General features: G+C 67.3%; 58 protein-coding genes and 1 tRNA gene (2 of these 59 running past the window's edge). 25 read left to right on the forward strand and 34 right to left on the reverse strand.

Features of this window, described 5'->3' with window-relative positions:
* The 6 genes in view from G6N34_RS02645 to G6N34_RS02670 are tightly spaced (at most 8 nt apart) and all read right to left on the reverse strand, a layout consistent with a single transcriptional unit that may run on beyond the window.
* Window positions 1–780, reverse strand: partial view of an enoyl-CoA hydratase family protein gene (locus tag G6N34_RS02645; RefSeq protein WP_085155151.1) — the 5' portion only. It extends 9 nt beyond the left edge of the window; the window shows 780 of its 789 coding nt (coding positions 1–780); it begins with the start codon at window positions 778–780; the stop codon falls past the left edge of the window.
* Entirely contained in the window at window positions 780–1946 is a 1167-nt protein-coding gene (locus G6N34_RS02650) for an acyl-CoA dehydrogenase family protein (protein ID WP_085155149.1), read from the reverse strand. The genes G6N34_RS02645 and G6N34_RS02650 overlap by 1 nt, the downstream gene beginning before the upstream one ends.
* Window positions 1943–3898, reverse strand: coding sequence for an acetyl/propionyl/methylcrotonyl-CoA carboxylase subunit alpha (locus G6N34_RS02655; RefSeq protein WP_085155147.1), 1956 nt, complete (start codon window positions 3896–3898; stop codon window positions 1943–1945). Before G6N34_RS02655 ends, G6N34_RS02650 begins: the two co-directional genes overlap by 4 nt.
* An 8-nt stretch (window positions 3899–3906) precedes the next feature.
* The gene (locus tag G6N34_RS02660; protein ID WP_085155145.1) at window positions 3907–5502 is read right to left on the reverse strand and encodes an acyl-CoA carboxylase subunit beta; all 1596 of its coding nucleotides are present in this window, start codon (window positions 5500–5502) and stop codon (window positions 3907–3909) included.
* Complete coding sequence (locus tag G6N34_RS02665; RefSeq protein WP_085155143.1) at window positions 5499–6647, reverse strand: acyl-CoA dehydrogenase family protein; 1149 nt, start codon at window positions 6645–6647, stop codon at window positions 5499–5501. The genes G6N34_RS02660 and G6N34_RS02665 overlap by 4 nt, the downstream gene beginning before the upstream one ends.
* Entirely contained in the window at window positions 6644–8341 is a 1698-nt protein-coding gene (locus G6N34_RS02670; protein WP_085155141.1) for an acyclic terpene utilization AtuA family protein, read from the reverse strand. Before G6N34_RS02670 ends, G6N34_RS02665 begins: the two co-directional genes overlap by 4 nt.
* Window positions 8342–8870: 529 nt before the next feature.
* Here G6N34_RS02670 and rpmF point away from each other — a divergent pair.
* The 9 genes from rpmF (at window position 8871) to G6N34_RS02715 (ending at window position 17067) form a co-directional block, all read left to right on the forward strand.
* Window positions 8871–9044 (forward strand): 50S ribosomal protein L32, encoded by a 174-nt coding sequence (gene rpmF, locus G6N34_RS02675; protein WP_085155437.1) that lies wholly within the window; start codon window positions 8871–8873, stop codon window positions 9042–9044.
* A gap of 67 nt (window positions 9045–9111) precedes the next feature.
* Window positions 9112–9798, forward strand: a complete 687-nt coding sequence (locus tag G6N34_RS02680) for a response regulator transcription factor (RefSeq protein WP_085155435.1) — start codon at window positions 9112–9114, stop codon at window positions 9796–9798.
* Window positions 9799–9805: 7 nt separating this feature from the next.
* Window positions 9806–11326: a HAMP domain-containing sensor histidine kinase gene (locus G6N34_RS02685; protein WP_085155433.1), complete on the forward strand. Its 1521-nt coding sequence runs from the start codon at window positions 9806–9808 to the stop codon at window positions 11324–11326.
* A 57-nt stretch (window positions 11327–11383) separates the two neighbouring features.
* The gene (locus tag G6N34_RS02690; protein ID WP_085155139.1) at window positions 11384–12754 is read left to right on the forward strand and encodes a S1C family serine protease; all 1371 of its coding nucleotides are present in this window, start codon (window positions 11384–11386) and stop codon (window positions 12752–12754) included.
* A 71-nt stretch (window positions 12755–12825) separates the two neighbouring features.
* Window positions 12826–13320 (forward strand): MogA/MoaB family molybdenum cofactor biosynthesis protein, encoded by a 495-nt coding sequence (locus G6N34_RS02695; protein ID WP_109788639.1) that lies wholly within the window; start codon window positions 12826–12828, stop codon window positions 13318–13320.
* Between the two features lie 667 nt (window positions 13321–13987).
* The gene (locus G6N34_RS02700; RefSeq protein WP_085155134.1) at window positions 13988–14629 is read left to right on the forward strand and encodes a porin MspA; all 642 of its coding nucleotides are present in this window, start codon (window positions 13988–13990) and stop codon (window positions 14627–14629) included.
* A 201-nt stretch (window positions 14630–14830) separates the two neighbouring features.
* Entirely contained in the window at window positions 14831–15472 is a 642-nt protein-coding gene (locus G6N34_RS02705; protein WP_085155431.1) for a porin MspA, read from the forward strand.
* Window positions 15473–15685: 213 nt separating this feature from the next.
* Window positions 15686–16327: a porin MspA gene (locus tag G6N34_RS02710; RefSeq protein WP_085155132.1), complete on the forward strand. Its 642-nt coding sequence runs from the start codon at window positions 15686–15688 to the stop codon at window positions 16325–16327.
* A gap of 401 nt (window positions 16328–16728) precedes the next feature.
* Window positions 16729–17067, forward strand: a complete 339-nt coding sequence (locus G6N34_RS02715) for a hypothetical protein (RefSeq protein WP_163645299.1) — start codon at window positions 16729–16731, stop codon at window positions 17065–17067.
* A gap of 58 nt (window positions 17068–17125) precedes the next feature.
* On the opposite strand, the gene mscL is transcribed toward G6N34_RS02715, so the two are convergent.
* From mscL to G6N34_RS02730, 3 genes are all read right to left on the reverse strand, one after another.
* A complete protein-coding gene (mscL, locus tag G6N34_RS02720; RefSeq protein WP_085155128.1) occupies window positions 17126–17563 on the reverse strand; it encodes a large-conductance mechanosensitive channel protein MscL in 438 nt (145 codons plus the stop codon).
* Between the two features lie 80 nt (window positions 17564–17643).
* On the reverse strand, window positions 17644–18297 hold the full coding sequence (locus G6N34_RS02725) for an SAF domain-containing protein (protein ID WP_085155125.1): 654 nt from the start codon (window positions 18295–18297) through the stop codon (window positions 17644–17646).
* A 65-nt stretch (window positions 18298–18362) separates the two neighbouring features.
* On the reverse strand, window positions 18363–18671 hold the full coding sequence (locus G6N34_RS02730) for an FmdB family zinc ribbon protein (protein WP_085155122.1): 309 nt from the start codon (window positions 18669–18671) through the stop codon (window positions 18363–18365).
* A 66-nt stretch (window positions 18672–18737) separates the two neighbouring features.
* Between G6N34_RS02730 and G6N34_RS02735 the strand changes: the two genes are divergently transcribed.
* Complete coding sequence (locus G6N34_RS02735) at window positions 18738–19496, forward strand: HNH endonuclease family protein (protein ID WP_234813060.1); 759 nt, start codon at window positions 18738–18740, stop codon at window positions 19494–19496.
* A gap of 16 nt (window positions 19497–19512) precedes the next feature.
* Here the strand turns inward: G6N34_RS02735 and G6N34_RS02740 are convergent, their stop codons facing one another.
* Window positions 19513–20112, reverse strand: a complete 600-nt coding sequence (locus tag G6N34_RS02740) for a 5-formyltetrahydrofolate cyclo-ligase (protein ID WP_085155120.1) — start codon at window positions 20110–20112, stop codon at window positions 19513–19515.
* A 71-nt stretch (window positions 20113–20183) separates the two neighbouring features.
* On the opposite strand from G6N34_RS02740, the gene G6N34_RS02745 reads away from it, so the two are divergent.
* The 3 genes from G6N34_RS02745 to G6N34_RS02755 are packed head-to-tail and all read left to right on the forward strand — an operon-like array spanning window position 20184 to window position 23066.
* A complete protein-coding gene (locus G6N34_RS02745) occupies window positions 20184–21098 on the forward strand; it encodes a UTP--glucose-1-phosphate uridylyltransferase (RefSeq protein WP_085155427.1) in 915 nt (304 codons plus the stop codon).
* Window positions 21099–21148: 50 nt separating this feature from the next.
* A complete protein-coding gene (glp, locus tag G6N34_RS02750) occupies window positions 21149–22405 on the forward strand; it encodes a molybdotransferase-like divisome protein Glp (RefSeq protein WP_085155118.1) in 1257 nt (418 codons plus the stop codon).
* Between the two features lie 49 nt (window positions 22406–22454).
* Window positions 22455–23066: a GNAT family N-acetyltransferase gene (locus tag G6N34_RS02755; protein WP_085155425.1), complete on the forward strand. Its 612-nt coding sequence runs from the start codon at window positions 22455–22457 to the stop codon at window positions 23064–23066.
* Between the two features lie 46 nt (window positions 23067–23112).
* Here G6N34_RS02755 and G6N34_RS02760 read toward each other — a convergent pair whose 3' ends face one another.
* Window positions 23113–23973, reverse strand: coding sequence for a type IV toxin-antitoxin system AbiEi family antitoxin (locus G6N34_RS02760; protein WP_085155423.1), 861 nt, complete (start codon window positions 23971–23973; stop codon window positions 23113–23115).
* Between the two features lie 304 nt (window positions 23974–24277).
* Between G6N34_RS02760 and sepX the strand changes: the two genes are divergently transcribed.
* Window positions 24278–25420, forward strand: coding sequence for a divisome protein SepX/GlpR (gene sepX, locus G6N34_RS02765; RefSeq protein WP_163645301.1), 1143 nt, complete (start codon window positions 24278–24280; stop codon window positions 25418–25420).
* Between the two features lie 51 nt (window positions 25421–25471).
* Window positions 25472–25544: transfer RNA gene (locus G6N34_RS02770), tRNA-Ala, on the forward strand.
* A gap of 58 nt (window positions 25545–25602) precedes the next feature.
* Here G6N34_RS02770 and G6N34_RS02775 read toward each other — a convergent pair.
* The 12 genes from G6N34_RS02775 to G6N34_RS02830 form a co-directional block, all read right to left on the reverse strand.
* Window positions 25603–26376, reverse strand: coding sequence for a hypothetical protein (locus tag G6N34_RS02775; RefSeq protein WP_133057813.1), 774 nt, complete (start codon window positions 26374–26376; stop codon window positions 25603–25605).
* Between the two features lie 94 nt (window positions 26377–26470).
* Window positions 26471–26632, reverse strand: coding sequence for a hypothetical protein (locus tag G6N34_RS02780; protein WP_163645302.1), 162 nt, complete (start codon window positions 26630–26632; stop codon window positions 26471–26473).
* 300 nt (window positions 26633–26932) lie between these two features.
* Window positions 26933–27778: a TauD/TfdA dioxygenase family protein gene (locus tag G6N34_RS02785; protein WP_085155110.1), complete on the reverse strand. Its 846-nt coding sequence runs from the start codon at window positions 27776–27778 to the stop codon at window positions 26933–26935.
* 31 nt (window positions 27779–27809) lie between these two features.
* Window positions 27810–28145 (reverse strand): hypothetical protein, encoded by a 336-nt coding sequence (locus G6N34_RS02790; RefSeq protein ID WP_085155108.1) that lies wholly within the window; start codon window positions 28143–28145, stop codon window positions 27810–27812.
* A 2-nt stretch (window positions 28146–28147) separates the two neighbouring features.
* Window positions 28148–29413 carry an aromatic ring-hydroxylating oxygenase subunit alpha gene (locus G6N34_RS02795; protein WP_085155106.1) on the reverse strand — a complete coding sequence of 422 codons (1266 nt, stop codon included), beginning with the start codon at window positions 29411–29413 and terminating at the stop codon, window positions 28148–28150.
* A gap of 44 nt (window positions 29414–29457) precedes the next feature.
* Window positions 29458–30204, reverse strand: a complete 747-nt coding sequence (locus tag G6N34_RS02800) for an SDR family NAD(P)-dependent oxidoreductase (protein WP_264016556.1) — start codon at window positions 30202–30204, stop codon at window positions 29458–29460.
* A 16-nt stretch (window positions 30205–30220) separates the two neighbouring features.
* Window positions 30221–31282, reverse strand: a complete 1062-nt coding sequence (locus G6N34_RS02805; protein ID WP_085155104.1) for a ferredoxin--NADP reductase — start codon at window positions 31280–31282, stop codon at window positions 30221–30223.
* A 67-nt stretch (window positions 31283–31349) separates the two neighbouring features.
* Window positions 31350–31802, reverse strand: a complete 453-nt coding sequence (locus tag G6N34_RS02810) for a MarR family winged helix-turn-helix transcriptional regulator (protein ID WP_085155102.1) — start codon at window positions 31800–31802, stop codon at window positions 31350–31352.
* A 29-nt stretch (window positions 31803–31831) separates the two neighbouring features.
* Entirely contained in the window at window positions 31832–33097 is a 1266-nt protein-coding gene (locus G6N34_RS02815) for a metal-dependent hydrolase family protein (protein ID WP_085155100.1), read from the reverse strand.
* Complete coding sequence (locus G6N34_RS02820; protein ID WP_085155098.1) at window positions 33094–33423, reverse strand: hypothetical protein; 330 nt, start codon at window positions 33421–33423, stop codon at window positions 33094–33096. Before G6N34_RS02820 ends, G6N34_RS02815 begins: the two co-directional genes overlap by 4 nt.
* Before the next feature lie 4 nt (window positions 33424–33427).
* Window positions 33428–34693, reverse strand: a complete 1266-nt coding sequence (locus G6N34_RS02825) for an aromatic ring-hydroxylating oxygenase subunit alpha (RefSeq protein ID WP_085155096.1) — start codon at window positions 34691–34693, stop codon at window positions 33428–33430.
* Between the two features lie 113 nt (window positions 34694–34806).
* Window positions 34807–35379, reverse strand: a complete 573-nt coding sequence (locus G6N34_RS02830; protein WP_085155094.1) for a TetR/AcrR family transcriptional regulator — start codon at window positions 35377–35379, stop codon at window positions 34807–34809.
* Window positions 35380–35473: 94 nt separating this feature from the next.
* Here G6N34_RS02830 and G6N34_RS02835 point away from each other — a divergent pair, with 94 nt between their 5' ends.
* A complete protein-coding gene (locus G6N34_RS02835; protein ID WP_085155092.1) occupies window positions 35474–36490 on the forward strand; it encodes an acetyltransferase Pat in 1017 nt (338 codons plus the stop codon).
* A 1-nt stretch (window position 36491) separates the two neighbouring features.
* A complete protein-coding gene (locus tag G6N34_RS02840; RefSeq protein WP_085155090.1) occupies window positions 36492–37313 on the forward strand; it encodes a shikimate 5-dehydrogenase in 822 nt (273 codons plus the stop codon).
* A 9-nt stretch (window positions 37314–37322) separates the two neighbouring features.
* Here G6N34_RS02840 and lpqN read toward each other — a convergent pair whose 3' ends face one another.
* Window positions 37323–38045, reverse strand: a complete 723-nt coding sequence (gene lpqN, locus G6N34_RS02845; RefSeq protein ID WP_234813059.1) for an envelope biogenesis lipoprotein LpqN — start codon at window positions 38043–38045, stop codon at window positions 37323–37325.
* 146 nt (window positions 38046–38191) lie between these two features.
* Between lpqN and G6N34_RS02850 the strand changes: the two genes are divergently transcribed.
* Entirely contained in the window at window positions 38192–38671 is a 480-nt protein-coding gene (locus G6N34_RS02850; RefSeq protein WP_085155088.1) for a TspO/MBR family protein, read from the forward strand.
* A 51-nt stretch (window positions 38672–38722) separates the two neighbouring features.
* Here G6N34_RS02850 and G6N34_RS02855 read toward each other — a convergent pair whose 3' ends face one another.
* Window positions 38723–38992: a hypothetical protein gene (locus tag G6N34_RS02855; protein ID WP_085155086.1), complete on the reverse strand. Its 270-nt coding sequence runs from the start codon at window positions 38990–38992 to the stop codon at window positions 38723–38725.
* A 176-nt stretch (window positions 38993–39168) separates the two neighbouring features.
* Between G6N34_RS02855 and G6N34_RS02860 the strand changes: the two genes are divergently transcribed.
* On the forward strand, window positions 39169–39867 hold the full coding sequence (locus G6N34_RS02860; RefSeq protein WP_085155084.1) for a DUF5642 family protein: 699 nt from the start codon (window positions 39169–39171) through the stop codon (window positions 39865–39867).
* A gap of 21 nt (window positions 39868–39888) precedes the next feature.
* On the forward strand, window positions 39889–40548 hold the full coding sequence (locus G6N34_RS02865; protein WP_085155082.1) for a DUF5642 family protein: 660 nt from the start codon (window positions 39889–39891) through the stop codon (window positions 40546–40548).
* On the opposite strand, the gene G6N34_RS02870 is transcribed toward G6N34_RS02865, so the two are convergent.
* Together G6N34_RS02870 and soxR are read right to left on the reverse strand one after the other, a co-directional pair.
* Window positions 40545–41141, reverse strand: coding sequence for an alpha-ketoglutarate-dependent dioxygenase AlkB (locus G6N34_RS02870; protein ID WP_085155080.1), 597 nt, complete (start codon window positions 41139–41141; stop codon window positions 40545–40547). The genes G6N34_RS02865 and G6N34_RS02870 overlap by 4 nt on opposite strands.
* 30 nt (window positions 41142–41171) lie before the next feature.
* Window positions 41172–41603 carry a redox-sensitive transcriptional activator SoxR gene (gene soxR / locus G6N34_RS02875; RefSeq protein WP_085155078.1) on the reverse strand — a complete coding sequence of 144 codons (432 nt, stop codon included), beginning with the start codon at window positions 41601–41603 and terminating at the stop codon, window positions 41172–41174.
* Between the two features lie 56 nt (window positions 41604–41659).
* Here soxR and arcA point away from each other — a divergent pair, with 56 nt between their 5' ends.
* Window positions 41660–42859, forward strand: a complete 1200-nt coding sequence (arcA, locus tag G6N34_RS02880; protein ID WP_085155076.1) for an arginine deiminase — start codon at window positions 41660–41662, stop codon at window positions 42857–42859.
* A gap of 183 nt (window positions 42860–43042) precedes the next feature.
* Here the strand turns inward: arcA and G6N34_RS02885 are convergent, their stop codons facing one another.
* On the reverse strand, window positions 43043–43912 hold the full coding sequence (locus tag G6N34_RS02885; protein ID WP_085155074.1) for a type IV toxin-antitoxin system AbiEi family antitoxin: 870 nt from the start codon (window positions 43910–43912) through the stop codon (window positions 43043–43045).
* Between the two features lie 141 nt (window positions 43913–44053).
* Window positions 44054–45598 carry a dolichyl-phosphate-mannose--protein mannosyltransferase gene (locus G6N34_RS02890; RefSeq protein ID WP_085155072.1) on the reverse strand — a complete coding sequence of 515 codons (1545 nt, stop codon included), beginning with the start codon at window positions 45596–45598 and terminating at the stop codon, window positions 44054–44056.
* A 25-nt stretch (window positions 45599–45623) separates the two neighbouring features.
* Between G6N34_RS02890 and rsmI the strand changes: the two genes are divergently transcribed.
* Complete coding sequence (gene rsmI / locus G6N34_RS02895) at window positions 45624–46460, forward strand: 16S rRNA (cytidine(1402)-2'-O)-methyltransferase (protein WP_085155070.1); 837 nt, start codon at window positions 45624–45626, stop codon at window positions 46458–46460.
* Here the strand turns inward: rsmI and G6N34_RS02900 are convergent.
* The 5 genes from G6N34_RS02900 to metG all read right to left on the reverse strand — a co-directional run bounded on the left by G6N34_RS02900 (window position 46449) and on the right by metG (window position 52798).
* The gene (locus tag G6N34_RS02900; RefSeq protein ID WP_085155068.1) at window positions 46449–47675 is read right to left on the reverse strand and encodes an aminodeoxychorismate synthase component I; all 1227 of its coding nucleotides are present in this window, start codon (window positions 47673–47675) and stop codon (window positions 46449–46451) included. The two genes, rsmI and G6N34_RS02900, sit on opposite strands and share 12 nt — an antisense overlap.
* Window positions 47676–47700: 25 nt before the next feature.
* Complete coding sequence (locus tag G6N34_RS02905; RefSeq protein ID WP_085155066.1) at window positions 47701–48618, reverse strand: RNA polymerase sigma-70 factor; 918 nt, start codon at window positions 48616–48618, stop codon at window positions 47701–47703.
* Complete coding sequence (locus G6N34_RS02910) at window positions 48615–49793, reverse strand: NAD(P)/FAD-dependent oxidoreductase (RefSeq protein ID WP_085155065.1); 1179 nt, start codon at window positions 49791–49793, stop codon at window positions 48615–48617. The genes G6N34_RS02905 and G6N34_RS02910 overlap by 4 nt, the downstream gene beginning before the upstream one ends.
* Window positions 49794–49889: 96 nt before the next feature.
* Entirely contained in the window at window positions 49890–51245 is a 1356-nt protein-coding gene (gene gdhA / locus G6N34_RS02915; RefSeq protein WP_085155064.1) for an NADP-specific glutamate dehydrogenase, read from the reverse strand.
* Complete coding sequence (gene metG / locus G6N34_RS02920; RefSeq protein ID WP_085155063.1) at window positions 51245–52798, reverse strand: methionine--tRNA ligase; 1554 nt, start codon at window positions 52796–52798, stop codon at window positions 51245–51247. Before metG ends, gdhA begins: the two co-directional genes overlap by 1 nt.
* Before the next feature lie 27 nt (window positions 52799–52825).
* Here metG and G6N34_RS02925 point away from each other — a divergent pair, with 27 nt between their 5' ends.
* From G6N34_RS02925 to rsmA, 3 genes are all read left to right on the forward strand, one after another.
* Window positions 52826–53692, forward strand: coding sequence for a TatD family hydrolase (locus G6N34_RS02925; protein ID WP_085155062.1), 867 nt, complete (start codon window positions 52826–52828; stop codon window positions 53690–53692).
* 120 nt (window positions 53693–53812) lie between these two features.
* On the forward strand, window positions 53813–54940 hold the full coding sequence (locus G6N34_RS02930; RefSeq protein ID WP_085155060.1) for a resuscitation-promoting factor: 1128 nt from the start codon (window positions 53813–53815) through the stop codon (window positions 54938–54940).
* Window positions 54937–55735 carry the 5' portion of a 16S rRNA (adenine(1518)-N(6)/adenine(1519)-N(6))-dimethyltransferase RsmA gene (rsmA, locus tag G6N34_RS02935; protein WP_085155059.1) on the forward strand. It continues 77 nt past the right edge of the window, so only the first 799 of its 876 coding nucleotides appear in the window; its start codon is at window positions 54937–54939; the stop codon falls past the right edge of the window. The genes G6N34_RS02930 and rsmA overlap by 4 nt, the downstream gene beginning before the upstream one ends.

The raw sequence follows: 55735 nt of genomic DNA on the forward strand, positions 1-55735 counted from the left end.
GCCATCATTTGCCGATTCGGCCCATTTTGGTGGCCGCTTCTGCAAAAAAGCGAGCATTCCCTCGTGCGCCTCGTCGGAAACGAAGAGATTTGCGGAATCTTCGCTGAGACGTTGGGCGTCCCGGTCGAACCCCCGCAGAATTGACGCTGTGGTCAGGGATTTTGTTGCCGCGAGCCCTCGCGGAGAGCCCTTGCTGAGGGCGTCGACGATCGTCGCCAACTCGGCAACGACATCGGTCGCCGCCACGGTCACCAGCCCCATCTCATGAGCCTTCGCCGCGGTGAACGTCTCGCCGGTGAGGAAATAGCGATGCGCGGCACGCGGGCTCAGTTTCGGGAGCAGCGTCATAGAGATGATCGCGGGGGCCACACCGATGCGCGCCTCGGTCAGCGCGAACGTGCTCTTGGGTCCGGCGACGACGATGTCGCACGCCCCGACCAGGCCCATGCCCCCGGCCCGCACATGGCCGTCGATCACCCCGACCACCGGCAGCGGACACTCGACCAGCGCGCGCAGCAGGTCCGCCATCTCTTTGGCGCGGTCGACCGCCAACTCGTAGGGGTCGCCTCCGGTCGCGGCGCTCAGGTCCGCCCCGGCGCAGAACGTGCCACCGGTGTGCCCGATCACCACCATGCGGACCTCCGGGTCCGCGACGGCGTCCCGCAGGCCCTGATGCAGCGCGCCGACCAGTGCCGGTGACAGCGCGTTGCGCTTCTCCGGAGAGTTGAGGGTCAGGTGCGCGGCCCGATCCGCCACCCGGTAGTCGACGGGGGAGTCCATCAGTACGACCTGGGCAGTCCGAGCGAGGTCTGGGCCACGAAGTTGAGGATCATCTCGCGACTCACCGGGGCGATCCGGGCCAGGCGTGACGCCGTGAGCACCGACGCGATGCCGTACTCCTTGGTCAACCCGTTGCCGCCGAGGCTCTGCACGGCCTGATCGACCGCGCGCACCGACGCCTCACCGGCGGCGTACTTGGCCATGTTCGCGGCCTCCGCCGCGCCGAAGTCGTCCCCCGAGTCGTACAGCGTGGCGGCCTTCTGCATCATCAGCCTCGCCAGTTCGATCTCGATGTGATTCTGCGCCAAGGGATGTGAGATGCCCTGATGGGCGCCGATCGGTGTCTTCCAGACCTGCCGGGTCTTGACGTACTCGGTGGCCTTGCCGATCGCGAACCGGCCCATGCCCACCGCGGACGCCGCGCCCATGATGCGTTCGGGGTTCAGGCCCGCGAAAAGCTGCGCGATCGCGGCGTCCTCGGAACCGACCAGGGCGTCGGCGGGCAGGCGGACCTCGTCGAGGAACACCTGAAACTGGAACTCGGGGCTGACGATCTCCATCGGAATCTTGGTGTAGCTCAGTCCCGGAGTGTCGGTGGGCACCACGAACAGCGCCGGCTTGAGGTTGCCGGTCTTGGCCTCCTCAGTGCGCCCCACGACGAGCACGGCCTGGGCCTGATCGACACCGGAGATGTAGACCTTCTGACCGGACAGGATCCAGTCGCTGCCGTCCCGGCGGGCCGTGGTGGTGATCTTGTGGGAGTTGGACCCCGCGTCGGGTTCAGTGATGGCGAACGCCATGGTGATCGAACCGTCGGCGATGCCGGGCAGCCAGCGCCTCTTCTGGTCCTCGGTGCCGAACTTGGCGATGATGGTGCCGTTGATGGCCGGCGAGACCACCATCATCAGCAGCGCCGAACCCGCGGCGGCCATCTCCTCCATGACGAGGCTCAACTCGTACATGCCCGCGCCGCCCCCGCCGTACTCTTCGGGCAGGTTCACGCCGATGAAGCCGAGCTTCCCGGCCTCGGTCCACAACTCAGTCGTGTGCTCGCCGGCGCGGGCCTTCTCCAGGTAGTAGTCCTGGCCGTAGCCGGCGGCGAATGCGGACACCGCCTCCCGCAGGGCGCGCCGTTCGTCGCTTTCGATGAAACCCGTGTCGGTCATTGTTCGTCTTCTCCTGAATCGACGCGCGCCAGGACGGCGCCCACCTCGACCTGTTGTCCCTCGGTGACGTTGAGCTCGGCCAGCACCCCCGAATTGGGTGCGGTCAGGGTGTGTTCCATCTTCATCGCCTCCAGCCAGACCAGGGGTTGACCGGCTGTCACGGTCTCGCCCTCATTCGCGCCCAGTCGGATCACCACGCCGGGCATCGGGGCCACCAGTGACCCGGCCGCGATGGTCGACCCGGGCTCGACGAACCGTGGCACAGCGACGAATTCGACGCTCCCGCGCGACGAGTCCACGTAGACCACCTCCCCGTGGCGGGCGACGCTGAAGGCGGTCTCCGCACCACCCTCGTCGAGCACGACGCACTGCGGCGACGTCGAGACGACGTGGACCGCGTCGTCGTCGGGCAGCAGCACGCCGGTGCGGGTGACGCGGTAGGCCACCAGGTGGTCGGTGTCGCCGGCCCGGAAGGTCTTGGTCTGGTTGCTCGAGGCGACGTTGCGCCATCCGCTGGGCACCCCGGCGAACACCCGTGCGCCTGCGCGGTTGTGCGCGGCCTCGGCCAAGGTCGCGGCGATCGCCGAGGCGCGCACCGACGCGTCGTCGGCCAGGGGTGCCGCAAGGGTGGCCAAACCGTGGGTGTCGAAGAACGCGGTGTCGGTCTCGCCGTCCAGGAAGGCCGGATGCCGCAGTACGTTGACCAGCAGGTCGCGGTTGGTGCGCACGCCGTGCAGTCGCGTGCGGGTCAGCGTGTCGGCCAGCATGGCCGCGGCCTGAGCGCGGGTCGGCGCATAGGAGATGACCTTGGCCAGCATCGGGTCGTAGTGGATGGACACCGTGGATCCCGCCACGATGCCGGCGTCCAACCGGATCTCGGACCGCCCGGAGCTCTCGAAACTGCTTCGCGCCGTGGGCACCTCGAAGTGGTGGACGTCGCCCGCCTGCGGTTGCCAGTCCTTGGCGGGATCCTCGGCGTACAGGCGCGCCTCGATCGAGGCACCTCGCGCCGCGGGTGGCTCGGGATCCAGCGCGTGACCGTCGGCGACGGCGAGTTGGAGTTCCACCAGGTCCAGTCCGGTGGTCGCCTCGGTGACCGGGTGCTCGACCTGCAGGCGCGTGTTCATCTCCAGGAAGAAGAACTCGCCGGTGTCGTCGGCCAGGAACTCGACCGTGCCCGCGCCGGTGTACCCGATGGCGTGGGCCGCCGACCGGGCCGCCTCGAACAGCCTGTCCCGCATGCCCGAATGGCGTTCCACCAACGGTGAGGGGGCCTCCTCGATGATCTTCTGGTGTCGCCGCTGGATCGAGCATTCCCGTTCACCGACGGCCCAGACGGTCCCGTGTGCGTCCGCCATGATCTGGACCTCGACGTGGTGGCCCGACGGCAGATAGCGCTCGCAGAACACCGTGTCGTCGCCGAACGCCGACTTGGCCTCGCGGCGCGCGGCCTCCACCTCGTCGGGCAGGGCGGCCACGTCGGTGACGACGCGCATACCGCGGCCGCCACCGCCCGCCGACGCCTTGACCAGCACGGGCAGTTCGTCGTCGGTCACGGCGGCCGGGTCCAACTGCTCGAGCACCGGCACGCCCGCGGCGGCCATCATCTTCTTCGACGCGATCTTGGACCCCATGGCCCGCACTGCCTCGACGGGAGGGCCGATCCAGGTCAGGCCCACCACCTCGACCGCGGTGGCGAATTCGGCGTTCTCCGAGAGGAATCCGTACCCCGGGTGGATGGCGTCGGCACCTGCGGCCTTGGCCGCGGACAGGATCGCATCGATGTCCAGATAGCCGGGCACCCGCACGCGGGTGTCGGCTTCGGCGACGTGCGGCGCGCCGGCATCGTGGTCGGTGTAGATCGCGACGGTCCCGATCCCGAGACGACGGCAGGTGGCGAAGACCCGGCGGGCGATCTCACCGCGGTTGGCGACTAGAACCTTGGAGATCATCGGCGCGCTCACATCCGGAAGACGCCGAAGTTCGACGTCCCCTCGATCGGGCCATTGGCGATGGCGGACAGGCACATTCCCAACACGGTGCGGGTGTCGCGGGGGTCGATCACCCCGTCGTCGTACAGGCGGCCGGACAGGAACGCCGGCAGCGACTCGGCCTCGATCTGCGCCTCGACGGCCGCGCGCAGTGCGGCGTCGGCGTCCTCGTCGACGGTCTGCCCGCGGGCCTGCGCGGCGGCCCTGCTGACGATCGACAGCACCCCGGCCAACTGCGTCCCGCCCATCACGGCGGACTTGGCCGACGGCCAGGCGAACAGGAACCGGGGGTCATAGGCCCGCCCACACATCCCGTAGTGGCCCGCACCGTAGGACGCGCCGATCAGCAGGCTGATGTGCGGCACCGTCGAGTTGGACACCGCGTTGATCATCATCGAACCGTGCTTGATCATGCCGCCCGCCTCGTAGTCCTTGCCCACCATGTAGCCGGTGGTGTTGTGCAGGAACAGGAGTGGGGTGTTGGAGCGGTTGGCCAACTGGATGAACTGCGTCGCCTTCTGGGACTCCTCGCTGAACAGCACCCCGCGTGCGTTGGCCAGGATGCCCAGCGGATACCCGTGCAGTCGGGCCCAACCGGTGACCAGCGATCCGCCGTAGAGGGGTTTGAACTCGTCGAAGTCGGAGTCGTCGACGATGCGGGCGATCACCTCCCGCGGGTCGAACGGGATCTTGAGGTCCGGGGGAACGATGCCGATCAGTTCCTCGGCGTCGAACCGTGGTTCGGTGAACGGCGCCGGTGCCGGGCCCTGCTTGGTCCAGTTCAGCCGGACCACGATGCGCCGCGCGATCCGCATGGCGTCGAGTTCGTCCACCGCGAGGTAGTCACCCAGTCCCGAAGTGCGCGCGTGCATCTCGGCGCCGCCGAGCGACTCGTCGTCCGACTCCTCGCCGGTGGCCATCTTGACCAGCGGCGGGCCCGCCAGGAACACCTTGGAGCGCTCCTTGATCATCACGGTGTGGTCCGACATGCCCGGGATGTAGGCGCCGCCGGCGGTGGAGTTGCCGAACACCACCGCGATGGTCGGGATGCCCGCGGCCGACAGCCGGGTCAAGTCCCGGAACAGCTGGCCGCCGGGGATGAAGATCTCCTTCTGGGTGGGGAGATCCGCACCGCCGGACTCCACCAGCGAGATCACCGGCAGGCGGTTCTGAAGCGCAATCCTGTTCGCGCGCAGGGTCTTGCGCAGCGTCCACGGGTTGCTGGTGCCGCCCTTCACGGTGGGGTCGTTGGCGACGATCATGCATTCGACACCCTCGACCGCACCGATGCCCGTGACGACACTGGCGCCCACCTGGAACTCGCTGCCGTAGGCCGCCAAGGGGCACAGTTCCAGGAAGGGGGAGTCCGGGTCGATCAGCGCTTCGACGCGCTCCCGCGCGGTGAGCTTGCCTCGCTCGCGGTGGCGGGCCACGTATTTCTCGCCGCCACCGGCGACGGCCTTCGCGAACTCGGCGTCGAGTTCGTCGAGTTTGCGCAGAAGTTCGTCGGCGGCCTCGCGGAAGGTCGACGAGTTCGGGTCGAGTGCTGAGCCGAGTACCGTCACGCCTGATATCCAAGCGTTTTGGCGGCCAGTCCGGTGAGGATTTCGGTGGTTCCGCCGCCGATGCCGAGGATTCGCATGTCGCGGTACTGGCGTTCGACCTCGCATTCGGTCATGTAGCCCATGCCGCCGAACAACTGCACGGCCTGATGCGCCACCCACTCGCCGGCCTCCACCGCGGTGTTCTTGGCGAAGCACACCTCGGCGATCAGGTTGGTCTCACCGGCCAACTGCCGTTCGACGACGTGGCGTGAATAGACCCGCGCGACGTCGATGCGCCGCGCCATCTCGGCCAGAGTGTTCTGCACCGACTGCCGTGAGATCAGCGGGCGACCGAAGGTCTCCCGGTCGCGGCACCACTGTGCGGTGAGGTCCAGGCAGCGCTGCGCGCTCGAATAGGCCTGGGCGGCAAGGCCGATGCGTTCGGACACGAAGGCCGCCGCGATCTGCAGGAAGCCCGTGTTCTCCGGCCCCACCAGGTTCTCGGCAGGCACAACTGCGTCGGTGTAGGTCAGTTCGGCGGTGTCGCTGCAGCGCCAGCCCATCTTGTCGAGCCTGCGGGTCACCTCGAACCCGGGCGTCCCCTTCTTCACCACCAGCAGCGATACACCGGCGGCGCCGGGCCCACCCGTGCGCACCGCGGTGACGACGTAGTCAGCCCGCACACCGGACGTGATGTAGGTCTTGGCGCCGTTGACGATGTAGTGGTCGCCGTCGCGGTCGGCCCGCGTGGCCAGATGGCCGACGTCAGAGCCGCCGCCGGGTTCGGTGATCGCGAGCGCACCGATCTTCTCGCCGCCCAGGGTCGGCCGCACGAACTGCTCGATGAGGCGCTGATCCCCCGAGGCCACCATGTGTGGGACCGCGATGGCGCACGTGAACAGGGATGCGAAAACGCCACCGGCCGCGCCGGATTCGTGTAACTCCTCGGCGATCACCACGGCGTCGGCACCGTCACCGCCCCCGCCGCCGACCGACTCCGGGAACTGCGCGCCGAGCAGGCCGGCCTCGGCGGCGCGGCGATGCAGATCGCGGGGCAGTTCCCCCTCGCGCTCCCAGTCATCGACGTGCGGCAGGATCTCGCGCTGCGTGAAGTCGCGCACGGTCTTGCGCAACTGCTGGCGCTCAGGGGTGGTCCAGATGCTCATGGCAGCAGCCTCTCCGGGATGTCCACGTGGCGGGCGCGCAGCCATTCGCCCAAGCCTTTGGCCTGCGGGTCGAAGCGGGCCTGATAGGCGACGCCCTGCCCCAGGAGGCCCTCGATGACGAAGTTCACCGCGCGCAGGTTGGGCAGCAGGTGCCTGGTGACGCCGAGATCCGCGGTCTCGGGCAGCAGGTCCCGCACCCTGTCCACGGTCAGGAAGTGCGCCAGCCACCGCCACTGGTCGTCGGTGCGGACCCAGAGTCCGACGTTGGCGTCACCGCCTTTGTCACCGCTGCGCGCGCCCGCGATGGTGCCCAACGGGACACGGCGGGTGGGTCCGGTGTCCAGCGGAGGGGGCAGGGGAGGGTCCTCGACGGCAGTGAGTACCTGCGTCTGCGTCGCGGGCGGAATGGTGACACGCGCGCCGTCGGCGAGCACCGCGATGTGCGGGACCTCGCCGGCGTCGACACAGCCCGCGGTGAACACGCCGTACACCGATCCGTCGCCGGGCGGTGCGGTCACATGGAAGCCCGGATAACTGGCGAGCGCGAGTTCGATTCCGGCGCTGGTGAACCCGCGGCCGACCTTGGCGGGGTCGGGATCGCGCACCGTGCAGTGCAGCAGCGCGCTGGCGGTCTCCTCGGTGTCGGCGTCGGGGTGATCGGTGCGCGCCAGCGTCCACTCCATCTCCGCGGGGCGCACCGTCAATGCGGCGTCGAGTTGGCGCTGCACCAACCCGGCCTTGGCCTCGATGTCCAGTCCGGTCAGCACGAAGGAGATCGAGTTGCGGAAGCCGCCGATGCCGTTGAGGGACACCTTGAGCGTCGGGGGAGGGGGTTCGCCCGTGGCGGCGCTGATCGCGACGCGGTCGGGGCCGTCGTCGCGCAGGGTCACGCTGTCGAGGCGCGCGGTCACATCGGGGTTGGCGTAACGGCCGCCGGTGACCTCGTAGAGCAGTTGGCTCGTCACGGTCCCGACGGTGACCGCGCCACCGGTGCCGTCGTGCTTGGTGATGACCGATGACCCGTCGGCGGCGATCTCGGCGAGCGGGAACCCCGGGTGGGTCAGATCGGCGAGTTCGGTGAAGAACGCGTAGTTGCCGCCGGAGGCCTGGATGCCGCATTCGATGACATGGCCGGCGATCACTGCGCCGGCGAGGCGGTCGTAGTCGCCCGCACGCCACCCGAAGTGCGCGGCAGCGGGGCCCACGATCACCGACGCGTCGGTGACCCGACCCGTGACCACGATGTCGGCGCCGGAGTTCAGGCACTCGACGATTCCCCAGGCGCCGAGGTAGGCGTTGGCGGTCAGGGGCGAGCCCAATCCGAGTTCACCCGCGCGGGGCAGCAGGTCGTCACCCTCGACGTGCGCGACCGAGGCCTCGATGCCCAGGCGATCCGCCAGAGCGCGGACCGCGGTGGCCAGGCCCGCGGGATTGAGGCCGCCCGCGTTGGCGACGATGCGCACGCCCTTGTCCTTGGCCAGGCCGAGGCATTCCTCGAGTTGGCGCAGGAAGGTCTTGGCGTAGCCGCCGTCCGGATTCTTCATCCGGTCGCGGCCGAGGATCAGCATGGTCAGCTCGGCCAGGTAGTCGCCGGTCAGGTAGTCGAGGTCACCGCCGGTGAGCATCTCGCGCATGGCCGCGAGTCGGTCGCCGTAGAACCCCGAGCAGTTGCCGATGCGAACCGCATCCCTCACCCGCGCCCTCCGATCGTGGCCCCCCAACCAGTCGGTAGGTTACCGGGTACCGGCGGTTCCGAGTCAAGGGTTGACGGCGCGCAGATTCGGTGCTGCGAGCTACAGCCCCAACTCGGCGCGCATGTCGTCGATGGCCTTGCAGTAGCCCACCCAGTCCTCGTTCGTCATGGCATGTTGGGTCTGATCGAAGAGCCTGTTCCGTGCCGAAATCAGCTGGTCGTGTGGGCCGCGGTCTCGGTGCCGCGGTCGCCACCTCCGCACCCTGCCAAGCCCATAATCAACAGGACGGCGATCGTGAAACGCTTCATCGGGAGTCCCCCAACCTCAGCCGACAGCTGAGGGGAAGGCTAGACCCCTGGTGGGAGGCCCGCGGATGATTGCCCGCAATCCGGCGGGACCCCGGCGATCCGCTGAATTTGGGGAGCCCGCGGCCCACCCGCTATCCTGAACTGCAATTGTCGCCGCTGAGGTCCGCGCGACCGATTGAACTTGTCCCGAATTTGGGGACCAACCGAAGGAGATGCACGTCATGGCCGTGCCGAAGCGCAGAATGTCGCGTTCGAACACCCGTAGCCGTCGCGCACAGTGGAAGGCTGAGGCCACCGGTCTGGTCAACGTGACCGTCGCCGGCCAGCAGCACAAGGTGCCGCGTCGCCTCCTCAAGGCCGCTCGCCTCGGCCTGGTCGACCTCGACAAGCGCTGATCCTGCTTGACGGCCGCTCGGCGCGCCTCTCAGTCTGGTCTCAGGCGGTGGGATAACACTGGTGGCCGTGCGGATTCTTGTCGTCGATGACGATCGCGCTGTGCGCGAATCGCTACGCAGGTCCCTCACTTTCAACGGTTACTCGGTTTCTCTTGCGGAGGACGGCGTCGAGGCGCTGACCACCATCACGGAGGAACGCCCCGACGCGGTCATCCTGGACGTGATGATGCCGCGCCTGGACGGCTTGGAAGTGTGTCGGCAGCTGCGCAGCACAGGTGATGACCTGCCCATTCTGGTGCTCACTGCGCGGGACTCGGTGTCCGAGCGTGTCGCCGGACTGGACGCGGGCGCTGATGACTATCTCCCGAAGCCATTCGCGCTGGAGGAACTGCTCGCGCGGATGCGTGCCCTGCTTCGGCGCAGCACCCTCGACGATCAGGCCGACTCGGCGACGATGACCTTCGCCGACCTCACGCTCGACCCGGTGACCCGCGATGTCACCCGAGGCACTCGTCACATCAGCCTCACCCGGACCGAGTTCGCACTGCTCGAGATGCTGATCGCGAATCCGCGGCGCGTCCTGACCCGCAGTCGCATCCTCGAAGAGGTCTGGGGCTTCGACTTTCCAACCTCTGGCAACGCCCTTGAGGTGTACGTCGGCTATCTGCGGCGCAAGACCGAGGCGGAGGGGGAGGCACGTTTGATCCACACCGTCCGCGGTGTGGGTTACGTGCTGCGTGAGACGCCGCCGTGAGGGTGTGATGCGTCTCTTCCGTCGGCAGAAACCGCCTCAGCACTCACCGCTGGAGGCCACGCCGTCGCTGTCGTTGCGTTGGCGCGTGATGCTGCTGGCCATGTCCATGGTGGCGATGGTGGTGGTGCTGATGGCCGTCGCGGTCTACGCGGTGGTTTCGGCGGCTCTCTACGACGACATCGACAACCAGTTGCAGAGCCGGGCTCAGCTCCTGATCGCCAGCGGTTCGCTGGCCGCCGATCCGGCCAAGGCCATCGAGGGTACGGCGTACTCCGACGTCAACGCGATGCTGATCAACCCGGGCAAGTCGATCTACACGGCCAACCAGGAGGGACAGACCCTCCCGATCGGCAACACCGAGAAGGCCGTGATCCGGGGTGAGCTGTTCATGTCGCGCCGCACGGCCGACGACCAACGCGTGCTGGCGGTGCACCTGCCCAACGACAGCACGCTGCTGATCTCGAAGAGCTTGGCGCCCACGGACGCGGTGATGACGAAACTGCGCTGGGTGCTGCTGGCGGTCGGCGGCGTCGGTGTCGCGGTGGCTGCCATAGCGGGCGGGATCGTGATCCGAACCGGCCTGCGGCCCGTGGTCCGGCTGACGCAGGCCGCGGAACGCGTTGCGCGCACCGACGATCTGCGCCCGATCCCCGTGTTCGGCAGCGATGAACTCGCGCGCCTGACAGAGGCGTTCAACACCATGCTCCGTGCGCTCACCGAATCGCGTGAGCGCCAGGCGCGGCTTGTCGCCGACGCCGGCCATGAACTCCGCACGCCACTGACGTCGCTGCGCACCAACGTCGAACTGTTGATGGCCGCGCACAAACCGGGCGCCCCACCGATCCCCGAGACCGAGATGGTCGAACTGCGGTCGGACGTCATCGGCCAGATCGAGGAATTGTCCACTCTGGTGGGCGATCTGGTGGATCTCACCCGTGACGACGCGGGTGGTGTGGTGCACGAGGCCGTGGACATGGTCGAGGTCATCGACCGCAGCCTCGAGCGGGTCCGTCGCCGCCGCAACGACATCGAGTTCGACATCGACGTGACGCCGTGGCAGGTGTACGGCGACGCCACAGGACTGTCGCGCGCGGTGCTCAACCTGCTCGACAATGCGGCCAAGTGGAGTCCGTCGGGCGGACGGGTCGGTCTGCGGCTCACCCAACTGGATCCGGCGAATGCCGAGTTGGTGGTGTCGGATCTGGGACCCGGCATTCCGCTCGAGGAACGCAGGCTGGTGTTCGAGCGGTTCTATCGGTCGACGGCCGCGCGTGCCATGCCTGGGTCGGGTCTCGGCCTGGCCATCGTCAAACACGTTGTGCTCAAACACGGTGGCGCGTTGCGGGTCGAGGACACCGTGCCGGGCGGCCAACCGCCGGGTACGTCGATCTTCGTTCTGCTGCCGGGACGACCCCTGCCGCCCGTGTCGGACCCGGCTGGACCGGACGTCTTCAGCAACAATGGGGAGAAGTCACCACAAGCGCAGAGCGTTGTCTCAGTCGATTCTCAGTCGATGCAGGCAAGGTAGATGCCAACGGGCCGACTGGCCGACTGAGCCTCCCAAGTGAAGGACACAAGCGAATCCATGACGAACCAGCCGAGGTACGTTCCGCAGCAGCACGGCCCCCAGGGCCCGCCGCCCGGAGTCAATCCGCATGCACCGCAGGCGTATCCAGGGCAGTTCCAGCAGGGCTACGACTGGCGTTACGCCACGCAGCAGACCGGCCAGCAGCCGCGCCCGCCCTACGACCCCTACCGAACCGCACCCCAGCAACCGCAGCCCCGTCCGACTAAGCCCGGAAAGCGTTCACGTTCAGTCGGATTGGCTGCTGGTGCGCTGGCGATCGCGGTGGTCTCGGCCGGTGTCGGCGGCGCGGTGGCGCTGCTGGCCGAACCTGACCCGCAGGCCCCGTCGAGTGTCTCCACGGCCAACGGCCCGGCGCCCAGCGTGCCCGCGGCCAACGTGCCCGCGGGATCGATCGAACAGGTTGCCGCCAAGGTGGTGCCCAGTGTGGTCAAGCTCGAGACCGATCTCGGCCGGGCCAACGAGGAGGGTTCCGGCATCATCTTGACGTCGGACGGCCTCATTCTCACCAACAACCACGTGGTCGCCGCGGCCGCAGGTGGTCCCGCGCCGAGCGGCGGCGGTGCGCCCGCCTCGCCGGACGAGCCCAGCCCGCGGGGCGCCAAGCCGACCACCACGGTGACCTTCGCCGACGGGCGCACCGCGCCGTTCACTGTCGTGGGCACCGATCCCGCCAGTGACATCGCGGTCGTGCGGGCCGAGGGCGTGTCGGGCCTGACCCCGATCACGCTCGGGTCGTCGGCCGATCTGCGAGTCGGGCAGAACGTCGTCGCGATCGGATCGCCGCTGGGCCTCGAGGGAACCGTGACGACGGGCATCGTCAGCGCGCTCAACCGCCCGGTCTCCACGGCCGGAGATGCGGGCAACCAGAACACGGTGCTCGACGCCATCCAGACCGACGCCGCCATCAACCCCGGCAACTCGGGCGGTGCGCTGGTGAACATGAACGGTGAACTGGTCGGCGTCAACTCCGCGATCGCGACCCTCGGCGCTGACTCGCAGAACGGGCCCAAGGGCGGGTCGATCGGCCTGGGCTTCGCGATTCCGGTGGATCAGGCCAAGCGGATCGCCGATGAGCTGATCGCCACCGGAACGGCCTCGCACGCCTCCCTGGGTGTGCAGGTCAGCAACGACACCAGCTCGAACGGCGCCAAGATCGTCGAGGTGACGCCCGGCGGTGCGGCCTCCGGCGCGGGCCTGCCCAGCGGTGTCGTCGTCACCAAGGTCAACGATCGTGTGATCGCCAGCGCGGACGCTCTGGTGGCCGCGGTGCGTTCCAAGGCGCCCGGTGACACCATCACGCTGACGTACGTGGGGGAGTCGGGAGAACCGGTTTCGCTGCAGGTGACGTTGGGTAAGGCCAAGCAGTGACGATTGAACTCCCCCCTGCAACCCTGACGGCGGTGACACCGCTGTCGCGGTCCGGATATACGGTGGCATCCATGGAACAGCCTGTGGAGCTGGTGGGTAGGGCGCTCGTGGTCGTGGTCGACGACCGTACTGCGCATGGGGAAGAGGATCACAGCGGTCCACTGGTGACGGAACTGCTCAACGAAGCCGGTTTCGTCGTGGACGGTGTGGTCGTGGTCGCCGCCGACGAGGTGGAGATCCGCAACGCACTCAACACCGCCGTCATCGGCGGCGTCGACCTTGTCGTCTCGGTGGGCGGGACCGGTGTGACGCCGCGCGACGTCACGCCGGAGGCCACGACCGACATCCTGGACCGTGAACTGCTCGGCATCGCCGAGGCGCTGCGCGGGTCCGGTCTGTCAGCCGGCATCCCCGACGCCGGACTGTCCCGCGGCCTCGCCGGTATCTCCGGAAGCACACTGGTGGTCAACCTGGCGGGCTCCCGCGCCGCGGTGCGCGATGGCATGGCCACCCTCAACCCGCTGGCCGCTCAGGTCATCGGCCAACTGTCGAGCCTGGAGATCTGAGCGGTCGCACAAGCTCTCAAGTTACGGGCACCGTTAGCCGAAACCGGCGCGGTGCCCGTTCTTTATTCCCGTCCTAGCGGCGGGTCACGGCTCCGTAAGTTGTGTTACGGCCGCGTGAACAGGGTAAATGGAGATAGTGTTAACTCCATCACAGCAGTGGAGGCGTTGTGGCAGGTACAGCACCGCGAGATCGCGATTCAGTTAACAAGATCTTCGGTATCGAAATTCCCCAGGAGTCGAGCGATGAGCGCGATCCCGATGCCGGCCGCGACGAACGGGAACGGGATCGGTGGCTGCAGGAGAATGTTCCGCCGCACCACGGGTGACTGATCGGACCTGTTTGTCGGGTATTGCCGCTGGTACGTGGGTTGGCCGGGCGCGGCGTCTGGGCTGGGGCCGCTGCCCCGATGGTGTGGAGCAACCACAGGGGCGCGGCGCAACCGCATCAACTCCTGCTTCTGCGCGAGCAAACTCCTGGCATGTCACGCCAGTGTTTTCGGGGAAATTCGGATGCGTTGCCGGGTGAAGTAGGCGCCGTTATGTTCCTCGTGTCGCAAATGATGAGCGAAAATTAAGGGATCCATGTGAGGCTTCTCATCTGGATGTCCTTAATGGAACCCCTCTCGGTGAGCCCCCCCGGATCACCGCTGACACAGCTAGGGAGAACATGAAGGTATTCAGTCGGGTGCTGGTGGCGGTCCTCGCCGCATTCGCCACTCTGTTCGTGGGAACGGGCACCTCGCACGCTGGCTTGGACAATGAGCTGAGCTTGGTGGACGGCAAGGGTCGCACCCTGACGATTCAGCAGTGGGACACGTTCCTCAACGGTGTGTTCCCGTTGGACCGCAACCGTCTGACCCGTGAGTGGTTCCACTCCGGCAAGGCCGTGTACGCGGTGACCGGTGAGGGTGCCGACGAGTTCGAGGGTGTGCTGGAACTGGGCTACCAGGTCGGCTTCCCGTGGTCGCTGGGTGTGGGCATCAACTTCAGCTACACCACCCCCAACATCGCCCTGGACGGCCAGGACTTCATCGCGCCGGGCATGATCGACCTCCTCCCCGGCATCACCACCCCGCCGCTGTTCCCGGGTGTGTCGATCAGTGCTGACCTGGGCAACGGCCCCGGCATCCAGGAAGTCGCGACCTTCTCGGTCGACGTCTCCGGTGCCAACGGCGCTGTGGCGGTCTCCAACGCCCACGGCACCGTGACCGGTGCTGCCGGCGGTGTGCTGCTGCGTCCCTACGCCCGTCTGATCTCGGGTGCCGGCGACAGCGTCACCACCTACGGCGAGCCGTGGAACATGAACTGACCTGACCCGGTCAAACCTGGACGGCCCCCGGCGCACTGCGCCGGGGGCCGTCCTTGTTGTGCGAAGATTGTGTGGTCAAGTCTGTGTGTTTGTTAAATCTTTGCAACTCGAGTTGCAGGGTTGGGCTGCACTTCTTAAGTTTCCATGAGAAAACTTACGAGAGTTTTTCCGAGAGCGACCTGAGACAGAGTGGGGAAGACATTGAAGGTAATGAGTCGGGTACTGGTGGCGGTTCTCGCCGCGTTCGCCACCCTGTTCGTGGGAACGGGTACCTCACAAGCCGGCTTGGACAATGAGCTGAGCCTCGTGGACGGCCAGGGCCGCACCATGACCATTCAGCAGTGGGACACGTTCCTCAACGGTGTGTTCCCGCTGGACCGCAACCGTCTGACCCGTGAGTGGTTCCACTCCGGCAGGGCCGTGTACGCGGTCACCGGCGAGGGTGCCGACGAGTTCGAGGGTGTGCTGGAACTGGGCTACCAGGTCGGCTTCCCGTGGTCGCTGGGTGTGGGCATCAACTTCAGCTACACCACCCCCAACATCGCGTTTGACGCGCAGGATTTCGTCGGTCCTGGCTTCGTCGACCTCATCCCGGGCATCACCACCCCGCCGCTGTTCCCGGGTGTGTCGATCAGTGCTGACCTGGGCAATGGCCCCGGCATCCAGGAAGTCGCGACCTTCTCGGTCGACGTCTCCGGTGCCAACGGCGCTGTGGCGGTCTCCAACGCTCACGGCACCGTGACCGGTGCTGCCGGCGGTGTGCTGCTGCGTCCCTACGCCCGTCTGATCTCGGGCTCCGGCGACAGCGTCACCACCTACGGCGAGCCGTGGAACATGAACTGACCTGACCCGGTCAAACCTGGACGGCCCCCGGCGCACTGCGCCGGGGGCCGTTTTGGTCGTGCGGAGGAACGGCGCTCAGACATGTCCGTCAGCATGGACCTCATTCCTGCAACCCGGCTGTGGACTTCGTGGGAGATTCCGTGGTGGCGTTGCAGCTCGGGTCGTACTCTTCTTAAGTCTTCAGGAGAAGCCTCGGAGAGCGGGAGAGAGTGCATGAAGGTATTCAGTCGGGTGCTGGTGGCGATTCTCGCCGCGTTCGCCACCCTGTTCGTGGGAACGGGCACCTCGCACGCTGGCTTGGACAATGAGGTGAGCTTGGTGGACGGCCAGGGCCGCACCCTGACGATTCAGCAGTGGGACACGTTCCTCAACGGTGTGTTCCCGCTGGACCGCAACCGTCTGACTCGTGAGTGGTTCCACTCCGGCAGGGCCGTGTATTCGGTGACCGGTGAGGGTGCCGACGAGTTCGAGGGTGTGCTGGAACTGGGCTACCAGGTCGGCTTCCCGTGGTCGCTGGGTGTGGGCATCAACTTCAGCTACACCACCCCCAACATCGCGTTGGACGCGCAGGATTTCGTCGGTCCTGGCTTCGTCGACCTCATCCCGGGCATCACCACCCCGCCGCTGTTCCCGGGTGTGTCGATCAGTGCTGACCTGGGCAACGGCCCCGGCATCCAGGAAGTCGCGACCTTCTCGGTCGACGTCTCCGGTCCCAACGGGGCGGTGGCGGTCTCCAACGCTCATGGCACCGTGACCGGTGCTGCCGGCGGTGTGCTGCTGCGTCCCTACGCCCGTCTGATCTCGGGCTCCGGTGACAGCGTCACCACCTACGGCGAGCCGTGGAACATGAACTGACCTGACCCGGTCAAACCTGGACGGCTCCCGGCGCACTGCGCCGGGAGCCGTTTGTGAGTTCTCACGGCTCGAATCCGGTGATGATCGGTTCCTCGTCGTGAACGTCCCGGTCGGCGTGTGAGGGGCCCGGCGGGGACGGTGGTGGGGGCCTACGCGGACGGCGCTGACAGGACGGCAGAGAGAGTGTTGAGGCTCCCGCGCGCCCGTCCGATCGCGGGCTCCGGCGACAACGTAGCCCCGTACCAAGAATCGAGGAATATGAATTGAGCCCGAAGGTGTTTCGCAGATTGCAGCAACCCCGACCGGGCGCGCACAACTGGGCATTTACTGATACCTTATGCACACGCAGAAACATGCTGCTTGTAAGGCTTACATCTCGTGGTTAAGAGAAGGGAATGGCGGTGGCCAAACACCCCAGACAGAAACTGAGGATCGCCGGTTTCGGCGCGGTCGCGGCAACGGCGGCTCTGCTGAGCCTCGGCGCCGGCACTGCCTACGCCGACGAGATCGCAGCCGACCCCTCGGCGCCGTCTCAGGGTCCCGCGGTCGAAGGCGGCGTGCGTGCGCCGGGCGGCCAGGGCGAGACCCGGGCGTCCGACATCGGTTCGGTCAACGCGCAGGGCGAGGTCCGCGGCTCGGACATCGCGGTGCCCGTCGTCAAGGGCGGCTCGCCGCCTCCGGGCAACCTGGCCGAGCTGGGCTACGACTGCCTCTTCTCTTGGTCGCAGTTCTGCCAGTGACACACGGCTGAAAGACTGACGCCCCCGGCTTTGGCCGGGGGCGTCAGTCTTTTTGCGGTCAGTGCCGGGTCGGCGGTATGGGGTCCGCCGCGGCGCCGTGTCGGCCCGCGGTGGAACCGTTGGACTGCTGCCGCAACAGGTCGCGAATCTCGGTCAGGACCGTCAGTTCGGTTTCGTCCTCTTCGACCTTGGTGTCGCGTTCCTTCAGCTTCTTGAACGGCACCACGATCAGGAAGTACACGACCGCGGCCACCAGAAGGAAGTTGATCACCGAGGTCAGGACCGCGTTCAGATCGATGTACTGGTCACCGCCCAGTGGGATCCGCAGGATGCCGTAGTCCGATTCGGGCCCGGCGCCGATACGGCTGATGAGCGGTTCGATGACGTTTGTGGTGAACGAGGTCACCACCGCTGTGAACGCGGCGCCGATGACCACCGCGACCGCGAGGTCGATGACGTTGCCGCGGGCGATGAACTCCTTGAACCCCTTCAACATGGGGACGCACCTTTCTGCCGTTGAAAAAGTACTTTCCTGAGGTAAAAGGTTAGCCCCATGCCGCGGCGATGTAGAAGCATCTAGTGCAGCGTCAACGTCAACGACTGCACCAGCGCGGCCCCTGCCACGGTGTTTGCCGGGCGTGAGGGTAGTGCCACCAGCACGACACGGTCTCGGGCCTGTGCGGGTCCCTGCGGGGCGGCTGACACCAGTACGACGACGGCGTCGGTGGCGATGACCTTGGGGGCGGAGTCGGACTCGGCGTGTGGCGCGGCGAGGATGTCGACGACGTCGCCCGAGCGGATGACGTCGAGCACCGCGTTGTCCGCCAAGTGCAGTGGCACGATTCGGGCGTCGGGTCCCGCGGTCGTCTCGGCCAGGCGTGACCCGAGCAGGCGGACGTCGGTGAGCACTTCGCCGCGGCGCACCGGACCCGCCACGGTTGTCCCGAGCACTGCGGCGGTCTCGGACTGAGCTCCGTCGGGAAGTGTTGCCGCCGAGCGACTCTCAAGGCGGACGTCGTCGACTCTGACGGGAGTCCCCGGCGTCAGGTCGCGCGCTGCGATGACCACGGCCGTACGGTCGGCATCTGGGTTGTCCCGCACCACCGCAACACCGGCGAGCAGGACAAGGGCCGCCGCAGCGATGCGTCGCGCCCTGGCGGTGTGCACCCAGTCGGGCTGCAGCGCCTGCCGCAGCCGAGTCAGCGCCGCCGGATCGAGGTCACTGCCCATGGCCGCACTGTAGGCAGCCAGTGCTGCCTACGTGTGCTGCCGGCGGCGCGCTTGTGGATGGGTGGCTAGCTCGACGCGGCGGCCGCGGGGGCCGCCGAGGAGCTGGAACTCTTGTCGCTGGAGGACGTCGACGACTTCTCCGACGAGGGCTTCTCGCTGGCACTCGGAGACGGGATCGAGCTGCTGCTCTTGCTCGAATCCCGGCTGTCGGTCCGGTAGAAACCGCTGCCCTTGAACACCACACCGACGGAGTTGAACAACTTGCGCAGCCTGCCCTCGCACTTGGTGCAGGTGGTCAGGGTGTCATCGGTGAAGGCCTGGACGGCATCGAAGCGGTCACCGCAGTCGGTACACGCGTAGCTGTAAGTCGGCACCAAGAACCTCCGCTGTGAATGAGAAAACTGTTAGCACTCTACCGTCTCAAGTGCTAGAACCGCTATGTGGCCTTCCCCATTCCCCCGCCGCCTCGGCGGCCACGTCGATGGGTTCGCCCAGTCCTGACCGTCCTGGCGATCGTGGCCCTGGTGGTGCTTGCGGCGGTCGTGCTGCGCATCGGGCGAGATAACTACGCGCAACCCTCGACCACTTGGACCGCAACCCCGACGCCGGTGGGTGACCACGCCTCGGACCCGCGGTTCCTCGCGGCGCGCGACCAACTGGCCGCGCTGCCCGTCAAGGGATGGGACCGTGCCCACGACTACCAGCGGCACCGGTTCGGTCCGGCGTGGAGCGACGACGTCGGGGTCGAGTTCGGCCGCAACGGGTGCAACACGCGCGACGACATCCTGCGGCGTGACCTCACTGACCTGGTGGTCCGGCCCAACACGTGTTTCGCCGACCGCGGAGTCCTGCGTGATCCCTACACCGCGACCGCGATCTCCTTCGTCCGCGGACCGACCACGTCCAAATCCGTGGAGATCGACCACGTTGTTTCGCTGTCGGACGCTTGGTACAAGGGCGCACGGAACTGGGACGCACAGCGTCGACTCGAGTTCGCCAACGACCCGCGCAACCTGTTGGCGGTCAGCCCGAAGGCGAACTTCGACAAGGCCTTCCGGGATGCGGCCGGCTGGCTGCCGTCCAACGAGGGGTTCCGCTGCGAGTTCGTGGTGCGCCAGATCGACGTCAAGACCAGCTACGGGCTGTGGGTGTCGGAGAACGAGAAGCGCGCCATGGTCGAGGTTCTGAGGTCCTGCTAGTGCCGCTTACCTCTGCCTAGTTCTGCAGTTCGGTCACCCCGGCGGCCGGGGTGACCATGTGTGTCATCGGTACGTCGTGTGGATCGGCGGGCAGAGCGTCGACGAATTCGCTGTCGCGCACGACCGCGACCAGACGTGCCGCGGGATCGCGCAGCGGAAGTGAACGGTCGTAGAAACCCGCGCCGCGCCCCAGACGCACGCCGCGGCGGTCGACTGCCAGCGCGGGGATGAGCAGCACGGCGGCCTCGGCGACGGTGCCGGCGGGCAGTCGCGGGCCTGCCGGCTCCAGCAGACCGAAACGGGCCGCGATCAGTTGGCCCGGTTCGTGGACGGCCCAGCGAAGGGGTTTCGGTTCGCCAGGATCGACGACGGGCAGCAGCACCCGCACCCCCGCGGCGGCCAACGCATCCACCATCGCCGGCGAACCGGGCTCGGAGCCCACAGGGACGTAGGCGCACACCGTGCCACCCGTTCCCACCTGGGCGGACACGAAAACAACCAGCGCGTCGGACAACGCCTGCGCCTCGTCGGCATGCGTCTGATCCGGAACAGATCGGCGCGCGGCCAGCATCTGACGGCGCAGCGCAGCCTTGGCCTCGGCCGCCGGATTCTGCATCTCTCAACAATGGCATGACGTGATGCGCGCCTGACTGACCCCGCTTGCTGTTGCCCGCTATGGTGATGTCCATGCCGCAGGGTCCTGAAGTACCGATTCCGCGCACCGCGATTGTGCCGGCGGCCGGTTTGGGGACCCGTTTTCTGCCGGCGACCAAGACCGTGCCCAAGGAACTGCTGCCCGTGGTCGACACCCCGGGCATCGAGCTTGTTGCCGCCGAGGCCGCCTCCGCGGGTGCCAAGCGTCTGGTGATCGTGACGTCCGAGGGCAAGGACGGTGTCGTCGCACACTTCGTCCAGGACCTTGTCCTCGAGGGCACGCTCGAAGCCCGCGGCAAGCACATCATGCTTGAAAAGGTTCGCCGGGCACCGGAACTGATCAAGGTCGAGTCGGTGGTCCAGGCCGAGCCGCTGGGCCTCGGGCACGCAGTGTCCTGCGTCGAATCGGTGCTCTCGGACGACGAGGACGCTGTTGCGGTGCTGCTGCCAGACGACTTGGTGCTCCCCACGGGCGTCCTCGAGACCATGTCGAAGGTCCGCGCCAAGCGCGGCGGCTCGGTGCTGTGCGCGATCGAGGTGCCCGGCGACGAGATCAGCGCCTACGGCGTGTTCGACGTCGAGGTGGTTCCCGACGCCGCCAACCCCAACGTGCTGCGCGTCAAGGGCATGGTGGAGAAACCCAAGCCCGAGGATGCGCCGTCGCCGTATGCGGCCGCTGGTCGCTACGTGCTGGACCGGGCGATCTTCGACGCGTTGCGACGTGTACAAAAGGGTGTCGGTGGCGAGATTCAGCTCACCGACGCCATCGCCCTGCTGATCGAAGAAGGCCATCCCGTCCATGTCGTCATCCACCGCGGATCCCGACACGACCTGGGAAATCCCGGCGGCTACCTCAAGGCTGCGGTTGACTTTGCTCTGGAACGAGATGACTACGGCCCAGAGTTGCGTCGCTGGCTGGTTGAGCGCCTGGGCCCGGCCGGGCAGTAGTTGGATCGTCGGACGGGGACATCCCGCGTCCGACGACGGAAAGGCGCACCGTGCGTTCGGTTGAGGAGCAGCAGGCCCGCGTGCAGGCCGCAGCTGTGGCACCCAGGCCTGTCCGTGTCGCGATTGCCGAGGCCCAGGGCCTGATGTGCGCCGAAGAGGTGGTGACCGAACGGCCGCTGCCGGGCTTCGACCAGGCCGCGATCGACGGGTATGCCGTGCGCAGCGTCGACGTGCTGGGAATCGGTGGCGATTCAGACGATGATCCCGGCGGCGGCGACGTCAGCCTGCCGGTGATGGGCATGATCGACGCCGGCGCCCGCACACCCAGCAGACTGCAACCGCGGCAGGCCGCGCGCGTGCAGACCGGCGCGCCGATGCCGACGCTCGCCGACGCCGTGCTGCCGCTGCGCTGGACCGACGGCGGTCAGTCCCGGGTTCGGGTGCTGCGCGGGGTCCGGTCGGGGGCCTATGTCCGGCGCGCCGGCGACGACGTCCAACCCGGCGACGTCGCGGTGCGGGCAGGCACGATCATCGGGCCCGCGCAGGTGGGTCTGCTCGCGGCCGTCGGGCGTGAGCGGGTGCTGGTGCACCCGAGGCCCCGGATCTCGGTGTTGTCGGTGGGCGGCGAACTCGTCGACATCTCCCGCACTCCCGGCAACGGCCAGGTCTACGACGTCAACTCCTATGCCTTGGCCGCCGCGGCGCGGGATGCGGGGGCGGAGGTCAACCGCGTGGGCATCGTCGACAGTGATCCCGCCAAGCTGCGCGAGGTCGTCGAGGGTCAGCTCAGCCGGGCCGAGGTCGTGGTGATCGCCGGTGCGGTCGGCGGCGCGGCGGCCGAACGTGTGCGCGCGGTGCTGTCGGAACTTGGTGAGATGGAAGTGACCCGCATCGCGATGCACCCCGGTTCGGTGCAGGGCTTCGGCCAGCTCGGGCGCGAGGGCGTGCCGGTGTTCCTGCTGCCCGCGAACCCGGTGTCGGCGCTGGTCGTGTTCGAGATCATGGTGCGTCCGCTGATCCGGCTGTCGCTGGGGAAGCGGCAGCCCACCCGGCGCGTGGTGCAGGCACGCACGCTGGCGCCCATCTCGTCGGTGGTGGGACGCACGGGTTATCTGCGTGGTCAGCTGATGCGTGATCAGGACACCGGCGAGTACCTGGTGCAGGCGCTCGGTGGGGCGCCGGGCGTCTCGTCGCACCTGTTGGCCACCCTCGCCGAGGCGAACTGCCTGGTGGTGATCCCCAGCGAGGCCGAGCAGATTCGTACTGGAGAGGTCGTCGACGTGGCCTTCCTCGCGCAGCGCGGTTGAGTTGACCCGGTCCTGGTTCGGCTCCAGCGCAGTGCATCCGGGCTGGCCGATGTCCGTCGGACCGCTGCGCGTGCGGGCCGGGGAGGTGCGCCTGCGGCCCATCCGCATGCGCGACGCCGCCGCATGGAGCCGGCTCCGGATCGACGATCGCCGTTTCCTGGAGCCGTGGGAACCCTCTGCGGAGGTGGATTGGGTTGCTCGGCATGGGATCTCGTCCTGGCCGTCGATGTGTTCGGCGTTGCGTGGGGAAGCCCGCAAGGGGCGCATCCTGCCGTTCGTGATCGAGGTCGACGGGCAGTTCGCGGGTCAGTTGACCATCGGCAACATCACCCACGGGGCGCTGCGCTCGGCGTGGATCGGCTATTGGGTGCACAGCGAGCTCACGGGTGGGGGAGTGGCCACCGGCGCGCTGGCGTTGGGCCTGGACCACGCGTTCGGTCCCGTGCATCTGCACCGCGTCGAGGCGACCGTGCGGCCCGAGAACGCTGCCAGTCGAGCGGTGTTGGCGAAGGCGGGTTTTCGCGAGGAGGGGCTGCTGCGGCGCTATCTCGACGTCGACGGCGGCTGGCGCGATCACCTGCTTGTGGCGATGACGGTCGAAGAGGTGTCGGGGTCGGTGGCGGCGTCGCTGGTGCGGGCGGGCAAGGCGAGCTGGGCTTAGTCCTCATTGCGCCGAGTTCGACATGAGGGCTGTGACTTCGGGCCGATCACCACCATGATGTCGAACTGGGCGTGTAATTGCGCGCAGCGAAGGCATCTCTGATCCGGCTCTCGATGAAGCGCGGGCGATGTTCGGCCACCACCCGCAGGTCCAGCCAGCCCTGGCGATCGATCATCTCGTAGCGGCCGATGTCGTGAACGATCTGTCCTCGATCACTGAAGTGGTGGGCGCCTTCGTAATCCAATCCGACCTTCGGTTCGTCCCAGCCGAGGTCGATGAACGCGCTGAACATGCCGTCGCTCACCCTGATCTGAGTTCGCGGTTTCGGCAGTCCAGCGTCGTAGACCACCATTCGAAGCCACGTCTCCTTCGGCGACTGTGCGCCAGCGTCCATCAGGGCCAGCGCCAGTTGTGCCGCACGGGTGTTCCTGGCGCCGCGATACCGCTCGAAAAGGTGCATCGCATCGGAGCGGGTGACCCCGGTGGCTGCGGCCAGTGCGTCGAGTCTCATCACCGCGGGGTTGCGCATCAGGTGGCGGGCGAGGTCGAATGCGGTCCGAGCCGGCGAGGTGACGGGCATTCCGGCGATCTCCACTATTTCATCTGCCGCGATCCGCTCCTGACGAATCTTGATGCCCGGTCGTGGGCGGCCGTGTTTGGCGATCAGTTCGATCGGATCGTCGCTTCGGGTCCACTTGGCACCATGCAGGGCCGCCGCAGCCCGGCCGGCAATGATCCCGGTTCTTCCGGTGTGCAGCCAGGCGGCGGCCGTCCGGTTGAACAATGTCAGCTCTGCGTCCTTGGGCAGGTAGATACCCGGATGGATCGCGCGGGACGACCAGCGCAGCTTTCCCCTGGTCAGGTCCCCGCTGGCGATCGATTCGGCGCCGATAAATGCCTGCCACATGTCGGGGATCGTCGAATTCACGTCTGACGATCCAGCCCGGGAAACGTGCAGCGCCGGTCGCCGCTGTTCATGAACTCGCCACTGGGGATGGAGTCGCAGTGGCCCGCGACATCGACGTCAGGGCTGTGCCGGCCCATAAATAGCAGCCCTGGCGTCAAACTCGTGGCCCAGCCTGTTACTGGTGTGACATTTGGGGCTGTTGGTGCTTGTATCCAGCGAATTACAGGTGTGTAATTGACCTCGGCGCGCCGCGCACGGCTGCGCTGGTCACAGACCTAGCCTGGAGGGGAAAGGAAAGGCCACCATGCCGAGCATCCCCCAATCTCTGCTGTGGATTTCACTCGTGGTGCTCTGGCTGTTTGTGCTGGTGCCCATGCTGGTGAACAAGCGCGACGCCGTGAAGCGCACCAGCGACGTGGCTCTGGCCACGCGTGTGCTCAACACCGGCAGTCGTGCTGCCCGCCTGATCAAGCGGAGGGGACCAGCGGCTGGCCATGCCAGCGATCCCCACTGGCAGCGGGAAGGCAACCTCGACGAGGATCCGGACGACTACGACGACGACGCCACCGGTCCCGTCGTGGTGACCGGCAAGCCCCGCATCCGGTCGGTCGCCGTGGTGACCTCGCTCGCCGAAGAGGATGGGCCTGACTACCTCGACGTGGACATCGTCGACGAGGATTCCGGCGCACTGCCCGTGGGACGGGTGGTCTCCGGGTTGAAGGAGCCGAAGCAGGCGCCGCGGGAGGACGAGCTGCCGCTCGAATTCGCCACTGCCGAAACGGAATTCGAACCCATCGCCGAGCCCGCACCCGAACCCGAGCCCGCACCTGAGGCCGAAGTGGCCGAGGCGCCGGAGCCCGAACTGGAGTCTGAGTCCGAGCCCGAGGTGTCCGCTGAAGCGGACGAGGACGACACGCTCGAGGACGACTACGAGTACGAGTACGTCGAGGACACGTCCGGCCTGGAGGCCGAAGCCGAGTCCGCCGCGGACGACGAGCCTCGTGCCGTGCCGTTGTCCCGCGACCGCCGATACCACCAGTCGAAGACCGCTGCCGCGGTCGAGGCCCGCAAGTACCGCTTCCGCAAGAACGTCCTGCTGGTCATGGCCATTGCTTTGGTGGCCTCCGCCGTCGCGGCGTTCCTCCTGACCTCCGCCATGTGGTGGGTGTGTGGTGCCGTGGCGACGGTGACGGTGCTCTATCTGGCGTACCTGCGGCGGCAGACGCGGATCGAGGAGCGCCTGCGGCGGCGTCGGATGCAGCGGATGGCGCGGTCCAGGCTCGGTGTGGAGAACACGCAGGACCGCGATCTGGATGTGGTGCCGGCTCGCCTGCGTCGACCGGGCGCTGCCGTGCTTGAGATCGACGACGAGGATCCGGAATTCGAACACCTCGAGTACGTGCCGTTCGCGCGGGGGTTTGATCTGCCGCGCGCGTCGGGGCAGTGACGAGCCGGTTTCTGGTTGAGGCCAGTGGGCTGGTAGCCTACTGGCGACCAAGGGGCTATGGCGCAGTTGGTAGCGCGACTCGTTCGCATCGAGTAGGTCAGGGGTTCGATTCCCCTTAGCTCCACAATCAAAATGGCAGGTCAGGCAACTGACCTGCCATTTCTTGTCGGTGCCCCCGCGGCTCAGGAGAACGGGTCGTAATCCGCTGGGCGCAAAGCGGGTTGGGGCTGTTGCCAGCTCGGCTGCGCCGGTGGCACCACAGCGCCGACAGCCACCGGAACGGGCACCCGCACAGGCGTGGCGCGGGCCGCACGACGTGCCGAGGGTGCAGAGCGGGCCGAGCGTTGCGGCGCGAACAGCATCGCGACGGCCGCCACCGCCACCACCGCCGCGATGATGGCAGTCACCCGGGTCATGGTCGCCAGCCACGCCACCTGGGACGTCGGCGTCAGCAGCCACACCGCAGGCGCGGCCGCCACGACGACTGCGCATCCGATCGTCGTCGACACTCTCGTGTGCGCGCGGCCCCGGACGCATCGAAAGGCCAACCAGCAGACCATGGCGGCCAGCGCTGCGAGCCCGCCTGCGGTCGCCAGGGCGATCGTCGTGACATCGCCGTAGAACATCTCCAGTTCGGGCAGCGCGAGGACGACGGCGGCCGCAGACGTGACCATCGCGGTGCCCACCCCCGAGAACAGCCAGCCGGCAAGCGGGTTGGGGGCCGTCGGCCGTCTCGATGCGCGCGAGCCGCCGGGGCGCGACAACTGGACCGTCATCTCGTCGGCACCTGGCGGCGAGTGGCACGGGGGTGGTGGCGGCAGCGGACGGGCCGGCGCGCTGGGCGCCGGTGCGCTCGACACCGTCGCGCTGGGCGCCGTCGCGCTCAGGTAACCGGTGCCGGGCGGCGGTGAACCGAAGGGATCCGAGTGGCCGAAGGGGTCGACACCGTGCTGCATCTCAGTGCCCCGTCCCCACGAGCAGTGTCATCCACACCATGTACCGAGCCTAAGTGCCACGGCAGAGGCGCAACTACACCAAATTCTTCCGGGGTCAAACCAGGTAGATCACCAGCACGGCGCCCCACAGCACCGTGAGCCAGGCATCGGTCACCCGAGCCAGCCGGCGCGGCGCCGAGGAGACCTCCATGAAGGTCTGAATGATCAGTCGTCCCTTGATGAACCCGAGCAGGATGAAGGCGACGGTGATCAGCACGCTCGGCGACGGTGCCCCGGTGCCGTGGCAGCATGTAATAGAACATGGAGAAGTCGCCGGTGGTCAGCGTGTAGCCCGCCGCCACCTTGGTCGACCATTCGTAGGCCTTGATCAGGATGAACAGCACACCGCAGGCCATGCCCGCAAAGGTCAGGCGGATCGCTCGGTCGTGGTCACCGGATCGCGCCGCCAGCACACTGCGGGCCACCAGCCACGAACTGGCAGATCCTCGGCCTCGCCAAGCAGCTGCATTGCCCGAGGGGGCGCCGATCGGCTAGTCGGCGATCAATGGTCCTGCGGTCACTGGATGGGTTCGTCGCCGAGGACCGTGGTGCGCAGCATGTGGCGAGGTGAGTTGGGCTCATACGGGGCCGCGCGGTGCAGGACGCCCTGGTTGTCCCAGATGACGGTGTCGCCGATGGACCAGCGGTGGCTGTACACCTTGTCGGGAGTGGTGGCGTGGGCCAGCAGGTCGGCCAGCAGTGCCCGGCCCTCGTCGAGGTCCATGCCGACGATGTAGTCCGCCGACGCGCCCAGCACCAGTGACCTGCGCCCATTGCGGTGCGTCCACACCAGCGGGTTCTCGTGGGTCGGGCGCTCACTCCACCGGCGACGCTGTTCAGGGGTGGGGTCGGGGTAGACCCGTCGCTGCGAGGCCTCAAGCGAATGCACCACGCGCAGCGTGCCGTAACGCTCCTTGTCGGCCTCGTCGAGAGTGTCGTAGGCGGCGTAGGCGTTCGCGAATTCGGTTTCGCCGCCCCGTGTGGCCACCTCGACGGCGGACAGCACCGTGGCCTTCTGCGGGCACTCGCCATGCAGTGGGGTGCAGCCGTCGATGTGCCAGTCGAACGTGGCCTTGAGGTATTCGGCGGCCTTGTTCTTGGTCTTGTCCAGGGTGATGGGGTAGATGCCCGATACCGGGTGGTGACCGTCCGCGGAGCGGTCGATGCTGCCGAGCCGCTGCGAGAACGCCACTTGGGCTTCGGGATTCAGGTTCAGGTTGTGAAACACCAGCACACCGTTGTCCTCGAGCGCGTCCAGCACGGCCGCGCCGAGGCCGTCGTCGGTGGCGAGGCGTTCCGGATCGACGCCCGCCACCTCGGCACCCACCGACGTGGTCAGCTTGTTGATCGTCAACACACTCATCGGTGTGTCCTTTCGTGTTCGAAGGCTGGGGCTAGGGGCGTGGTTCGCCGGTGCGGACCATGACAGCGTCGGCCGCGTCGGTGGGGGCGGGTTGATGCATGATCTCCACCGCCATGGCGACCATGACCAGCGAATAGATCAGGTGCAGCAGGTTGACGGCGTCGTCGGGCATGTCGTCGAGGGGGAACTTGTCGCAGTACTCGATGGCCTCCTCGACCCGCGGGAAGAAGTCGTCGTAGAAGTGCTGCATCTCGGGCATGGTGCTGGAGAGGCGCTGTGCCCATCGCTCGGACTCCGTGGGCAGACACCAGGTTTCGGCGTGTGGCTCCAGTTCGGCGAACGCGCTGGGGAGTCGGTCGGCCGCCATGGTCACACCCCCGCCCCTGCGCGGCTGTTCTGGTACGCCTGTACCCAGTCGACCGACATCTTGTGCAGATGACGCACCAGGATCTCCTGATCGCTGAGCGGGTAGTCGTCGATCACGTCGTACTCCAGGGCGGCCTGCGTGCCGCCGAGCATGCCCGCATCCTGAAGGGCGAACTCCTTGAGGACCACCGCGGCCACCTCATGCTCGATGCGTTCCCGCACGGTGCGGGCCGGGTGGAAGTAGGTGAAGGCCTCGAAGCGGTGGGTGTTGTGCGAGGTCGGCCAGTAGCGGTAGAGCAGGTACCACCCGCCGTAGATCAGGATCTCCAGATTGGGGAAGATCTGAAAGTTGCTGATACCCCACGGTTCGATGCCGCCGGGGTTGAGTGCGGCCGGCAGTTCACCGATGTCCGGGGTCCGCCAGGGGCCCACCAGTCCGCTCTGCGTGGCCCGCTCGATCGGATACATGTACTCGGGCGCGAGCAGCCAGCGCCGAGTCCCCGCCGTCGAGACGACACGATGCGGACCGTCAAGCTGGAAGTGCCCACAGGTGAACCCCGCGTTGGGATCCCGCACCTCGGGCGGCACCTGCTGGGTGTGCAGCGACGGCACGTGGTAGTACTCCTGGAAGGCGTCGGCGAAGATCTTCCAGTTGCTGTTGTTGTGCGCCACCCAGTCGTATCGCTCGGTGAGCCGGTCGAACGGATAGTCCTCGAGGGCGGTGACCATGGGACCGAGGAACTCCCGCAGGCTCTGGTCCGGCTTCGGGTTCATGTTGACGAACACGAATCCGGCCCAGACGTCGCATTGCACCGGGAGCAGTCCGTAGTCGGCGGTGTCCAGTCCTGAGAACTGGTCGGCGTCCGGCAGTGCCGTCAGTGTTCCGTCGAGCGAGTAGCGCCACCCGCAGGTTCGGCACTCGAATTCGTCTCCGGTGCTGCGCAGTTCGGTGGCGCGGAAGTCGGGCGTCACCAAGGCGTGCCCGCGTCTGCGACAGAGGTTGTGGAAGGCGCGGATCCGGCCCTCGCGGTCGCGGACCAGCAGCAGCGACGCGTCGGCGGCCTCGATCTGCCTGGTGATGTAGCTCCCCGCTTCGGGTGTCTCCTCCACCCGACTGATGTTGAGCCAGGCCCGTTTGAAGACCGCCTCCCGCTCCAGCGCGTAGAACTCCGGAGAGATGGAGTCGCGGAATGGGATTGGTCCGGTGCCCAGGTCAGGGTAATGCTCGGTCCAGGAACCTTGCGCCGGCTTGGGCCATTTGGTGGCCATACGAACCTCCGTGTGACGAATGGTGCGGGACTGTCGACGACGAGCTACATCACGGCGCCACCGTTGACGCCGAGGGTCTGTCCGGTGATGAACCCGGCCTCTTCGGAGCACAGGAATCCCACTGCCGCAGCGATGTCCGTTCCGGTGCCCAATCGCCCGACCGGGATGTTGGCGGCGATGGTCTCGTTGGGCGGCAGGAACCCCGCGGCCTGCGACGCGTGCTGCATGGGAGTCTCGATGCCCGACGGGGGAATGTTGTTGACGGTGATGCCGTGTGCGGCGTACTCGCGGGCCAAGGATTTCGTCAGGGTCAACAACGCGCCCTTGGAGGCGGCATAGTGTGCCGCAAAGGGGGTGCCGCGCTGCGCACTTGAGGACGAGATCATCACGATCCGGCCCCATCCGGCGTCGATCATGTCGGGCAGGGCCACCTGGCAGCACCGGAAGGTGCCGCTGAGATTCACTTCGAGCATCTGCGCCCAGGTCTCCTCCGTGATCTCGGCGAAGGACGCATATCCGAATTTGCCCGCACTGGTGACCAGGATGCCGACGGGGCCCAGTTCACTGCGGACCTTGCCGAAGGCGTCCTCGACCGCGGTCCGGTCGGTGATGTCGACGCCCACCGCGCAGGCCGTCACACCCGCCGCCCGCAGATCGTCGGTGACCCGTTGTGCGGCTTCGGTGTTCACGTCCAGGACCGCGACGCGGTGGCCCCGCCTGCCCAACTCGTGGCAGGTCGCCTCGCCCATGCCCGATGCGCCGCCGGTCACCACGGCCACCCTGTCCGTCACGTCTGCCACTCCTGTGTCACTCGTAGACCACCTCAACCTTGGGACTGGTCGGCAACGCCTGACACGTCACGACCCAGCCCTCGTCGACTTCGTCGTCGTCGAGGGCGTCGTTGTTGTTCATGCGTGCGCTGCCCGTCGTCACCTGCGCCATACATGTTCCGCACGAACCGGTCTCGCAGGAGGACGGCGCCTTCAGTCCGGCCAGGCGAGCGGTCTGCAACAGCGTGTTTCCCGCGCGGTAGGGCACGGTGATGGTCTGGCGTCCGAGCGTGATGGTCACCTCTTCGGTGACGGCGGTCTCGGCCGGATTCGGCGGCGGGACCGCGGCGACGGTGAAGCGCTCCAAGTGCAGGTTCGCCTTGGGGACGCCGGCGTCGCGCAGCACTCGTTCGACGGTGTCCATGAACGGTGTGGGGCCGCAGACGTAGTAGTCGGTGTGGGGGTGGCTGCCGTCGGCGATGAAGTCGGCGATCCGCTGCGGTGAGACCACGCCGTCCTGGTCGTCGAGATGATGGTGCACCTCGAAGCGGCCGCGATGGGTGCCGGTCAGGTCTGCCAACGCGTCCCGAAAGATCACCGAGTCGCGACTGCGGTTCGCATAGAACAGTCGTGCCCGGCGGGTGGTGGCCGCCAACGTCGAGTGCACCAGGGAGAACACCGGGGTGATGCCACTGCCGCCGGCGAACGTGACGATGTCGCGATCGGTCTCGGTGAGCACGAAACGCCCCTCGGGGGGTGACGTGTGCAGGTCGTGGCCGACGGTCATGGTGTCGTTGATCCAGTTGGAGACCAGACCATCGCGGTCGCGTTTGACGGTGATCCGCAGGTCGGACTCGACGGCGGGGGCCGAGGACATCGAATAGCAGCGGCGATGTTCCACGCCGCCGATCGTGACTCGCACGGTCACGAATTGGCCCGCCCGGTAGCTGAATCGGTCCCTGCTGGCTTCGGGAACGTCGAGGACGAGGGACACCGCGTCGGTGGTCTCCCGGACCACCGCCTTGACCCGCAGGGGAGTGAAACCGTGCGCGTCGGCCACGCCGGTGGATTGGTGCGGGGTTGTTGTCGATGCCTCCATCGCGGCCAACAATATCAAGTACTTGTTATTAATCTCAAGGGGTTGATATTCATCGGTGCTCAGCAGGCTAGGTGTCGATGTGGTCGGAATGCGGGGTGTGCCCGGTGCCCTGTTCGATCACTCGCCGCAGAAGGTCACGCAACTGCTCCTGCTCCTCACTGCTGAGCACGCCGAACACCCGATCGTGGGCGGCGACGGCATCCGCGAACACCGAGGAAGCCACCGCCCGGCCCTCGTCGGTCAGGAAGACCTGAAGGATGCGCCCGTGCTGGGGATCCTGTTTGCGCTCGACCAGGCCGCGCTTCTCCAGGGCCGTGAGTGCGAGTTGCACGCCCTGCGGGGTGATCAGCAGGCGGCGGGCCAACTCGGCTCCGGAGAGGCCGGGTTGGTTGGCCAACTGGCGCAGGACGCCGATCTGGGCGGTGCTGACGCCGTGCTCTTTGACGGCCTCGTTGACCTCGGTGAGGGAGAAGTAGAACGCCTGCTTGAGCCACCACAGGGTGTTGTCGGTGAGTTCCATCTCGCCTCCTTCCGTGCCCACCCGTGACGCTAGCGCACGGTGTTCTTATAGATCGTGCCGTCCTTCATCACGAAGCTGACGTCGAGGGTCGCCGCGATGTCCACACTCGGGTCACCCGGGACGGCGATGACGTCGGCGAGGAAGCCTGGTGCCAACTGCCCGAGTTCGTCGGCGACGTCCACCAGTTCGGCGCTGGTGAGCGTCGCGGCCCGCAGTGCCTGCATCGGGGTCATGCCGCGCTCGACGAGGGCACACAGTTCTTTGGCGTTCTCACCGTGCGGGATCGCGGGAGCGTCGGTGCCGCACGCGATCCGGACGCCAGCGGCGATGGCCTTGGGCAGCATGGCCTTTGCCCGCGGGAAGACCTCGTTGGCCTTCTTGCGCAGTTCCGGTGCGATGCGGTCGATCGCCATCGCGTCGGTGAGATAGGTGGTCGACACCAGGAAGGTTCCGTGGTCGACCATCATCTGAATCGTCTCGTCACTGGCCAGGAAGCCGTGTTCGATGCAGTCGATGCCGGCCCGGATGCAGGCCTGGATCGCGCTGTCCCCGACGGCATGGGCGGCCACCTTCACCCCGGCACGGTGGGCCTCGTCGGCGATCGCGGCGAACTCCGCGTCGGAGTACTGCTGGGCGCCCGGTGAGGTGCTGTGGGACATCACGCCGCCCGACGCCGAGACCTTGATCAGCTTGGCGCCGTGGCGGATCTGGTAGCGCACGCAGGCGGTGACATCGGGGACTCCGTTGGCGATGCCCTCGGCGACGGACAGCGGCATGATTCCCGGCGCCAGCCGTTGAAAGACCGTCGGATCCAGGTGCCCGCCGTACGGCGTGACGGCGTGGCCCGCGGGGTGGATGCGCGGCCCCTGATGCCAGCCCTGGTCGATGGCGCGCTGCAGCGCGACATCGAGGAGGTAACCGCCGGTCTTCACCATCAGGCCGAGGTTGCGCACGGTGGTGAATCCGGCATCGAGCGTGGTGCGGGCGTTGACCGCGCCGCGCAGCGTCCGGTAGGCCGGGTCGTCCTGCACGCCGTGCATCGGGGTGGGCAGGCCGTCCGGGTTACCCGGTCCGCCGATGAGCAGGTTGAGTTCCATGTCCATCAGCCCGGGCAGCAGCGTGACGTCGCCCAGGTCGATGACGGTCGCCGAGTCCGGCGGCGGCGCCTCGGGGTTGACGTCGGTGATCCTGTTGCCCTCGACGACCACGACCGCGGGGGAGCGGACCTCACCGGCGGCGACGTCCAGCCACCGCGCGGCCCGCAGGACCGTCGTCGCGGTTTCGGCTGCGGTCACGGCACAGGCTCGGCGACGCAGTCCAGCGTTGTCGCACCGGAATCCGGCACCCGTGGCTGCTTCCAACACTCCACCGGGAAGGACACCGTGACCATCGAGTACAGCAGGTGCATGAGGTTCAGCACGTCCTCGGGCATGTCGTCGAGGCTGAACTTGTCGCAGTAGGAGATCGCCTCCTCGGCGCGCGGCGTGATCGCGTCATAGAAGGCCTGCATCGCAGTCATGGTGCTGTTCAGGCGTTTCGCGTAGCGCTCCGGCTCACTGGCCAGGCACCAGTCCGAGAAGGGCTCGAGGTCGGCGAATTCGGTGGGCAGTCTGGTGCTCATCGGCTCACACTCCGGCAGTCTTGCGCTGGTAGTCGTCGATCCACGCGGCGGTTTCCTTGTGCAGGTGGCGAATCAGGACCTCCTGGTCGCAGAGCAGGAACTCGTCGACGGCCCGGGTCTCGATCGAGGTCTGGGTGGCCTCCAGGGTGTTCGCGTCCTGCAGGCCGTACTCCTTGAAGGAGACGGCCGCCAACTCCTGGGCCAACCGTTCCCGCGGCGTTCGGGGCTGCGGGAAATACAGCGTGCACTCGAAGAGGTGGGTGTTGAACGACGTCGGCCAGTAGTGGTACGTCAGGTACCAGCCCTGACCCCAGAACAGCAGGACGAAGTTCGGGAACAGCTGAAACGAGTCCAACCCCCACGGGTCACACCGAGCCGGGTTGAGGCCGGGGGGCATCTCACCGAGGTCGGGCTTGTCCCACGGGCCGAAAAGCCCACTCTGGCAGATGTCTTCGATGGGCTTGCGCATCTCGTCGGCCATCTCCCAGGCACGCACGCCTGATGTGCTGACCAGCCGGTGCGGCCCGTCGATCTGGTAGTGCGGCGCCTCGAAGCCGGCCTCCGCGGCGGCCTTGCGGTAGGCGGTGGGGGACTGGTTCGCGTGCAGCACGGGTGCGTGATAGAACTCCTGGAAGGCATCCATGTAGAGCTTCCAATTCGCCTTCACCTCAGAGCGATACGTGAACCGTGAGGTCATCTTGTCGAAGGGGTAGCCCTCCAGGTTGGTGATCATCGGGCCGAGGAAATCGCGCAGCGACTGCTCTGGGGTTTTGGCGAAGTTCACGAAGATGAACCCCGCCCACACCTCGCAGTGCACGCCGATCAGGCCGTAGCGGCTCTTGTCGAGGTCGAAGAACTCGTCCTCCTGCTGCACGAAGGTGAGCTCGCCGTCCAGGTCGTACCGCCAGGCGTGGTACTTGCAGATGAACTGTCGACACATGCCGCTGGTCTCCTCCAGTGGCATGTCGTCCCAGACGAGCTTGTTGCCGCGGTGTCGGCAGACGTTGTGGAACGCCTTGATCTCCCCGGATTTCGTGCGCACCACGATGATCGAGGTGTTGGCGGCGCGCATCTCCCTGGTGAAATAGCTGCCCTTGCGTGGAAGCTGTTCCACCCGGCCGACATTCAGCCACGCGCGCTTGAAGATCGCCTTACGCTCCAGTTCGTAGATCTCTGGACTGATCGAGTCCTCGTACGACACTGGGCCTGTCCCCAAATCGGGGTAGTGCTGAGTCCAACTGCCTTCGTCCGGCTTGGGAAACCGAGCCATGCCCGCTCCTCTGCGATGTGAGTCGGCTGACGACGCCGACACGTGGGCTTTGGCTCGACGGTAGACGGCGGCCCCGCCAATGACAAGTAGTTGATACTTAGTGCCCTGGCGCGTCAGTCCGGCAGATTGAGCATCCGGGTGGTCATCTGCAGCAGGGCCGCGCGCAGTGTCTCGTCGTCGATGTCGTCGAGCAGGGGGTTCACCACCGACCCCGCGATGGCGCCCGAGAACAGCGCGGCCGTCACCCGGGCGATGGTGTCGTCCTCCTCGCCCTGCAGCACGCCGTACAACTCGGCGATGAACTCCCGGAATGGAGGATGCGTCCCCAGCAGCCTGATGATGATCGGGTCGTTCTGCAGCGTCCTGATCCAGCGGCGCCGTGTGACCGCCATGTCGATGACGTCGGTCAGCAGCACCTTCCGGGCGCGGGCTGGATCCGATTCGGCCCGCGCCGCCGCCAGCGGTTCCTCGAGCTTGGCCAATTCCAGCTCGGTGACGCCGACGACGATCTCGTCCTTGGTCTTGAACTGGTGATACACGGCGGCCTTCGTGACGCCCATGGCGTCGGCGATCATCTGCAGCGACGTGCCGCTGACGCCGTGGTCGGCGATCAGGTCCAGGGCCGCATCCAGGACACGGCGCTGCGCGGCGGTCCTGCTGCGCGTGCCGAGCCGTTGTCTGACCACAGCATGAGGGTAGCCAGAGTCGCCCAAGACGTCCGAGAGCTTCCGGTAACGTAGCGCTGCAAGGAGTGTGAACAGGCTGCGAAAGGGCTCAGCCGTGGCCGAACTGATCACCCAGCGGGCCAATGAACTCGCGACGCTGGCGCTTTTCGCCGACTGTTTCGGCGCTGACCTCTACGGCTTGGCACTGCTGCTCGAGCCCATCCGACTCCGGGCGGGCGATGTGCTGATGCGGCAGGGAGAGCAGGCCGACTCGTTCTTCGTGATCGCCGAGGGTGACGTCGCGATCCGGCATGAGAACGATGACGGGTCGATCACCGAACTCGCCGTCCCGTTCGGGCAGATCGTGGGAGAGATCGCGCTGCTGCGCAACGGCACGCGCGTGGCGACCGTCGTCGCGACCACCGATGTGCGGGGGTGGCGCGGAGGTGACGAGGCGTTCGGCGAACTCGTCGGACTTCCCGGGGTTCTGCGGAATCTGGTTCGACTCGCGCGGCAGCGACTCGCGGCGTTCATCACGCCCGTGCCGATCCGTCTCAAGGGCGCCCACGATCTGCTGCTGCGGCCCGTCCTGCCGGGTGACAGCGAGCGCACGTCCCGCGGACACGTGGAGTTCTCGGCCGAGACGGTGTACCGACGCTTCATGTCGGTCCGCAAGCCCAACAAGGCGCTCATGGACTACCTGTTCCAGGTCGACTACGTGGACCACTTCGTGTGGGTCATCACCGACCCCAGCAGTCCCGATCCGGAGAGTCGCGAAGACGTCATCGCCGACGCGCGGTACATCCGCGATCCGGCCAAGCCGACCTCCGCCGAGGTCGCGTTCATCGTGGCCGACGCCTATCAGGGTCACGGCATCGGCTCGTTCCTCATGAAGGCGCTCGCCGTGGCCGCCCAGGAGGGGGGAGTCGAGGAGTTCACCGCCAGCGTGCTGTCGGAGAACCTGGCGATGCGCCGGATCTTCGACAGTTTCGGCGCGTCCTGGGAGAGGGAGGATCTCGGTGTCGTGATGACCGTGATACGGGTTCCTGACCCGCAACGAATCCGGTTGCCCAAGAAGCTGATCGAGCAGATCGCCGTCAGCGCGCGGCAGGTGCTCCGGGCGGTCGGCTGACATGCCGCGCCCACCGTTGAGCAAGGACACCACGCTGTGCATCTCACTGGCGGCACGGCCGAGCAACATCGGCACTCGATTCCACAATCATCTCTACGAGGTGCTCGGACTCGACTTCCTCTACAAGGCGTTCACCACCACCGACATCGCCGCGGCGATCGGCGGCGTGCGGGCCCTCGGCATCCGCGGATGCTCGGTGTCCATGCCGTTCAAACAGGATGTCTTGAGCCTGGTCGAGCACGTGGAACCCTCGGCGCGTGCGATCCGTTCGGTGAACACCATCGTCAACGACGACGGCGTGCTGACCGCGTCGAACACCGATTACACGGCCGTGGCGAAACTGATCGAGGAGCACGGGTTGTCGCCGGAGTCGACGGTGTTGATCCACGGCAGCGGTGGCATGGCCAGTACCGTGGCAACCGCCTTCCGGGACAAGGGATTCGAGCACGGGACGGTGGTGGCCCGCAACGAAGTCACCGGACCCGGCCTGGCCGACCGGCTCGGCTACCACTGGCGGCCACACCTGGGTGGGGCGTGCGCTTCGATCATCGTCAACGTCACCCCGGTGGGCATGGCGGGTGGCCCTGAGCAACATGACAGCCCCTTCGCGCCGGACACCATCGCCGCGGCCGACACCGTGTTCGACGTCGTCGCCCTGCCCGCCGAGACACCCCTGATCATCGCCGCGCGGGCCGCGGGCAAGCGGGTGATCACCGGAGCAGAGGTGATCGCACTGCAGGCCGCCGAGCAGTTCGAGCGGTACACCGGTGTGCGACCCACCCCGGAACAGGTGGCCGAGGCGTCGGCGATCTCGCGGATGTGAGGCGTTCGGTCAGGGCGTGATCGTCGTCTGATCATCGACGACGCTGGTGGCGTCACCGAGGATTCCGGCCTCCGACTCGTCGGAGTAGGCGTTCAACTGGAGCACGTACAGCCCGTCCTGCCCGGGGATGACGACGGTCTTCTGGGCGATCATGCCCTTCGTGCCGTCGACCTCGTAGCTGCCGCCCAACTGCACGGCGTCGAACCCGCCCAGGGAGTCGCGTTCGCCGTCCCGCGAGCCGTCGAATCCGGGGATGTTGTTCAACTCGCCGGACGCCAGCGCGAGGATCTCCGCGGGGTCGACATTGCCCGTGAGCTTCGACAGCAGGGCCAGGATCCGCGGCGGATTGTCCGGAACGGCGGTGTCCTGGTAGACGATTGCGCCGTACGGGGCGTTGGGCATCTCCTCGGTGCGCTGCCAGCCGTCGGGCACGGGCAGGTTGATCGTGGGGCCCGGGTCGCCCCGCTTGATCGTGGTCTCCTGGATGTTGTTCTCCTGGACGTAGTCCTGGATCGTGCGGTGAGTGCCCGTCTGTTCAGGGCCGCTGAGGTCGGTCTTCTCGGTGGGGGACTCCTCGGCCGTCGTGGTCTCCACCTCCGCGGAGGCCTCGGCCGTCGTCGGCACGCCCTCCTTGGTGTTCGATCCGCAGCCCACGAGGGCGAAGGTCAGAGCGATCGTGGCCAGACCTGCGCCCGCGATCGCGGCCAGTCGGCCGGTCGATGTCGTCTCCACAGCCACAGTGTCTCCCGTCAGTGCGTCCTCACGTGCGACATTGCTGCCGGACGCGGCCAAATCGGGGGAGCGTAGGCGGGCGGGCTTGGAAACCGATGGGAACTCGCGTGCGGATTGGCGGCCCTCCTGCGCGGGTAGGAACCAGTATGCGCATTCGAACACTGATCTCCACGGGACTCGCCACCGCGGGTGCCGCCGCGTTGGGCAGCGTCGCCAACGCGTCTGGAATGCCGGGTTGGTACTCCACCATCAAGAAGCCGCCGTACGTGCCGCCCGGCGCGGTGTTCCCGGTCGCGTGGACGACGCTGTACGCCACCATCGCGGCAACGTCGGCGTCCACGATCGACCGTCTGCGCGCCGAGGGCGACGATGCTCGCACCCGTGCCTACGTGGCGGCCCTGGCTCTCAACCTGGGGCTCAACGCCAGTTGGAGTTGGGTGTTCTTCCGCTGGCACAAGCTGGGGCCCGCGGCGGTGGCTGCCGCGGTGCTGGCCGCCAGCAGCGCGGATCTGGCCCGCCGGACGGCCGCGGTCAATCCGCAGGCCGGCCTGGCTCTCACGCCGTATCCGGCGTGGTGCACCTTCGCCACCGTGATGTCGACCGACATCTGGCGATTGAACCGCTGAGCATGGCGAAGGGGCGCCCCGATGTCGGGGCGCCCCTCTGCTGTTCTGTGGTCAGCGGCCTTCTGCTGAAGGGCCGAAGACCGGGCGGTCCACGCCTCCGCCGAAGCCAGGCCGCTTGACGCCGTCGCGCGGTCCACGGTGGCCCAGGACGCCCAGGTCCGAGAACCGCTCCTCGTCCAGCGGGGCGTTGATGCTCTGCGCCGCGAAGGTGTGTGTGCCCTGCGCCTGCAACGTGGAGACCGCGGCCGGTGTGGCCAGTCCCAGCGTCAGCACTGCGAGTGCGCCCATGGTGCCTGTGGTGATCGTCGCCGTCTTCTTCATATGTCCCGCCTCCTGTGAAATCGTCTGCCGTCATGTCCGCGGTAGATGTACGTAAACTGGAACCATTCAAGAAAACGATTTCTTCCCGATGACACGGCGATCGGCGAGACGCTCCCCACACTGTGGCGGGATCGTGTCGAAAGATTGGCGGTCTGACCGGGAATAAAGGTCCCCGCGTGGTCAAATCGGGTGTGCGACGCCTCATCTCCGCCCTCGTCGTGACGGCGACGCTCGCTGTCGGGTGCGGGGACGCCGACCGCCTCGCGGTGACCGAATCGGTGACGCCGTCCGGTCAGGAGGCGTCGGCGCAGTCCTTCGACCCGGCCCGGATCCGGCGAGTGCGCGCCGATCTTCCGGCGGGTTACGAGGTCATCGAGGCGACGGGTCCGGCGTCCCCCGTTCTGTATTGGGGCATGCGATCCGGCTGGACCGCCGATCCGCCGCAGTGCGGTGCCCTGGTCGATCCCGTCGCGGGCGAGGCGGGCCAGGGACTGTCCGGGTCAGGGGACGGCGGCCTGCTGCATGTCATGGCCGCGGCGACCCCGCCGGGTCGGCCCGTCCCGGATGCTGCGCTGTTGACCGAGTGTGCCCAGTGGTCCGTGATCTCGGGCGGGTCGACGGCCGCGGCATCCCTGATCCCGGCGCCGGCGATCGAGGACGCCGTGACCACGGGCGTGGCCGCTTCGGTCCGTACGGTCGTCGAGTCCGGCACAGAAACCGACTCGCAGGTCTACACCTTCACGGCCCGCGTCGACGAAGGATTCGTCTTCGTCACGCTCATGGTGGACCCCGGGTCTCCGCATCAGGCCCTGACATCTCAGGACGCTGCCGACCTGTTGGTGAAATCGGTCTCCGCGGTGCGCGGAGTGCGCTGACGCTGGGTAGATTGCACCCCGATGTCCACACACAGAGTGCTGTTCGCGTTGTTGAGTGTCGGTCTGCTGGCGGGGTGTTCGGGAGGGGCTTCCGAGGACGCGGGCTCAGCCGACATCGCCAAGGTCAGTCAGGTGAAGTCCACGTTCGGGCCGGAATTCCAGATCACCGAGAAGTCTTCGGGGATCGACCCGAAGATGCTGGAGAGCCCCAAGCTGCCGGACGGGCTGAAGTTCGATCCCGCCGACTGCGCGGCGTTCGCGACCGAGGAGACCCTGCCCGATGACCTCAAGGGCAACATGTCCTCGGTGATCGCCGAGGGCGAGGGCAACCGCTTCGTCGTGATCGCTATGCAGACCTCGCAGGAGGTGCCCGTCAAGGATCCTGGCGAGAAGTGCAAGAAGGTTTCGTTCAGCACGGGCACCATGCGCGGCACCATCGAAGCGGTGCCCGCGCCTGAGATCGAGGGCGTGCAGACGTTCGGTGTGCACCGTGTGCTTGAGGCCAACATCAACGGGAAGTCGCAGACTGGCGAGGTGTACAGCTACCTGGCGCACTTCGGCGACCACCAGGTGATCGTCACGGCCAATCCGCTGGTGACCGCCGACAAGCCCGTCGCGCCCGTCGACACCAAACGCGCCGAGGCGCTGCTGACCGACGCCGTCAACGCGATCCGGTCCTAGCGGACGTCCCGCGGACGGAACTGAATGCTGATCCGCGGTCCGGTGGGGCGGGCGGTCTTGGGGACTGCGTGTTCCCAGGTCCGCTGGCATGAACCGCCCATCACCAAGAGGTCGCCGTGGGCGTGCTTGAGGCGGAGTGAGGGCCCGCCGCCGCGTGGCCGCATCGCGAACGTGCGCGGTGCGCCGAGGCTGACGATGGCCACCATGGTGTCCTCGGTGCGGGACCGGCCGATGTTGTCGCCATGCCAGGCGACGCTGTCGTTGCCGTCGCGGTACAGGCACAGCCCCGCGGTGGTGAACGGTTCGCCGAGTTCACCGGCGTAGATGTCGTTGAGGCGGCGGCGGAGCTGCTTGAGGGCGGGGTGCGGGGCCTCGTCGGTGACGAGATTGTGGAAACTGACGAGCCGCGGCACGTCCAGCACCCGCTCGTACATTTGACGGCGTTCGGCGCGCCACGGGATGGCGGTCAGCAATTCGTCGAACAGCCCGTCCGGGGCGTCGTACCACCCGGCACGTACGTCGATCCACGCGCCGTGCTCCAACCAGCGCCGTTCGGCGTGGTCGAACAGGGCGCCCTGCAGCGACACTGACACGAGGCCCAGTCTATCGCACAGGTGTTCGAGCTATAGCCGGGATGCGCCCGGTCCCTCATGTGACATGACGTCGCCGGGGTTCGACAGCGCACAGCTTTTCAGGCTCAGGCAGCCACACCCGATGCAGTCGGCCAGATTGTCGCGCAGGCGCTGCAGGTGCAGGATTCTGTCGTCGATGTCCTGGCGCCAGCCGGCCGAGAGTCGCGCCCAGTCGCGGCTCGTGGGGATCCGGTCGGTGGGCAGGGTCGCGAGCGCGTCGCGTACCCGGGCCAGGGGGATGCCGAGGCGCTGCGACATTCGGATGAACGCGACGCGCCGCAGCGTCTCGCGGCTGTAGCGGCGTTGGTTGCCGGAGGTGCGACGGCTCGAGATCAGGCCTTCGCGCTCGTAGAAGTGCAGTGCCGAGATGGCCACCCCGGCGCGGGAGGCCAGTTCGCCCGGCGACAACTCAAGGTTGTTCATACACCTGAACAATAGTTGAGGTGGCTGTTGGGGTTACGGTTCTACATGTGAGTGCTGTGACTCTGGGCGCCAATTCCGAGGTCGGGACCCTGCGCTCGGTGATCCTGCATCGGCCCGGCGCCGAACTGCAGAGGCTGACACCGCGCAACAACGACAAACTTCTCTTCGACGGCCTGCCATGGGTCTCTCGGGCTCAGGACGAGCACGACGCCTTCGCCGAAGTGCTGCGCTCCCGCGGAGTCGAGGTCCTGCTCCTCGCGGATCTGCTCGGTGAGGCTCTGGCCAGCGGGGCGGCCCGAATGCACGGCATCTCCGCGGCCGTGGACTCGCGTCGGCTGGGGTTGCCCCTGGCCCAAGAACTTTCGGCGTACCTGCGCAGCCTGGAACCGACGGCGCTGGCGCACGTGCTGATGGCCGGCATGACGTTCACCGAGCTGCCGCTCGCGCAGAACGAACTCTCGCTGGTGCGCCGCATGCATCACGGCGGCGATTTCGTGATCGAACCGCTGCCCAACCTGCTGTTCACTCGCGACTCGTCATTCTGGATCGGGCCGCGCGTGGCGATCACGTCGCTGGCGCTGCCCGCCCGCATCCGCGAGACGTCGCTGACCGATCTGATTTATGCGCACCATCCCCGTTTCCTCGGTGTGCGGCGAGCCTACGAGTCGCGGTCCGCCCCGGTCGAGGGTGGCGATGTGCTGCTCTTGGCTCCAGGTGTCGTGGCCGTCGGGGTGGGGGAGCGGACGACGCCGGCCGGGGCGGAGGCCCTGGCGCGCAGCCTGTTCGACGATGACCTGGCGCACACGGTGCTGGCGGTGCCGATCGCTCAGGAGCGCGCGCAGATGCACCTGGACACCGTGTGCACCATGGTCGACGTCGACGCCGTCGTGATGTACCCGAACGTCGTCGACTCGTTGTCCGCCTTCACTATTCGCCGTCTTGGCGACGGCGGCGTGCAGATCGCGGACGCGGCCCCATTCGTGGAGGCCGCGGCGGCGGCCATGGGGATCGACAAGTTGCGGGTGATCGCCACGGGCTTGGACCCGGTGACCGCCGAGCGTGAGCAGTGGGATGACGGCAACAACACCCTGGCGGTGGCCCCCGGTGTGGTGGTCGCCTACGAGCGCAACTCCGAAACCAATGCGCGGCTTGAGGATTCGGGGATCGAGGTGCTGCGAATCTCGGCCTCCGAGCTGGGGACGGGGCGTGGAGGCCCGCGCTGTATGTCGTGTCCGGCGGCGCGCGATCCGCTGTAGTTGCTCGTGCTCCCCTTCGGCGCGAGATTGCGTGTCCTGCCTGGTCGCGAGATTGCATGTAGGGCTGTAGATCGGCGCCCGCGACGACCCTGGGTGCAATCTCGGTGGGGTGGGCAGCGCCGGCCTTGTATGCCATTGTCGCGAGATTGCATTCAGGGCTGTTGATCGGCCCCCGCGACGACCCTAGGCGCAATCTGGCCGAACTGTGCCCCGTAATGCAATGCCCCGCAATCGAAACGCCTCGTTCACCCGGCGCACGATGAACTTCCTGCTGTGCTCGGCAACGACGTGCCTGACGATCCACCCCTGACCGGCCACCAATTCGTTGCGGCCGATGTCGTGCACGAAGCGTGAGCGATCAGAGAAATGCTTTTCGCCGTCATAGTCGCAACCGATCATCTCGTCGTCCCAGCCCATGTCGAGATAGGCCGTGCTGAACCCGTCGGTGACCGGGATCTGCGTGCGCGGGCGTGGGAAGCCCGCATCCGTCAGGACCAGCCGAAGCCAGCTCTCCCTGGGCGACTGCGCGCCGGCATCCAAGAGCGGCGCCACATCTCGTGCCTGCGCCACTCCGCGCGCACCGGGATACAGCTCCGCCAGGTCGAGCACCGACTCCGACTCTATTCCGGTCGCTCGCGCCAACGCGTCGAGATGTGCGACGGCGGGGTCACGAGTCAGGTGCCGCGCCAGGTCCAACGCCGTTCTAGTCGGCGATGTGACGTACAGGCCCCGGACCCTGACGATTTCGTCGAACGAGAACCGCTCGTTGCGGGCGATGATGCCCGGCGGCGGGCGGGGGCAATGCCACAGCAGTTCGATGGGAATGTCGCTGTCGATCCACAACGCACCGTGCAACGCTGCCGCGGCGCGACCGGCGATGATCGCTCGCCGTCCGGACCACAGCCACGCGGCCTTCGTGCGCATCCACAGCGACGCTCGGGCGTCCTTGTGCACGTAAACGTTGGGCAAGATCGCGCGGTAATTCCAGCGCAGCTGAGCGCGGGTCAGCGCGCCGCTTCTGAGGGCTTCTGTGCCGAGGAATGGACTGTCCATGGGGGCATGTTCAGCGGCGAAGGTGACACGCCCCGCCGAAATTGCACGGAGGGCGGTGGGATCTGTGGATCAACGACCGTCTGTGCAATTTCGCACGCGAGCGACTGGCGTTGGCCAAGGCGGCTCGGCGCCCAAACCCGACTATCGCCAGGACGGCAACCAGATCTCCATATTCCAGGTGTGCTGGGAGATCGGCATTCCGGTCAGCACCGGGAACAACCACACGAAGTTCGTGATCACCACCGCGAGGTAGAGACACACCACGATCGCGCCAAGCGTGCGGCGCTCGGGGTCACGCGTCGGTTTGTACAGGATGTCGCCGCATATCAGGGCTATCGCCATCACCAGGAACGGCGCCATGGTCGCGGCGTAGAAGAAGTACATCTGCCGGTCGATGTCGGCGAACCACGGCAACCAACCGGCGCAGTACCCCACCAGAACGACCGCGTAGCGCCAATCACGCCGGATGAACGCCCGCCACACCGCGTAGACGAGCACGGGCACCGCCAGCCACCACATGGCTGGCGTGCCGACCAGCATGACCGCCTTGACGCACGAGGCCGCGCCGCACCCCGGCACGTTGTCCTGGTCGATCGCGTACAGCACGGGCCGCAGCGACATGGGCCACGTCCACGGCTTGGACTCCCACGGATGGTGATTGCCGCCGGCGTTGGTCAATCCGGAATGGAACTCGTAGGCCTTGAAGGTGTAGTGCCACAACGATCGGATCGCATCGGGTGGCTGGAACCAGGCGCGCTCGCCGATGGTTCGGCCCGCCTCGTAGCGGTTGACGCCGGTCTCGGATGCGAACCATGCCCAGTACGACGACAGGTACACCAACAGTGGGATGACGCCCATCGCCCAGGCGGTCGGACCGAGGTCCCGACGCACGGTTCCCAGCCATGGCCGTCCCACCCGGTACTGCCGGCGCGCGGCCACGTCGAAGGCCAGCGACATCAACCCGAAGAAGAGCACGAAGTACAGGCCCGACCACTTGGTGGCGCACGCCAACCCGAGCAGCACGCCTGCACCGAAACGCCACCACCGCACACCCAGGCGCGGCCCCCACGGCGTCTCGCCGATCCGCCCGTCGAGCAGCACGGTGTGCATGCGCTCACGGACCTGATCCCGGTCGACGATGAGCGCCCCGAACGCCGCCACCACGAAAGTCACCAGCACGCCGTCGAGCAGAGCCGTGCGCGACGTCACGAAGGACACGCTCTCGACCACCATGAGCAGTCCGGCGATGCCGCCGATCAGTGTCGACCGGGTGATGCGCCGGACTATCCGCGCGACGAGCACGACCGTGATGACGCCGAGCAGCGCCATGCTGAACCGCCAGCCCAGCCCGCTGTAGCCGAAGATCGCCTCACCGACGGCGATCAACTGCTTGCCCACGGGCGGATGAACGACCAGGCCGAAGCCGGGGTTGTCCTCGACACCGTTGTTGTGCAGCATCTGCCAGGCCTGCGGCGCGTAGTGCTTCTCGTCGAAGATCGGCGTGCCGGCATCGGTCGGCGACCACACGTTGAGGAACCTGCTGGTGGCGGCCAACCCGGCGATCACGCCGGTCATGGCCCAGCCCTGGGCCCTGTCGAGGGGCCCGAAGTCGGCCACGGGGACAAGTGGGCCGGGACTGATCACGGGTACGGCGCGCTCCGGCAGGACGGGAGTTGGAGCGGTCATCAGAGACGATCGTAGGCTGTGGGGCATGACTGGCGGCCGACTGTTGCTGGCTGCCACGCCGTTGGGGCAGCCCGGCGATGCGTCGGCACGCCTGATTGAAGCTCTCGGATCGGCCGACATCGTCGCCGCTGAAGACACCAGGCGCGTGCGCTCACTGGCGCAGTCGCTGGGCGTGCACATCAGCGGACGCGTGGTCAGCCTGTTCGACCAGAACGAGAGCACACGCGTTCCCATGCTGGTGGCCGAACTGGAGGCCGGGGCGACGGTGCTGGCCGTCACCGACGCCGGCATGCCCTCGATCAGCGATCCCGGCTACCGTCTGGTGGCCGCCTGCGTGGCAGCCGACCTGCCGCTGACCTGCCTGCCCGGCCCGTCGGCGGTGACAACCGCGCTGACGGTCTCGGGCCTGGCCGCCGACCGGTTCTGCTTCGAGGGCTTTGCCCCGCGTAGGTCGGGCCAACGCCGCACGTGGCTGGCCTCACTGGCGAACGAACTGCGCACGTGCGTGTTCTTCGAGTCGCCACGCCGACTGGCCGAATGCCTGAGCGACGCCGTGGCCGAACTGGGCCCAGACCGCCGCGCGGCGGTGTGTCGCGAGTTGACCAAGACCCACGAGGAAGTGGTGCGCGGGACGCTGGCCGAACTGGCCGACTGGGCCGCCGACGGAGTGCTCGGCGAGATCACCGTCGTCCTGGCGGGGGCGACGCCCGTGGCCGACATCGACACCCTGGTCGCCGAGGTGGCCGAACTGGCTGAGGCGGGCATGCGCGTCAAGGACGCGTGCCAGCAGGTGGTGTCCGCGCATCCCGGAGCGCCATCCCGCCGTGAGCTCTACGACGCGGTGCTGCGGTCACGGGAGTGACAGCGCGGCGGCGTCGGCGGCACTGCTGAGCCCGATGGTCGATGCGGCCTTGTCGAGGCACTCCTGCCACTCCGCGTCGGGTTGGGAGTCGGCGGTGATCCCACCGCCCACACCGAGCACGGCCCGCCCGCAACGATCGAACTCGACGGTGCGGATCGCGACGTTGAGTTCGGTTCCCGCGACGGGGGAGGCCAGGCCGATGGCGCCGCAGTACACGCCCCGCGCATGCGGCTCCCACTGTGAAAGCAGTTCCAGGGCGCGGAGTTTCGGAGTGCCCGTGACCGATGCCGGGGGGAACGTCGCCGCCAGCAGGTCGCGCATCGCCACCTCCTGCGGAACGTGCGCCGAGACCGTCGAGACCAGATGCCACACGCCGGGCGCAGGCCGTACCGCGAGCAGTTCGGGCACGGCCACCGAACCCATGGCCGCGACGCGGCCCAGGTCGTTGCGCACCAGATCGACGATCATGATGTTCTCGGCGACGTCCTTGACCGAGTCACGCAACAGTGCCGGGTCGGCGTGCAACGGCAGCGTGCCCTTGATGGGGCTCGAGGTCACGGTCTGACCGCAGCGGTGCAGGAACAACTCCGGGGACAGCGACGCCACCGCACCCCACGACCCACTCAGATAGGCGGCGCGCGCGGGGGTCGTCGAGGCGACGGCGTCGGCGAAGAAGTCCACCGAGGCCCCGCGCAGCGTGCCGCTGAACCGCGTGCACACGCAGGCCTGATAGACCTCACCGGCCGCGATCGCCTCCAGGCAGGCGATCACCCCGGCCCGGTGCACGTCACGGTCGGGCGGCGTCCAGTCGATGTGCCAGGGCTTGGGGGCCGACGGCGTCGCCAGTGCCTCATCCAGCCAGCCCGGCAACGGCGAATCCGTCAGGCTCTCGTACCACCAGAGGCCTGCGGCGTCGCAGCGCAGCACACAGTCGGTCCAACCGCCGACGGCCGACCACACCCCGCCCGCAGGGAAGGACAGGCCGCCGATCCAGCCGCCGCCGACGGCGTCGGAAGGGCCCGAGGCAGGGACCGGGAAGACCTCGTCGGCAGAGACGGGTTCGATCGACACACTCGGAGCGATCACGGCCCTGGCGCCGAACCACTCACCCGTCAGCGCGGCAGGTGGAGCCAACCCGCCCCGAGCGGCGCCGGCAGACACCGCACGGAGCACCTCGGCGGGGGTGCCGAGGGCTCCGAGGCGGTCGATGCGCATGGCATCAGCTTCTCAGACGGCCTGCTCAGCGGCTGATCTGGCGGGCGACCGAGACACCGGCCAGCTTCTCCGGGTTGCGCACGGCGTAGAAGTTGGTGATCTTCCCGTCGACCACCTCGACCATGACGACACCCTCGAAGCTGTCGCCCAGGTAGAGGTTGAGTGCGGGTTCACCGTTGTAGCTCGCGGGCTCGATCCGTGCCTCCGGTCCGCCCAACCGAACCAGCCCCATCACCAGGCGCGCGACGTTGTCCGCACCCGACACCGGGCGTCGGGCTGCACTGACCTTGCCGTCGCTGTCGGCGGTCCACACCACATCGGGCGCCAGCATCGACACCAGTTGATCGACGTCGCCGGTGGAGGCCGCGGCGAAGAACTGGGCGGTCAGCTCGAGCGACTGCTGCGGGTCGACGGGCTCGAACCGGCGCCGGCGGGCCCGCACGTGCTCCCGAGCGCGGTGCGCCACCTGACGGGCCGCATCCGTGGATTTGCCGACCGCCGAGGCGATCTCGTCGTAGTCGAAGCCGAACACCTCGCGCAGCACGAACACCGCGCGCTCGTCCGGACTCAACGTCTCGAGCACCACCATCATCGCCATGGACACCGACTCGGCCAACACCACGTCGGCCGAGGCGTCCCCGCCCTGCAGTGACCCCTCCAGCAGCAGGGGCTCAGGCAGCCACGGCCCGACGTACTGCTCGCGACGTCGGGCCGCGGCGCGCAGCGTGTTGAGCGACTGCCGGGTCACCAGTTGGGCGAGATACGCCTTGGTGTCGGTGACCCCGCTCAGGTCCACCGCCGCCCAGCGGAGGTAGCTCTCCTGCAGTACGTCGTCGGCTTCCGTTGCGGTGCCGAGGATCTCGTAGGCGATGGTGAACAGCAGCGGCCGCAGATGGGTGAACCGCTCCGCGTGTTCGTCGGTGCCTGCGGCGGCTGCGGTCATCGGGCCGGAACCGCCTCGTCGGCCGCGGCCAGCAGATCGTCGCGCCAATCGCTGCGGAGCCACTTGTAGGACCCCGGCTTGTTGGCCTCCCACTGCAGGCCGCGCAGGGTGAACCGGCACACCTGTTCCTTGACGAAAGCGGCTGTCCGGCCACCGATGTAGGCCCGGCGCGGGGTGTCGTCGGTATGCGCAAGCTGCACAGTGCCGAACGTACGCCCCAGGCTGATGCACTGCCCGGTGAACGCCTGACTCAGTGCGGCCGCATCGGCACCCGCGACCCGCGCCAGCACGGTCTCGGCGGCCTGCGCACCCAGTGGCATCGCGGCCTGGCAGCTCATCCGCAGTGGCAGGCCCGACGGCGCCGCCGCGTCACCCGCAGCGACGATGCGGTCGTCATCCACACTGGTCAGGGTTTCGTCGGTGCGCAGGCGACCCAGGGCGTCGACGGTCAGACCGCTGTCGGCGGCCAGTGACGGCACCCCGAAGCCCGCGGTCCACACGGTCACTGCGCTGGGCAGTCGCGCGCCGTCGGCGAGTTCGACCTCGTCGGCCGTGACGGCGGAGACCGTCACCCCCTCGAGGATCCGCACGCCGTGCCTGCGCAGCGCCTTGGTCACAGACTTTCGACCGGAGGTGCCCAGAGACGGGCCGACACGATCGGTGACCAGCGTGACCGGACGACCCGCCTCGGCGAACTCGGAGGCCGCCTCGATCCCGGTGAGACCACCGCCGACGACGACGATGGGCGCCGACTCGGGCACATCCTGCAACCGAGCGCGCAGACGGGTGGCGTCCTCGAATTCGGCCAGCGGGAAGGCGAATTCGGCGGCCCCTTCAACGGCCCGCGGTGCCCCGCCGGTGCTGCCGACCGCGTAGATCAGCCAGTCGTAGTCCAGGACCTCGCCCGAGGCCAGCTGCACCTGACGCGCCGGGGCATCGATGCGGGTCGCGCCGTCGACCACGAGGCGCACGCCGTCGCCGAGAACGGTGTCGTACGACTCGATCGCGTCGTCGTTTCCGATCGCCAGCTGGTGCAGGCGGATGCGCTCGACGAAGTGCGGCCGGGCATTGACCAGGCTGACGCGCAGATCCTGGTTCTTGCGCACACGGTTGGCGGCCAGCACTCCGGCGTAGCCGCCGCCGATCACGACGATGTTCGCAGTTGTCGTTGCCATGTTTCCAACTCCTTTGTTCAGGCGGTGTTGACCTTGAGACACCGCAGGAGCCGGGGTTGTGACAACTCCCCGCCTTTTGTGACCTAAGTCACGCGATCACACCAGGCCGAGGGCGACCATGGCGTCGGCGACGCGGATGAAGCCCGCAATGTTCGCGCCCGCGACGTAGTTGCCCGGCTGGCCGTACCTGTCGGCCGTGGTCAGGCAGCGGTCGTGGATTCGGCCCATGATCTCGGCCAACCGCGCCTCGGTGTCCTCGAAGGTCCACGAGTCGCGGGACGCGTTCTGCTGCATCTCCAGCCCACTGGTCGCCACGCCGCCGGCATTGGCGGCCTTGCCGGGCGCGAAGGTGACCCCGGCGTCGGCGAACAGCTTGACCGCGGCCGGGGTGCACGGCATGTTCGCGCCCTCGGCGACGATCTTGCAGCCCGACTTGATCAGCTCGGTCGCGGCGTCGCCGTCGAGTTCGTTCTGCGTGGCGCACGGCAGCGCGACGTCGCACGGAATGTCCCACACCGAACCGCCCGACACGAACTCGGTGGTGCCGCCGCGGGCGTCGGCGTACTCGGCGATGCGACCGCGCCGCACCTCCTTGATCTCCTTGAGCAGTTCGAGGTCGATGCCCTTCTCGTCGACCACGTAGCCGCTGGAGTCCGAGCAGCCGACGACAACGCCGCCCAACTCGTGGATCTTCTCGATCGCGTAGATCGCGACGTTGCCCGAGCCCGACACCACGGCCCGCTTGCCGTCGAAGGACTTCCCTCGGCTTCGCAGGATCTCGTCGACGAAGAACACCGTGCCGTAACCGGTGGCCTCGGTGCGGACCTGCGATCCGCCCCATGTCAGGCCCTTGCCGGTGAACACGCCGGACTCGTAACGGTTGGTGATGCGCTTGTACTGGCCGAACATATAGCCGATTTCGCGCATGCCGACGCCGATGTCACCGGCAGGCACGTCGGTGTATTCGCCCAGATGCCGGTACAACTCGGTCATGAACGACTGACAGAATCGCATCACCTCGGCGTTCGAGCGGCCCTTGGGGTCGAAGTCCGATCCGCCCTTGCCGCCGCCGATCGGCAGGCCGGTCAGCGAGTTCTTGAAGATCTGTTCGAAACCGAGGAACTTCACGATGCCCAGATACACCGAAGGATGGAACCGCAGTCCACCCTTGAAAGGGCCCAGCGCGGAGTTGAATTCGACGCGGAAGCCACGGTTGAGCTGCACGATGCCGGAGTCGTCGATCCACGGCACTCGGAAGATGATCTGACGTTCGGGCTCGCACAGGCGGCGGATGACCGCGGTGTCGGCGTACTCGGGATGCTTGGCGACCACCGGTCCCAGGCTCGTCAGGACCTCGTACACGGCTTGATGGAATTCGGCTTCGCCGGGGTTGCGGCGCATCACTTCATCGAAGACGGCCCGAAGTTTTACATGCAGATCATCGGTGTTCATCAGTTCTCTTCCACCTGATATCGCGGGAACACGCCCTCTGGTTTCGGCAGCTGCGTGCCCGGCGCCAGCCGAGTGTTGAGCGCGCTGAAATCCCGCTGGTCTTCCGGCTGGCCCAACAGGTCCAGCAGTTTGGCTGACGACGTCGGCATCACGGGCTGCACCAGTAGCGCCGCGATTCGGACCGCCTCCATCGTCGTGTACAGCACTGTGCCGAAACGCTGCTGGTCAGCAGCGGCCTCGGACTTCCGCAGTACCCACGGCTCCTGAGCGGAGAAGTATCTGTTGGCCGCACCCAGCATGAGCCAGATCGCCTCGAGCGCCAGATGCATGGCCGGATTGTCGAAATGCCTTCGCGCGGTGTCGAGCAGTGCGTCAGCCTGGGCCAGCAGGGCCTCATCCTCGGCGGTGAACTCGCCGGGTTGCGGCACCACGCCGTCGAGGTTCTTGGCCACCATCGACAGCGACCGCTGGGCCAGATTGCCCAGTTCGTTGGCCAGGTCGGTGTTGATCCGGCTGATGATGGCCTCTTCGCTGTAGCTGCCGTCCTGGCCGAACGGGACCTCGCGCAGCAGGAAGTAGCGGACCTGGTCGAGACCGAAGGCGTCGACGAGGTTGATCGGGTCGACCACGTTGCCCACCGACTTGCTCATCTTCTCGCCGCGGTTGAACACGAAGCCGTGCGCAAAGACCTGGCGCGGCAACTCGATTCCCGCCGACATCAGGAATGCGGGCCAGTACACCGCATGGAACCTGATGATGTCCTTGCCGATCATGTGCAGCTGGGCGGGCCAGTACCGGCCGAAATCCTCGGAGTCGGTGTCGGGGAAGCCAACGCCGGTCAGGTAATTGGTCAGCGCATCGACCCAGACGTACATGACGTGATCGGGATGGCCGGGCACCGGCACACCCCAGTCGAACGTCGTGCGCGAGATCGACAGGTCCGTGAGGCCACGGGACACGAAGCTGACCACCTCGTTGCGGCGGGCCTCCGGGGCGATGAAGTTCGGGTTGGCCTCGTAGTGCGCCAGCAGGCGGTCGGCGTAGGCCGACAGCCGGAAGAAGTAGGTCTGCTCCTCGGTCCAGGTCACCTCGGTGCCGGTTTCGGTGGCGATCCGGGTGCCCTCGGCGGTGACTTCGATCTCGTCCTCGGCGAAGAAGCGTTCGTCGCGCACCGAGTACCAGCCCGCGTAGGAGTCCAGGTAGATGTCGCCATTGTCGTTCATCCGCTGCCAGATGGCCTTGGACGCCTCGTAGTGGTCGGCGTCGCTGGTCCGGATGAACCGGTCGAAGGAGATGCCGAGCTTCTCCTGCAGGCGCTGGAACACGTCGGAGTTGCGGCGCGCCAACTCGGCGGTCGGGATGCCCTCGGCCGCGGCGGTCTGCGCCATCTTGAGCCCGTGGACGTCGGTGCCGGTCAGGAAGCGGACGTCGTATCCATCGAGACGCTTGAACCGCGCGATCGCATCGGTCGCGATGTACTCGTAGGCGTGTCCGACGTGCGGCGCGCCGTTGGGGTAGGCGATGGCCGTCGTCAGGTAGTAAGGCTCACTCATCAGGTATCCACCTTATTGTCTTGGGTTGTGTCAGCGAAAAGCACGAGTGATTCCCGGCGTCGGACGCCCCCTCCCGCACCCGAACCGCTTTCGCCCCTGATCGACGCCCACACCCATCTGGATGCCTGCGGCGCCTCCGACGCCGGCGACGTGGCCGACATCCTCGACCGCGCCGAAGCGGTGGGGGTGCAGGCCGTGGTGACCATCGCCGACGACCTGGAGGCCGCCCAGTGGGCCGCCGCGGCCACCGAATGGGATTCGCGGGTCTACGCCGCCGTCGCGCTGCACCCGACGCGGGCGAATGCACTCGACGACAATGCCCGGGCCGTTCTCGAGGATCTGGCGGGCCGGGATCGGGTTGTCGCGGTGGGGGAGACGGGCATGGACCTGTACTGGCCCGGGCGGCTCGAGGGCTGCGCCGAACCCGCCCAGCAACGTGAAGCTTTCGCCTGGCACATCGATCTGGCGAAGCGCACGGGCAAGCCGTTGATGATCCACAACCGTGATGCCGACGCCGATGTGCTCGACGTGCTGCGTGCAGAAGGGGCCCCGGACGACGTCATCTTCCACTGTTTCTCGTCGGGTCCGGAGATGGCCCGCACCTGCGTCGACGCCGGTTGGTACCTCAGTCTGTCCGGGACTGTCAGCTTCAAGAACGCCGTCGACCTGCGAGAAGCCGCTCTACTGATCCCGCGGGAGCAGCTGCTGGTGGAGACCGACGCGCCGTTCCTCACCCCGCATCCCCACCGCGGCGCACCAAATGAGCCGTACTGCCTCCCGTACACCGTGCGTGCGCTGGCGGACCTGACCGGCAGGCCTGCGAGCGAACTCGCTGCGGATTCGTCGGCAAACGCCCGGCGCGTGTACGGTCTCGGGGACGGTGGAGCTCTGTGAAGGCTCTGAGAGTCGGCCTACCAATTTGCTCATGCGTAGGAACATTCGTTACCGTCTTGTGATCATCAGGGGGACTCGAAGGTCCCCGCCCCGTTTGCGACTGAGTTTGGACTGCCCGCGGTGAACGCACTGACACAGCTGCATCAATCGCAGTCTCGTGTGCTCCGAGTGCTCGTCGCGGCGATGCTGGTGGCACTCACTTTCGCGGGCGGATATGCCGTCAAGGCGCATAAGACCGTCACGCTGTCCGTCGACGGCGCGCCGATCACCGTCACCACCATGAAGACCCGGGTCATCGACGTCGTCACCGAGAACGGCTTCGACGTCGACGATCGCGACGACCTGCTGCCCGCCGGCGATTCCACCGTCCGTGACGCCGAGACCATCGTGCTCAAGCGCAGCAGGCCGGTCGAGGTGTCGCTGGACGGCAAGGACAGCCGGCAGGTGTGGACCACGGCGTCCACGGTCGATGAGGCGTTGGCGCAGTTGAAGCTCACCGACACGGCGCCTGCTGCGGCTTCGCGCGGTTCCCGAGTCCCGTTGGAGGGCATGGCCCTTCCCGTGGTCAGCGCCAAGACTGTGCAGATCAACGATGGCGGCGCGGTTCGCACCGTGCGCGTGGCGGCCCCGAACGTGGCCGGCCTGCTCGCGGAAGCCGGTGTGCCGCTTGAACAGAGCGACAAGGTGGTGCCCGCGGGCGCGGATCCCGTTGTTGAGGGCATGCAGATCGAGGTCACCCGGATCCGGATGGACAAGGTCACCGAACGCCGCCCCCTGGATCCGAACGCCCAGCGTATCGAGGATCCGACGATGAACATGAGCCGTCAGGTCGTCGAGGACCCGGGCACACCCGGCGCCCAGGATGTGACGTTCGCGGTTGCGAAGGTCAACGGCGTCGAAACCGGGCGCCTGCCAGTGGCAAATGTCGTGGTCACCCCGGCGCGGGACTCAGTCGTCCGGGTCGGCGCAAAGCCCGGAACCGAGGTTCCGCCGGTGACCAACGGACTGATCTGGGACGCTCTGGCGCGCTGCGAATCCGGCGGTAACTGGGCCATCAACACAGGTAACGGGTACTACGGCGGCGTGCAGTTTGATTTGAACACATGGGAACGGCAGGGCGGTTTGCGTTATGCTCCTCGTGCGGACCTGGCAACTCGCGAAGAACAGATCGCGATTGCCGAGGTGACGCGCGCTCGGCAAGGTTGGGGTGCATGGCCAACATGCAGTGGTAGGGCAGGTGTGAACTGACGATCCGACTCCTCGGGCGAACCGAGATAAGGAATCTGGCCAAGGAACTCGAGTTCCGGCCTCGAAAGTCGCTGGGACAGAACTTCGTCCACGACGCGAACACGGTGCGGCGCATCGTGTCGGCGTCGAGCATCAACCGCAATGATCGCGTCATCGAAGTGGGGCCCGGCCTGGGCTCGTTGACGCTCGGAATCCTCGACCGCGGTGCGTCTGTCACCGCTGTCGAAATCGATCCGGTGCTGGCCCAACGGCTTCCGCAGACCGTCGCGTCCCACTCGCACAGCGAGATCCACCGGCTCACGGTGCTCAACCGCGACATCCTGACGATCAAGCGGGCGGACCTCGACACCGAGCCCACCGCGCTGGTCGCCAACCTGCCGTACAACATCGCGGTTCCCGCGCTGCTGCACCTGCTCGCCGAGTTCCCGTCGATCAAGACGGTGATGGTGATGGTGCAGGCCGAGGTCGCCGAGCCCAGCACCAAGGAGTACGGCATCCCCAGTGCCAAGGTGCGCTTCTACGGTCGAGTCCGCCGGTACGGCATGGTCTCGCCGACGGTGTTCTGGCCGATCCCGAGGGTCTACTCGGGTCTGGTCCGGATCGACCGGTACGAGACGTCGCCGTGGCCCACGGAGGAGAGCTTCCGGGACCGGGTCTTCGAACTCGTCGACATCGCCTTCGCACAGCGCCGCAAGACCTCACGCAACGCGTTCGTCGAATGGGCGGGTTCGGGCAACGAGTCGGCCAGCCGACTGCTGGCCGCCAGCATCGATCCGGCGCGGCGTGGCGAGACGC

It is taken from the genome of Mycolicibacterium confluentis, assembly GCF_010729895.1.
In the GTDB taxonomy this organism is placed as follows: domain Bacteria; phylum Actinomycetota; class Actinomycetes; order Mycobacteriales; family Mycobacteriaceae; genus Mycobacterium; species Mycobacterium confluentis.

Coding starts and splice junctions, on each gene's coding strand:
- G6N34_RS02650 (WP_085155149.1), bottom strand. CDS start 1,946: ATGACCGACACGGGTTTCATCGAAAGCGACGAACGGCGCGCCCTGCGG.
- G6N34_RS02655 (WP_085155147.1), bottom strand. CDS start 3,898: ATGATCTCCAAGGTTCTAGTCGCCAACCGCGGTGAGATCGCCCGCCGG.
- G6N34_RS02665 (WP_085155143.1), bottom strand. CDS start 6,647: ATGAGCATCTGGACCACCCCTGAGCGCCAGCAGTTGCGCAAGACCGTG.
- rpmF (WP_085155437.1), top strand. CDS start 8,871: ATGGCCGTGCCGAAGCGCAGAATGTCGCGTTCGAACACCCGTAGCCGT.
- G6N34_RS02685 (WP_085155433.1), top strand. CDS start 9,806: ATGCGTCTCTTCCGTCGGCAGAAACCGCCTCAGCACTCACCGCTGGAG.
- G6N34_RS02690 (WP_085155139.1), top strand. CDS start 11,384: ATGACGAACCAGCCGAGGTACGTTCCGCAGCAGCACGGCCCCCAGGGC.
- G6N34_RS02695 (WP_109788639.1), top strand. CDS start 12,826: ATGGAACAGCCTGTGGAGCTGGTGGGTAGGGCGCTCGTGGTCGTGGTC.
- G6N34_RS02700 (WP_085155134.1), top strand. CDS start 13,988: ATGAAGGTATTCAGTCGGGTGCTGGTGGCGGTCCTCGCCGCATTCGCC.
- G6N34_RS02710 (WP_085155132.1), top strand. CDS start 15,686: ATGAAGGTATTCAGTCGGGTGCTGGTGGCGATTCTCGCCGCGTTCGCC.
- mscL (WP_085155128.1), bottom strand. CDS start 17,563: ATGTTGAAGGGGTTCAAGGAGTTCATCGCCCGCGGCAACGTCATCGAC.
- G6N34_RS02725 (WP_085155125.1), bottom strand. CDS start 18,297: ATGGGCAGTGACCTCGATCCGGCGGCGCTGACTCGGCTGCGGCAGGCG.
- G6N34_RS02740 (WP_085155120.1), bottom strand. CDS start 20,112: ATGCAGAATCCGGCGGCCGAGGCCAAGGCTGCGCTGCGCCGTCAGATG.
- G6N34_RS02745 (WP_085155427.1), top strand. CDS start 20,184: ATGCCGCAGGGTCCTGAAGTACCGATTCCGCGCACCGCGATTGTGCCG.
- G6N34_RS02755 (WP_085155425.1), top strand. CDS start 22,455: ATGTCCGTCGGACCGCTGCGCGTGCGGGCCGGGGAGGTGCGCCTGCGG.
- G6N34_RS02760 (WP_085155423.1), bottom strand. CDS start 23,973: ATGTGGCAGGCATTTATCGGCGCCGAATCGATCGCCAGCGGGGACCTG.
- sepX (WP_163645301.1), top strand. CDS start 24,278: ATGCCGAGCATCCCCCAATCTCTGCTGTGGATTTCACTCGTGGTGCTC.
- G6N34_RS02775 (WP_133057813.1), bottom strand. CDS start 26,376: ATGCAGCACGGTGTCGACCCCTTCGGCCACTCGGATCCCTTCGGTTCA.
- G6N34_RS02785 (WP_085155110.1), bottom strand. CDS start 27,778: ATGAGTGTGTTGACGATCAACAAGCTGACCACGTCGGTGGGTGCCGAG.
- G6N34_RS02790 (WP_085155108.1), bottom strand. CDS start 28,145: ATGGCGGCCGACCGACTCCCCAGCGCGTTCGCCGAACTGGAGCCACAC.
- G6N34_RS02795 (WP_085155106.1), bottom strand. CDS start 29,413: ATGGCCACCAAATGGCCCAAGCCGGCGCAAGGTTCCTGGACCGAGCAT.
- G6N34_RS02805 (WP_085155104.1), bottom strand. CDS start 31,282: ATGGAGGCATCGACAACAACCCCGCACCAATCCACCGGCGTGGCCGAC.
- G6N34_RS02810 (WP_085155102.1), bottom strand. CDS start 31,802: ATGGAACTCACCGACAACACCCTGTGGTGGCTCAAGCAGGCGTTCTAC.
- G6N34_RS02820 (WP_085155098.1), bottom strand. CDS start 33,423: ATGAGCACCAGACTGCCCACCGAATTCGCCGACCTCGAGCCCTTCTCG.
- G6N34_RS02825 (WP_085155096.1), bottom strand. CDS start 34,693: ATGGCTCGGTTTCCCAAGCCGGACGAAGGCAGTTGGACTCAGCACTAC.
- G6N34_RS02840 (WP_085155090.1), top strand. CDS start 36,492: ATGCCGCGCCCACCGTTGAGCAAGGACACCACGCTGTGCATCTCACTG.
- G6N34_RS02850 (WP_085155088.1), top strand. CDS start 38,192: ATGCGCATTCGAACACTGATCTCCACGGGACTCGCCACCGCGGGTGCC.
- G6N34_RS02855 (WP_085155086.1), bottom strand. CDS start 38,992: ATGAAGAAGACGGCGACGATCACCACAGGCACCATGGGCGCACTCGCA.
- G6N34_RS02865 (WP_085155082.1), top strand. CDS start 39,889: ATGTCCACACACAGAGTGCTGTTCGCGTTGTTGAGTGTCGGTCTGCTG.
- soxR (WP_085155078.1), bottom strand. CDS start 41,603: ATGAACAACCTTGAGTTGTCGCCGGGCGAACTGGCCTCCCGCGCCGGG.
- G6N34_RS02885 (WP_085155074.1), bottom strand. CDS start 43,912: ATGGACAGTCCATTCCTCGGCACAGAAGCCCTCAGAAGCGGCGCGCTG.
- G6N34_RS02890 (WP_085155072.1), bottom strand. CDS start 45,598: ATGACCGCTCCAACTCCCGTCCTGCCGGAGCGCGCCGTACCCGTGATC.
- rsmI (WP_085155070.1), top strand. CDS start 45,624: ATGACTGGCGGCCGACTGTTGCTGGCTGCCACGCCGTTGGGGCAGCCC.
- G6N34_RS02900 (WP_085155068.1), bottom strand. CDS start 47,675: ATGCGCATCGACCGCCTCGGAGCCCTCGGCACCCCCGCCGAGGTGCTC.
- G6N34_RS02905 (WP_085155066.1), bottom strand. CDS start 48,618: ATGACCGCAGCCGCCGCAGGCACCGACGAACACGCGGAGCGGTTCACC.
- G6N34_RS02910 (WP_085155065.1), bottom strand. CDS start 49,793: ATGGCAACGACAACTGCGAACATCGTCGTGATCGGCGGCGGCTACGCC.
- gdhA (WP_085155064.1), bottom strand. CDS start 51,245: ATGAACACCGATGATCTGCATGTAAAACTTCGGGCCGTCTTCGATGAA.
- metG (WP_085155063.1), bottom strand. CDS start 52,798: ATGAGTGAGCCTTACTACCTGACGACGGCCATCGCCTACCCCAACGGC.